Below are 57,671 nucleotides of genomic sequence, written 5' to 3' on the forward strand. Positions count from 1 at the left end.
GGAGTACGGGGTGCGGTGGGTGGTGGATCGGGGGGATGGGCTGCGGGGGGTTGCGGGGTTGCGGTTGGTGGCGCGGGGGCCGGGTGGGGAGATGTTGTACGCGGTGGTGGGGTGAGCGGGGTTGGTGTGGGCGCGGGGTGGGTGTCGCGGCCCGGCGTTGCGGTGTGGGGCGTGTTGGTGGGGGTGGGAGGCGCAGCCCGGCGCTGCGGGGTGCCGCTGCGCCCACCCGTGCCGCCCTGGGGGTACCTCCCAGGCCGTTCAGGCACTGGGGGAGGCACGACTGCCCGCAGCTGCGGCGGCTGGGGCGGGCGTCAGTGCAGGATGCCGGCTGCCAGGCGGGCCGCGCGCCTCGCGCGTGGGGTGGCCAGGCGGCGTAGTGCCGGGCGGATGACGGTTGCCGTGGCGCCCACCGGCTGCCAGCGGATCTGTAGTCGTCCCGGGTTGTGGCCCTCCGGTTCCACCGTGACCCGGTGGGGCAGGGCGCCCGAGTGGTAGGGGACCCGGGCGGTGAGGGGTGTGAAGGCGAGCGGGGCCAGGAGGAGCCCCGTGTGGGTCCGGCCCTGGTGGCGGAGCCGGAGTACGGGATGGCGGACGCCCTCGAAGCCCTGGAGGGGGAGGCGCGCCGCCGCCAGGTCCAGGCGCACGCTGCCCTCGAAGACGCCGGGGCGGACGGGCGAGAGGCGGAAGGGGACCGTGAGGCGACGGCGGCCGGGGGACAGGTGGAGGACGGCGCGTTGGGGGCCGACCGGGAGGCGGAGGGCCGGGTCGTAGGTGCGGACGGTGAGGTCGACCGAGGCGCCGGGGCCGCGTGCGATCTCCGTGATCTCGTGGCGGAGGTGGGCGGCGAAGAACGGGCGGGTGTCCAGCTCCAGCTCCGTCAGGTCCAGCTCGCGGCGGGCCCGCTGCGAGCGCGGGACCTCCGTGCCCCAGTAGGTACGGCCGTCCGCCGCGTCCGGCGTGATGTGGCGCGGGGCCACGCCGTGGCCGAGGCCCCGGGCCGCCACCCGTACGTCGGACAGACGGCCGTCGCGGACCAGCTGGAGCACCACCCGTTCGTCGCAGGGCAGGCGCGCACAGGCGCCCGGGGCGAGCGTGTCGAGGTAGGGGACCATGATGTCCGCGAAGGACGCGAGCCACGTGTCGTCCCGGTACGGGAGGTCACCGGCGTACATCCGGAAGTCGTGCTTGAGGAACTTGAAGTCCTTGTCCTCCCGCAGCGACTCGTGCCCGCTCTCCGCCAGGAACCCGTCGATGAGGCGCTGCACGTGGACGCGGTCGCGGACGTTGGTCAGCTTGTGCCGCTGGTTGGAGATGGAGGCAGTCTCGGAGGCGGCGTACGGGGCGATGTACCAGCGGTAGACCGGCTCGGGGACGACGGTGAACGTCTTGGCCAGGCAGTACGCCTGCGCCGAGAAGAGCTGGTCCTCGTAGTGGATGCCCTCCGGGAAGCGCAGGTCGTGGCGGTCGAGGAAGGCGCGGGCGTACATCTTGCTGGTCGACAGGTGCTCGAAGAACAGGCGCGGGTCGGCCTCGATGCCGTCGAGCGTGCGGCGCTCGGCGACCAGGTGCGGCATCCACGTCGTCCGGCGTCCGCCGTCCACGCGTATGCGGTGCACCGCGCCCATCGCGAAGTCGAGGTCGCGCTCGCGGTGGGCGGCAAGGAGCACCTCGACGGCGCGCTCGGGCAGTTCGTCGTCGCTGTCCAGGAACATCAGGTACGGGGCCCGCGCGATCTCCAGGGCGCGGTTGCGCGGGGCGCTGCACCCGCCGCTGTTCTCGGGCAGCCGCAGGTACACCACGCGGGGGTCGCGGGCCGCCAGCTCGCGGGCCACCTCCTCGGTCGCGTCCGTCGAGTGGTCGTCGCTGATGACGACCTCGATGTTCGCGTGGGTCTGGCGCAGCACGGACGCCACCGCGCGGGGGAGGCGTCCGGCGTCGTTGTAGACGATGACCGTGACGGTCACGTCGGGGGTCGTGTTCGTCGCCGGGTCGGTGCTCATGACGCGGTCGCCTCCTCGGGGCTGGGGGCCGGGGTGCGTTCCTCGACGGGCAGGACGGGAGGCAGGGTCCGCTCGTCCTCGCCGAGGAAGACCCGGCGGACGACGCGTTCGGCGGCGCGGCCGTCGTCGTACTCGCAGAACCGGCGGCGGAAGGCGGCCCGCGCCTTCGCCGCCCGCTCGTCGCGCCAGGCTCCGGTGGTGAGGATCTCCGTCAGCTCCGCCTGGTCGCGGGCGACCGGGCCCGGGGCCTCGGCCGTCAGGTCGAAGTAGACGCCCCGGGTGGTGCGGTACGTCTCCCAGTCGTCGGCGTGGATGACGATCGGGCGGTCCAGGTTGGCGTAGTCGAACATGATCGACGAGTAGTCGGTGACCAGCGCGTCGGCGGCCAGGCACAGCTCCTCGACCGGGTCGTAGGCGGAGACGTCGATGATCCGGCCGGTGCGCCGCAGGCCCGTCAGGGGCGAGGCGCCGGTCTCGTAGAAGTAGTGGGCGCGCACCAGCAGGACCGTGTCCTCGCCGAGCCGGTCGGCGAGCGCGGCCAGGTCCAGGCGGGGCGTCCAGCCGGCCTCGTAGTCGCGGTGGGTCGGCGCGTACAGGATCGCCCGGTGGCCGGGTGCGATGCCGAGGCGTTCGCGGACCGCGCGGACGTCGGCGGCACCGGCCGTGTAGAAGACGTCGTTGCGCGGATAGCCGTGGTCGAGCGAGACGTGCCGGGATGGGTACGCCCGCTGCCACATGCGCGTGGAGTGGCTGTTGGCGCTGACGCCGAAGTCCCACCGGTCCACCCGCTCCAGCAGCGCCTGGAAGTCGAGGCCGCGGGCGGCGGCGGGGTACGGCATCTGGTCCAGGCCCATGCGCTTGAGCGGGGTGCCGTGGTGGGTCTGGAGGTGGACGGTGCCGGGGCGTTTGACCACCGCGTCCGGGAAGTTGACGTTGTTGACGAGGTACTTGGCGCGGGCCAGCACCTCCCAGTAGCGGCGGGTGCCGGGGACGACGTGGTCGGTGCCGGGCGGCAGCAGGGCCGCGTTCGCCGCGGTGACCACCCACACCGGACGCACGCTCGGGGCGAGTTCGGCGAGCTTGGCGGCTATCGCGGCCGGGTTGCAGGCCACGCCGCGCGCCCAGTACGCCGAGAAGACGGCGAGGTGCTGGTCGACCGGCTCGGCGAGCGCCCGGCGGTACTGGAGGGTGCGCAGCCGCGTCCCGGCGCGGTGCCTGGCGGCGCGGGCCACCGACCGCACCCGGCGGCGCGTGCGGTTGGCGGCCTGGAGCGCGCGGTACTCGGCGTGCGCGTCCCGCTCCAGCAGCGACCGGCGTACGCCTTCGAGGCCGGTGCGGCGCCGGTGGCCCTCGGGGCGGTGGTGCCGGGCGGCCAGGGACGCGCGGTGGAAGAACTCCCGCGCGACGTCGTCCGGCATCCCGGCGCGGGCGTGGGCGCGCAGGCAGTCGCGGACCATCAGGTCGTACAGGACGGCGTGGACGGCCGGGCGGGCGGCGGACAGGTCGAGGAGCCGCTCGAAGCGCTCGACCAGGGCGTGGTGCGCCTCGGGCGGGACCGGCGGCAGGCTCTCGGGGCGCAGCCGCCGGTCCTCGTACGCCGGGTGGGGCAGGCAGGCGACGCGGTCGGCGAGCAGCAGGGCGGTGTACGCGGCGAACGGCTCGTCGTCGGTGGTGAGGAGCCGCTCGTGGGCCCGCCAGAACGCGGCGCGCACGGCGCGGTTGCCGAGCAGCGGGGCCGTCGCGAGCAGCGCCGCGTGCTCGTCGAGGGAGAGGGCGAGGCCGGAGCCGGCCGCGCGGGCGAGGCGGGGGCCGTCGGGGGAAGGCAGGCCGGAGGCCCGCCAGGTGCTGCGGACATGGTCGGTGAGCAGGACGTCCACCGTGCCGGGGAGGTCCGCGGTGTGCTCGGCGACCGTGCGCGGGGCGCCGGCGGGTACGCCGTCCTTGGCGTGGACGAAGTGCAGCCACCGGCCCGAGGCGCGCGCCGCCCCCGCCGCGCGGGCCGCGGCGTCGCCCGCCCCGTCCGGCAGCGGCAGGACGGTGAACGCCGGGGCGTGCCGTTCGGCCGCCTCTCGCGCCCAGTCGCCGACGGCGGCGACGATCACCTCGACGCCGGTGAGGGGGTGCGCGTCGAGGGTGTCGAGGAGGGCGGGCAGGTGGTCCTGGACGTTGGGGCCGTGGACGATGACGCTGAGGTCGGGGATCTCGGACATCTCCGGTATCTCGGACATCGCGGGGACTCCTTCGCCGTCGCTGCTTCGCCGTCGTCGTTCCCGGCACTCTCCTGTTCGTTCGTCCGGCCATAGTGGCACTAATCGGGCAAAAGGGTTAACCGTACGTACGCTTCCCGGGGGAGGGGTGCGCTCGGGAAGAGGCAGAGGTCAGGCGGCCGTCTTCGCCTTCGGGGCGGGCTTGGCCGCCCGGTCGGGACCGCCGGTGAACTTCTCGTACTCCCGCAGGACCTCCTCCGTCGGCCCGTCCATGCGCAGCTCGCCCCGCTCCAGCCACAGCACCCGGTCGCAGGTGTCGCGGATGGACTTGTTGCTGTGGCTCACCAGGAACACCGTGCCGGCGTGCTTGCGCAGCTCCCGGATGCGTGCCTCGGAGCGCTTCTGGAAGGAGCGGTCGCCGGTGGCCAGCGCCTCGTCGACGAGGAGGACGTCGTGGTCCTTGGCGGCGGCGATGGAGAAGCGCAGCCGGGCCGCCATGCCGGAGGAGTACGTGCGCATGGGCAGGGTGATGAAGTCGCCCTTGTCGTTGATCCCGGAGAAGTCGACGATCTCCTGGTACCGCTCCTTGACCTGCGCGCGGGACATGCCCATCGCCAGGCCGCCGAGGTGCACGTTGCGCTCGCCGGTGAGGTCGTTCATCAGGGCCGCGTTGACGCCGAGGAGGGAGGGCTGGCCGTCGGTGTAGATACGGCCGTTCTCGACGGGGAGCAGACCGGCGACCGCTTTCAGCAGCGTCGACTTGCCGGAGCCGTTGGTGCCGATCAGGCCGATGGCCTCGCCCCGGTACGCCACGAAGGACACGTTCTTGACGGCGTGCACCCGGCGTACGCCCGCCGCCTTCTCGGTCTTCTTCCGGCGCACGATGCGGTTGAGGGCGGCGGTCGCCGAGCCCCGGCCCGCGCCGGTGCCGTTGACCCGGTAGACGATGTCGACGCCGTCGGCGACGACGGTGGGGACGCGCTCGGCGGGGGTGTTGTCAGCCACGACCGTACGTCTCCTCGGCCTTCCAGAAGTAGATGAAACCGCCGATGCCGGCGACCAGCGCCCAGCCCAGCGCGAGCGCCCACACATGGGGCGGCAGGTGGCTCGCGTCGAAGCTGTCGATCAGGGCGAAGCGCATCAGGTCGATGTAGACCACGGCGGGGTTGAGCTGGAGCACGGTGCCCACCCAGGACGGCAGTCCGCTGTCCGGGCCGGTCATGTGGTCGATGCTGAACATGACCCCGGAGGCGTACATCCAGGTGCGCAGCACGAACGGCATCAGCTGGGCCGCGTCCGGGATCTTGGACCCCACCCGGGCCATGAACAGCGACACGCCCGCGTTGAACAGGAACTGCAGCACCAGCGCCGGCACCGCCAGCACCCAGGACGGGGCGGGCGGCACGCCGAAGGCGAGCAGGATGACGACGAGGGCGGCCATCGAGAACAGCAGCTGCTGGAGCTGCTGGAGGCAGAACGAGACCGGCAGCGCGGCCCGCGGGAAGTGCAGGGCGCGCACCAGGCCGAGGTTGCCGGAGACGGCCCGGGTGCCCGCCATGATCGAGCTCTGCGTGAACGTCCACACGAACACGCCGGTGACCAGGAACGGGACGAAGTCCTCCACGCCGCGGCTGGTGTTCATCAGCACGCCGAAGATGAAGTAGTACACCGCCGCGTTGAGCAGGGGCGTCATCACCTGCCAGACCTGGCCCAGCTTGGCCTGGCTGTACTGGGCGGTGAGTTTGGCGGTGGAGAAGGCGCCGATGAAGTGCCGGCGCGCCCACAGCTGGCGGACGTATTCGGGCAGGGAGGGGCGGGCGCCGCTGACCGTCAGACCGTGGCGGGCGGCGAGGGCCGCGAGGTCGTGTTCGTCGCCGGGGGAGGCCGGGGCGGCGGGGGCCGGTGTCGGAGGCGGTGTGTGGAGGACCTGGCTCACATCCGCTGCTTTCGCTCGGGGGAGGGGGTGGGGGTGGGGGTGGCGGCGCCCGGCGTTCACCTGCGTGTCGGAGCGGGTTCATCTACGTCGGGACGGGACCGTATCGTCGTGACGCGAGCGTAGGGCGTGTCAACGTCGGAACGCAACCGTTTCGTCGTGACGCCCTATGCTTGGCCCGCATGACGACCAACGCCGACGAGCCGCAGCCGCAACCGCAGCCGCGCCCGCGCCGCCGGGCACCCGCCGGGGCGGCGGTGCTCCGCGAGGACGTGACGGAGGCCATCCGGACGGCGGTCTTCGAGGAACTGGCGGCGGTCGGCTACGCGCGGATGTCCATCGAGGGGATCGCGCGCCGCGCGGGTGTCGGCAAGACGGCCGTCTACCGGCGCTGGCGCTCCAAACTGCACCTGGTCCTCGACATCGTCTCCGCGCTCGCCGTGCAGGGCCTGCCCGTGCCGGACACCGGTTCCCTGGAGGGCGACCTGCGACTCCTGTACGAGGTGACGTCCCGGGCCCTGCGCCACCCGGTGGCCTCGCAGGTCATCCCCGACCTCCAGGCGGAGGCGGCCCGCAATCCCGACATCGCGGAAGCCATGCGGAAGACCCTGCGGGAAGGGCAGGACGGCGTCGCCAGCAAGATCCTCGAGGCGGCGACGGAACGGGGCGAGCTGAGCCCGGCCGTCGACCCCGACCTCGCCCTCGACCTGATCTCGGGCCCGCTGTACTGGCGCTCGGTGGTCATCCGCAGCCCGAAGCTGCCGAAGGGGTACCTGGGGGCGCTGGCGCGGGCGACGGCGGAGGGGCTGAAGGCGCTCTGAGGGCGGCGGCCGGGTCTGTCAGCGGTCCCTCCGCACAGGTTCGATCGGCTCCAGGAGGTCGGGAAGGCCCGGGAGGTAGGGGTAGCCCGGATAGCTGCTCTCGCTCACCACGTACGTGCAGTTGGTGTACGTGTAGCCGGGATCGATGCTCATGCCGTCGGCCTTGTTCGTCACGTCCTCCGCGACGTCGTCGGCGTACTTGATGAGGGTGTGGTACTCGCCGGCGGGCAGGCTGAGGTGGTCGGTCGGGTAGTCGACGGCGCTGTTCGAGCAGGCGGTGCTCTCGGCCTCCGACTCGCTGGAGTAGTCGGTGCAGTCGGCACAGGCCGGGAGGTGGATGCTGCCGGTGACCGGGCCGGTGTAGAGGAACTCGACCGCGGTCGAGGCGTCGTTGCTGATCTCCATGGGCATCCGGGCGCCGCCCGGGGCGCGGGACGGCGGCAGCTTCCGGCCCGCCTCGGGCCGTTCCTCGGCGATCTCCGCGGCGATGGCGATCTGCCGGGCACGCTTCGCGTTCCTGTTGTCCCCGTAGGTGTCGGCGAAGTCGTTGAGCGTCTCGGCCGCGTCGCCGAACTTGTCGTCCTCGAACTGGTCCACCCCGCAGGCGTAGGCGGCCGACTCCACCGCCTTGCCGGCCTTCGCGCGCAGCCCGTCGCCGGGGTCGCCCGCCGGCAGGTCGGCGAGGACCTGTCCGATGACCCGCAGCTCCGCGCCGGCCGGGCAGGGGTCGTCGCCCTTCAGGGCCTTGGAGCGGTGCGCGATCTCGGCGCCGACGGCCGGTTCGACCTCGGCGGCCTGTGCCGAATCGGGGAACGTACGCAGGAGATCGGCCAGCGCGCCGCCGTTCGCCTGTGCTTCGGGTGCGGCGGCGGAGCCGAGGTTCGCGATGCCGCACTCGTACAGCGAGGTGGCCAGCGGCTCCCCGGTCCGGTCGGCGAGGGCGCCGAGCCGCTTGTCGCCCTTCGTCCCGGGCAGCTGCCACAGGAAGCGCAGCGGCTCCAGCGCCGCGCAGTACTTCTTCTCGCGGTACGGCGCGGAGACGGTGTCGTAGAACCGTTCGAGGCGGTCGGGGACGCGCTGGGCCGCGCGGCTGCCGGGGTGGTCGTCGCCGAGCGCGCGGTAGGTCTTCAGCGCCCGCTCGTAGTCTTCCTTGGCCTCGGCGAAGCCGTCCCGCCGCGAGGCGGCGGCGACCAGCCGGTCGGTCCTGGCGAGCCGGTCGAGCAGCATCTGCTGGTACGCCTCTTCCCGCGCGGCCTCGTACCCCACCGCCCCGCCGGCCGGTACGGCGAGCAGCACGAACCCGAGCCCCGCGGCGACCGCGGGCCGCCACGGCCACGTCAGCCGGGCCCGGCGCGCCAGCCACGCCCCGTGGGCCGCGGCCAGCACGAGAAGGAGGACGTACGTCCACACCGCCCCGCCCGGGACCCCGTCGGGGTCCGCGGGCAGCGCGGCCAGCAGCAGCCAGCCGGTCGCGACCCAGCACAGGGCGGCCTGCGGCCAGCGTCGCAGGAGTACGTATCCGAGCCCGAGTCCGCCGAGGTTGAGGAGCCCGGCCGCCGCGATGCGCCAGGGGTCGGCGGGCACGGAGCGATCAGGCTCCCCGGGCTCTTCGGGCAGCGTGCCGGTCAACCACTCGGAGGGCGGCGGCTCGTCGGCCGTCGGTCCGTCGGGCGGCGGGGGCGGAGGCGGTGACGGGGGTCCGGGCGGCGTGGACCCGGGCCCGCCCGACGGCTCTCCCACGGCACCGGCACCCGACGGCTCTTCGGAGGCACTCATCACGGCTCACTCCCCCAACTCACCCCTGAGCGGGGCCCCTCGCCCGCTCCCGGACTCCGATGGTCGCGCGGGTGGCCGGGGAGGGGTCCCGGACGCGTGGGAACCGGACGGAAGGTTCCGGTGGTGCGGTCGTTTTCGTACGTGAGCCGGTGTCACGGCGGCCGGTCGGCCGGGTTTCGGGCGCGGCGGAAAGGGGCGGGAAGGGTGCCCTCGTCAGCCGTAAGCGGAATTCTAACGCGCCGTGCGCAGTCGGCCTCGGTCGACGGTCAGGCGGCTTGATTCGACAGACGTGTAGAAGATCGTTAGTGTCTGTCCTCGAATCGTTCTGCGGGGAACCCTGGGGGTTGAACATGCGAAAGACTGCCGCCCTTTTGTTGGCCGGTGCATCCACTGCGACCATGCTCGCGCTCGGATCCTCTACCGTGCACGCTTCGGAAGACGTCCCGTCCGACTATTCCGGGGAATCGCTTGCCGATGACGTCGTCATCGAAGACGTACCCGGTGAGGCGGTGACTCCAGAAGAGGAGGAAGAGGTGAAGGCGCCGGAGATATCGGAGCTGCCCGACCTGATGCCCAGGTCAGCGTCCGGATCCACCGCGATCAGCTCCTTCAACTACTCCGTTGGCGGGCTGACCGTCAAAGTGCCCGCCGGGTGTTTCCTGACTCACTCGGTCAAGGGCTCGGGCAAGAAGATAAACAGCCAGATCGCCGGTGTCGACTGCGCGGGGCTAGCCGCGATCGGGACGCGTTTCTGCAACAGTCGCCTTGAATTCCATTACGCTGACACGTCGGGAAAGACGTACAAGATCAAGCGGGGGCCACTGCGGAAGACCTGTTATACCGGAAGCTTCCCGACCTATAAGATCGGCTCGCAGACGTTGCCGAAGTACGGAAAGGCGTGCGCCCAACTGTATGTCAATGGGAAGCGCCGGGCGGTGCAATGCCACTTCATTACCAAGTAGGCCGGGACGGTTGGAATGGCGTACAGCGCACGTAACTGGTGGACCGAAGTCACCGTCTTCTTCGTCACCACCGTGGTCTGTTCCGCGGTCCTGATCCTGCTGTGGGTCGCGGCCTTCAGCGGCACCGGGGCCTCGGCCGGGGTCTGGGGATTCGTCCTGCCGGGTGGGCTCGTCGGCCTGTGGGCCGCGCGGAGATATCGGCGCCGGCACGACACCGACTGAGCGTTTCGCGGGCGGGGGCGTACCCGGGGCTCCGCGCGACCTGACCCGAACGACAGTCGCTAGTCCCGCGCCGCCCCCGGATGCAGCCGCACCCAGCCCGCCCACGCCGACGTGATCATGTCCTCGACGTCGTACTTGGCCTTCCAGCCCAGTTCGGCGGCGGCGCGGTCGGCCGAGGCGACCACGCGGGCCGGGTCGCCGGGGCGGCGCGGGGTGACCGTCGGGGGGTGGTCGTGGCCGGTGAGGGCGTTGATGCGGTCGATCATCTCGCGGACGGAGACGCCTTCGCCCCGGCCGATGTTGAGGGTGAGGGAGCGGCCTGGGGAGGACCGGAGGGCGCGGGCGGCGGCGACGTGGGCCTCGGCCAGGTCGATCACGTGGATGTAGTCGCGGACGCAGGTGCCGTCCGGCGTCGCGTAGTCGTCGCCGAAGATGCGGGGGGCCGCGGACTCGGTCAGCTTCTCGAAGACCATCGGGACGAGGTTGTAGACGCCGGTGTCGGCGAGTTCCGGGCTCGCGGCGCCGGCCACGTTGAAGTAGCGCAGGGACGCCGTGGACAGGCCCGTCGCCCGGCCGGTCGCGCGGACCAGCCACTCGCCGGCCAGCTTGGTCTCGCCGTACGGCGACATGGGCAGGCACGGCGTCTCCTCCGTCACCAGGTCCACGTCGGGCATGCCGTACACGGCCGCGGAGGAGGAGAAGACGAAGGACGGGACGCCGGCCGCGGTGACCGCGTCCAGCAGGACGCGCAGGCCCTCCACGTTCTCCCGGTAGTAGTGGAGGGGCAGCTCGACGGACTCGCCGACCTGCTTCTTCGCGGCCAGGTGCACCACGCCGGTGACGGAGTGGTCGGTGAGGGCGCGGGCGACCCGTTCGCCGTCCAGGACCGAGCCCACCACCAGCGGGACGCCGTCGGGCACGCGCTCGGCGATGCCGGAGGACAGGTCGTCGTACACGACCGCCTTCTCGCCCGCCTCGGTCATCGCCCGTACGACGTGCGCTCCGATGTATCCGGCGCCGCCGGTGATCAGCCAGGTCATGTGCGGCCGTCCCCTCGTCAGTGGTCCTCGGTGGTCATGATCCGTCATTCCGCGTCACGCATGTCATTCCGGCGCCCGCGGGCCCCGCACAAGTCAGGACGCGGTGGGGGCCGCTTCGGTGCCGTACGTGTCCAGGGCCGCCGTGAGCCGGTCGAGGCGGGTGCGCAGGTCCTGGACCTCCGCGAGGTCCAGCCCGGTCGCCGCCGCGATCCGGCGCGGGACCTCGGAGGCCCGCTCGCGCAGCGCCACGCCCTCACCGGTGAGCCGGACCTCCACGGACCGCTCGTCGCGCGCGCTGCGTTCCCGGCGGACCAGGCCGGCCGCCTCCAGCCGCTTGAGGAGCGGGGACAGCGTGCCGGAGTCGAGGCGCAGGTGCTCGCCGAGCTTCTTCACCGGCAGCTCCCCGTGCTCCCACAGCACCAGCATCACCAGGTACTGCGGGTAGGTGAGCCCGAGGTCCTTGAGGACCACGCGGTAGACGCTGTTGAAGGCGCGCGAGGCCGCGTTCAGGGAGAAGCAGATCTGCTGGTCCAGGCGGAGCCAGTCCGTTGCGGGCGTGGTCATGTCCTCCAGGGTAGCCGACGGGTCTTGCGCGCTATTTAGTTGCGCGTCATTTAGTTGTGCGCAATGAAATTGCGTGCTCTACTTGTCGTCGTCAGGCGTCGTCGCGACGCTTCCCCCGCACCGAGAGGGACGGTTCTCCCATGGACGCCATCTACACCGCCGCCGCCACCGCCACCCACGGCCGCGACGGCCGCACCGTCAGCTCCGACGGCAAGCTCGACCTCGCGCTCGGCGTCCCCGTCGAGATGGGCGGCAACGGGCAGGGCACCAACCCCGAGCAGCTGTTCGCCGCCGGGTACGCCGCCTGCTTCGGCAGCGCCCTCGGCCTGGTCGGCCGGCAGGCCAAGGTCGACGTCAGCGACGCCGCGGTCACCGCCGAGGTCGGCATCGGCAAGCAGGGCGAAGGCTTCGCGCTCGCCGTCACGCTGCGGGTCGAGCTGCCCGAGGGTCTGGACGAGGAGACCGGCCGCAAGCTGGTCGAGCAGGCCCACCAGGTCTGCCCCTACTCCAACGCCACCCGGGGCAACATCGCGGTGGACCTCGTCATCGAGTAGGTCCCGCTCGGCCGACCCGCGCCAGCACCTCGCCGGTCCGCTCACTCCACGCCACGACGACCGCCTCCTCGGGCACCGGCTGCCAGCGCGTGAGCAGCAGCCAGCGGACGTCGTACCGGCGGACGATCGCGGCGCGCTCCGCGCGGGTGGAGCCGGGGGCGAGGTACGCCTCCACGTCGGCCACCCGCCGACCGCGCTCCCGCTCGTCCAGCGACGGGTCCGGCCAGGCGGGTGCCGCGAGGTTCGGTCCGTACCCGGCGATGGCGTGCCCGGCGTAGTAGCCGTCGGTGATCACGACCTCGCCGGGGCCGATGTGCCGCGCCGCCCACTCGTACGTCGGCCAGTTCGGCGGTTGCTCGAAACCGACCGGGTCCAGCGCCCGCGGCACCACCGCCCCCGCCTGGACCGTGAGGAAGCCCAGCAGCGCCCCCGCGGCCGCCGCCGAGCCCAGCGCCCTGCGCCACCACCCCCACGGCCGGGGCGCCGCCAGCTCCACCGCCAGCGCGAACTGCAACGGCACCAGCGTCAGCCCGAGAATCCGGCCGTAGGTGTAGTGGCCGCTGAACCAGCCGTACGCCACCACCGCGCAGTCCAGCACGAAGAGCAGCAGCAGCGGATCGCGCGCCGACGCCCGGCCGCGCCGCCACAGCGAAGGCAGCCCGAGCAGCGCCAGCCAGAACTCCCCGGGCAGGTGCAGGTAGAGCACGCGGTGCATCCCGTCCACGCTCGCGTCCCCGGCCAGCGCGAACACGTCGAAGTACGGCCACAGCGCCGCCGACGCCACCGCCGCCCCGGCCGTCAGCGCCCACCGGCCGACGACCGGGCCGCGCCACCCGCGCTGCCACCCGGCCACCAGCGCCACCGCGCCCAGCGCCGCCGCCACCGCCGTGATCGGGTGGACGAGGAGGATGAGGCCGTAGAGGAGGCCGAGACCGGCGTAGCCGGGCAGGCCGCGCAGGCCGCTCGGGCCGACGTACCGCACCCGGCGCTCGTCCCGGGCCCGCGCGCCCGTCAGCGCCCACGCCCAGAAGGTGAGCCCGATCGCGAACGCCGACGGGTAGCCGAGGTTGCCCGTCATCGACATCAGTCCGAGGTAGCCGCTCCACCAGGCCCGCTCGGTGCCCCACAGCAGCGTCATCGCGCCCAGCGCCAGCACCGGCGCCCACGGCCGCGGGCTCAGCACCCGCACGAAGCGGCCGAGGCCGGTCAGCAGCACCAGCAGGTTCAGCGGCCCGGCGAGCCGCACCACCTCCCAGCCGCCCAGCCCGGTCAGCCGCGCGAACAGGCCCTGCGCCACCGCGTACGGCGAGTAGTAGGCGCTGCCCTCGCCCGGCAGGTCGGCCATCGGGTGGCGGGGGTGGAGGAGGTCCGCCTTCAGGCGCTCGACGACGGCCGCGTGCTGGCCGGCGTCGCAGCACAACGGCACCGCCCAGTACGCCAGCGTCATCGCCAGGAAGAACAGGAAACCGGCGGCCTGGTACGGGGTGGGACGCCAGGACCGGCCGCCGCGCAGCGCCGTGGCACCGCCTACGGGCCGCCGGACGAGGACACCGGCGCTCACGGGACGTGCGAAGGGTGGGACATTCGGGGCATTTGCCGTATGTTCCCGGTGGCCCCGCCGAGGTCAACGACACGACCTCACGTCACCGCATCGAGTGACCGTCAACCGGCGGCGCGCGTCCGCTCAGCCGACCGCGCGCGTCCGATCAATCGGCCACGCGCGCCCGTTCGGCCTGCCCCTGCGTCGGCAGCGCCACCCGGCCGGCCCGCACCACCGGCTCCAGCAGCAGCGGGATACCCACCACCGGCAGCAGCCAGGCCAGCACGATCAGCCGCTCGCCCCAGATGTTGATGTCCGGATGCCCGGCCTGCGTCAGGATTCCGGTGAACGCCGCCGCGACCAGGAACACCCCGACCGCGCCGCCGCGCCGCAGCGCGCCCCACGCCCCGGCGCCCAGCGCCGCCACGAACAGCGGCTCCCACGCCTGCCGACGCAGCCACTCCACCCAGAAGTTGCCCTGCAACTGCCAGAACTCCGGCCACGGGTCCGCACGGTCCGGCCGGGCGAAGTGCCCGGTCAGCAGGTCCTGGAGGCTGTCGGAGATCGACGGGTAGTGCAGCAGCCGCGACAGCACCATGGTGCCGACCGCGCCCGCCAGGCCGACGGCCGCGAGCACGAGCACCTCCCGGCCCGGCGGCCCTCCCCGCCGGCGTCGCCGCAGCGCGAGCAGCGCGCCCGCCGCCGCCAGGCACACCCCGAGGAACAGCGCCTGCGAGTGCTTCACGGTGAACAGCGCGACCAGCGACCCGCCGACCAGCGCGTACCCGGCCCGCGCCCGCCCCGCCCGCAGCACCAGCGCGCACCCCCACACCGCCGCCAGCGTCAGCGCCATCAGCAGCCCCTCGGTCATCGGGCGCATGGCCGTCGTCCCGCACGGCAGCACGTAGTACAGCGCCTGCCCGGTCAGCGCGAGCGGCACCGGCACGGACAGGGTGCGCAGGATCAGGAAGACCAGGACGCCGCCCGCGCAGGCGATGACCACGCCCGCCGCCCACAGCCCCCACATCGCCCCGAGGAGCACGACGAAGGGCACCAGGAACAGCGGGTAGCCGGGCCGCGCCTCGAAGATCCGCATGAAGCGTTCCGTCATGTACGGCACGGTGTGCCCGCCGGTCTGCCCGGCCGCCAGCCTCGGCTCCACCTGCGCCCACTCCCGCTCCCGGCAGTCGGCCATGACCCGGTCGGTGGGGTCGGGGCGGTGGAAGTGGACCACGTGCACGCTCTGGTCGCGGCGGGCCGTCGACGCCTTGCTCGCGCACACGTAGTCGATGGTGTCCGCGGCCACCCCGCGCTTGCTCCCACCGGCCAGGCTCAGGGCGTACGACAGGTAGTTCTTGGTGTCGGGGGTGTCGCGGCCGGTGACGTTCGCGAGCTGGAGCACGGCGAAGACCGCGGCCAGGACCAGGACCCAGGTGCGCGGCCTCATGACGAGGTGAGCAGGTCGCGGCCGGGAGCGGCGGGGACCGCCCGGGCGCCGGGCACGCCGGCGGGCTCCGGCATCGGCTCGCCCAGCAGCAGAGTCCGCACCACCCGTTCGGCGGCCCGGCCGTCCTCGTACTCGCAGAACCGGGCCCGGAACGCGGACCTGAGCCGCGCCGCCTCCTCGTCCCGCCACGCCCCGGAGGCCAGCAGCCACGCCAGCTCCCGGTAGGAGCGCGACACGTGGCCCGGCGCCTCGGCGGTGATGTCGAAGTAGGCGCCGCGGCTCGCCGTGTACGCGGCCCAGTCGTCCGCGTGGACCAGGACCGGCCGGTCCAGGAGGACGTAGTCGAACATCAGGGCCGAGTAGTCGGTGATCAGCAGGTCGGAGGCGAGCATCAGGTCCTCGACGTGCGGCTCGTCGGTCGCGTCGATCAGTACGCCCCGCCGGTGCAACTCCGCCAGGCCCATGCCGCGCGCCGGGCCGGCGGCCAGGGACGGGTGCAGCCGCACCACCAGGGTGTGGCCCTCGCCGAGGTCGGCGGCGAGCCGGGCCGGATCGATCCGCTCCACGTACCCGCCCCGCCGGTACTCGCGGCGGGTCGGCGCGTACAGCACCACGGTGTGCCCGTCGGGGACGCCGAGCCGCTCGCGCGTCCGGCGGCCCGCCTCCGGCCCGGCGTTCACCAGCACGTCGTTACGCGGGCTGCCGGTGCGCGCGGACGCGAAGTGGCAGGGGTACGCCCGCTCCCACATCCGTTCCGCGTACCGGCCCGCGACCAGGCTGTGGTCCCAGCGGTCGGCCCGCCGCAGCATCTGCGGCACGTCCAGGCCGTGCCGGGCGCCGGGCCTGGCCAGCAGGTCGGCGCCCATGTACTTGAGCGGGGTGCCCTGGTGGGTGTGGATGTGGACGCTGTCCGGCCGCTTGGGCACGGCGTAGGGCCAGTTGACGTTGTTGACGAGGAACGCGGCTCGTTCCACCGCCCGGTGGTAGCTCGCGCTGCCGAGGAGCACGTGCTCGGTGTCCGGCGGCAGCGCCGTCGCTTCCTCCTCGCCGCGCACCACCCACACCCCGCGCAGGTGCGGGGCGATCTCGCGGGCCTTGCGGTGGATCGCCGCCGGGTCGCCCAGCACGCCCCGGTGGGAGAAGGCCGAGTACACGACGAGGTCCGCGTCGAGCGGGCGGCGGGTGTTCACCGCCGTCCGCACCCGCCCCAGGCGCCCGGCGGCCGCCCCGCGCGCCTGCCGCGCCCGGCGCCCCAGCTCCCGGCCCGCCCGGCCGGACTCGCGGCGCAGCCGGTAGGCGGCGTACCCGTGCTCCAGCACCCGCAGTTCGGCCGGGATCTCGGCGCCCTCGGGGCGGTAGGTCCGGAACATCTCGGCGGTACGGCGGAAGAACTCCGCCTTGTCCGACGCCGGCAGCCGGTCCGGCTTGGACAGCACGTCCAGGCAGTGCTCGCCCATCTTGGCGTGCAGGAACGGCCGCCAGCGGGCCAGCTCCGGGCGGTCGTCGAGGAACGCGAAGACCCGCTCGTACTGCGCGTGCACGTCGAAGTGCTTGCGGCTGGTGGTGGACAGGATGTTGCCCTGGCGGCGCTGCCGGTAGTTCAGGCAGACGCGGTCCAGGGTGGCGATCCGGCCGGCCGCGAACATGACCGGGAAGGTCCAGGGCGTGTCCTCGTAGTAGCCCGGCGGGAAGGTGAAGCCCTCCTGTTCGACGAAGTCGCGCCGGTAGACCTTGTTCCACACCACCATCAGCAGGTCGAGGATCTCGGGGCGCTCGGCGGCGGTGAAGGCCTCGCCGGTCTCGGCGAGCACGTGGGCGAGGACGTTGCGCCGGGTGCCGCCCCACCAGTAGGTGCGGGCGTAGTCGAAGACCAGGACGTCCGGGTCGTCCGCCTCCGCGAGCCGGTCGGCCATCGCGCGCAGGGCGCCCGGGGTGAGGGTGTCGTCGCTGTCGAGGAAGAAGAGGTAGTCGCCGGTGGCGTGCGGCAGAGCGGCGTTGCGGGCGCGGCCGAGGCCCACGTTCTCCTCCAGGTGCAGCACGCGCACCCGGTCGTCGGCGGCGGCGTACTCGTCGAGGATGGCGCCGCAGCCGTCCGGGGAGCAGTCGTCGACGGCGACGACCTCGATGTCCCGGTAGGACTGGTCCAGCACGGAGTCCAGGCACTCGCGCAGGAAGCCCTGCACCTTGAAGCAGGGGACGATGACGCTGAAGCGGGGCACGGCGGGATCAGCTCCTCACGAGGGTGGCGGCGGCGGGGGCCGGGACGCGCTCGGCGAGCGGGACCACGGGCGGCAGCGACTCGGGCGGCTCGCCCAGCAGCACCCTGCGTACGACGCGCTCGGCGGCCCGGCCGTCGTCGAACTCGCAGAACCGCTCCCGGAAGGCGGCCCGCAGCGCCGCCGACCCGCGGTCCGCGTACGAACCGTCGCGGAAGACGCGGGCCAGCTCCTCCGGCGTCCGCGTCACCGGGCCGGGCGGGGCCGCCATCAGGTCGAAGTAGACGCCGCGGGTCTCCCGGTAGACCTCCCAGTCGTCGGCGTACACGACGATCGGCCGGTCCAGGTTGGCGTAGTCGAACATGATCGACGAGTAGTCGGTGACCAGCGCGTCGGCGGCCAGGCACACGTCCTCGGCCGAGCGGTGCGCGGTCACGTCGATGATCCGGCCGGTGCGGGCGCGCTTTCCGCCCCGGTCGTAGAAGTAGTGGGCGCGCAGCAGGACGACCACGTCCTCGCCCGCCGCCTCGCAGAAGGCCTCCAGGTCCAGGGCGCCCGCCCCGAACCCGGCCGCCCAGTCGCGGTGCGTGGGCGCGTACAGGACGGCCGTCCTGCCCTCCGGGACGCCGAGTTCGCGCCGGACGCGGGCGACGTCCTCGGCGGTCGCCGTGCAGTAGACGTCGTTGCGCGGGTAGCCGTACTCCAGCTGCTCGTAGGAGCCCGGGTAGGCGCGCTCCCACATCCGGGTGGAGTGGCGGTTGGCGGAGAGGTTGTAGTCCCAGCGGTCCACGCGGCCCAGCAGCTTGGCGAAGCTGCCGCTCGCGGCCGCCACCACCGGGTACGTGGACTGGTCGACGCCCATGGTCTTCAGCGGGGTGCCGTGCTGGGTCTGCACGTGCACGCTGCCGGGGCGCTTGACGACGCCCTCGGCGAAGTTGGCGTTGTTGACCAGGTACTTGGCGCGGGCCAGCACCTCCCAGTAGCGGCGGCTGCCGATGACGGCGTGGTCGACGCCCTTCGGCAGGGTGTGCGCCTGGTCCGGCTCGACCAGGAACACCGAGCGCAGGTGCGGGGCGAGCTCGCGGGCCTTGGCGTGGATCGCGGCCGGGTTGCAGGCGTAGCCGCGGCCCCAGTACGCGCAGTACACGACGAGGCCCGGGTCCAGCGGGCGGCGCAGGTGGCGGCGGTAGAGGAGGCGGGTGCGCAGGCCGTGCGGGCGGGGCAGGCGCCCGAGGACGCCGCCGGCCGCCCGGTTGGCGGCGCGCAGGGCGCGGAAGCCCGCGTAGGACCCGGACGCCAGCAGCCGGTGCTGCACGCCGAGCCGGCCGCCCGGTGTCCGGAAACCGGCGGGGCGGTGGCGGCGGTAGAGGCGGCTCGCCCGGCGGAAGAAGACCCGGCGCTCCCGGCGGGTCAGGCGCCGCGGATGGGTGGCGGTCTTCAGGATCGCGGCGAAGAGCTGCTCGAACAGCGGCCCGCGCCGCGCGTCCGGCAGCCCCCGCTCGGCGGCGTGCGCGAGCGCCAGCTCGGCCTGGTCCAGAAGCTGTGCGTGGTGCTCGCCGGGCAGGTTCAGCCGGTTGCCCTGCCGCCGGATCCGGTGCCGTACGACGACGGAGCGCAGCACCGTCACCCGCTCGGCGCGCGCCGCGGCCAGGGCGCCGAAGCCGACGTCGGTGAAGTGGCCGTCGGGGAAGTCCAGGCGCCGTTCGGTCAGGAAGGTGCGGCGGTAGACCGCGCTCCACGCGGGCAGGTGCACGCCGGTCAGGTGCGGGGCGTCCTCCGGGGCGAAGGCGCCCTCGGGGGCCTTGGCCAGCAGCGGGGCCGCCGGGTTGGCCGGCTCGCCCTCCCACCAGGGCATCCGCTCGTGCTCGAAGTACAGGACGTCCACGCCGCCGGTGTCCGCCAGCCGCCCGTCCAGCGCCGCCAGCGCGCCCGGGACAAGGACGTCGTCGCCGTCGAGGAACAGCAGGTACGCGCCGGTCGCCGCCCGCATCCCCGCGTTGCGTGCCCCGGCCAGGCCGGCCGACGGCGGCGAGTGCACCGGCGCCACCCGGGAGTCCCGCTCGGCGCGCTCCCCGACGACGTCCGCCGCGGCCCGGTCCGCGGTGTCGGCCACCGGGATCAGCTCGAAGTCGCCGAAGGCCTGGGCGAGTACCGAATCCAGCGCCTGGGAGAGCCGCCCCGCGACCCCATGGGACGGGACGATGATGCTGAAGCGGGGCATGCTGCTCTTTCTCTCGTTGTCCTGGTCCGTCGGGAGCCGCCCCGCAGGGCCGGCCGGCCCGGACGTCCCGTGGGCCGCCAGACGGGCGGCCGGGACGGAGTGGGCCGCGACGAACCGCGGGGCATGTGGACTCCCAGTGGACAAACGGCGGTCAGAGGCTGTCGGTGACGGTGCGGGGCCCCGCCGGTTGCGGCACGGTGGTCAGCGGGGCGCGGGCGAGGCCGGCCGCGGCGGAGGGCGCGGGGCGGCGCTCGGCGAGCGGCACGACCGGCGGGAGGTCCGGGCCCGTCTGCCCGAGCACCACACGACGTACGACGCGCTCGGCGGCGCGGCCGTCGTCGTGCGGGCAGAACCGCTCCCGGAAAGCGGCCCTGAGCTGCGCGGACCGGGCGCCGCGCCAGTGCCCGCCGGCGAAGACGTCGATCAGTTCGTCCTCGTCCCGGGCGATCGCGCCCGGCGGGAAGTCGCGCAGGTCGAAGTAGGTGCCGCGGGCCGCCTCGTACGCCTCCGGCTCGTCGGAGTGGATCACGATCGGCCGGTCCAGACCCGCGTAGTCGAAAATCAGTGCCGAGTAGTCGGTGACGAGGGCGTCCGAGGCCAGGCACAGGGACTCCACGCTCGGGTGGCCGCTGACGTCGAGGACCCGGCCGGCGGACTCGGCGAGCGGGCCGCCGTGCCGGGGGTGGGCGTGGGCCAGCACCATGAAGCGCGGGCCGAGGCGGGTGACGACGCGCTCCAGGTCCAGGGCGGCGCGCTGGGTGCGCCGGTAGTCGCGGTGGGTGGGCGCGTACAGGATGGCGACGGTGTCCTCGGGGATGCCGAGGGTCTCGCGCAGCCAGGCCACGTCCGCGGGCGTCGCCCGCTGGAGGACGTCGGTGCGGGGCTGGCCGTACTCCAGCGTGGTGTAGCGGCCGGGGTGGACGCGTTCCCAGGTGAGGGTGGAGTGGCGGTTGGCGGAGACGACGTAGTCCCAGGAGCCGGACTCGCGCAGCAGCCGGGCGAAGTCGGTGCGGCCCGCGGCGGCCGGGCGTTCCCGCAGGTCCAGGCCCATGTGCTTGAGGGGCGTCCCGGCGTGCGTCTGGATCAGGACCTGGCCCTTGCGCCGGACCAGGCCCGTGTCGAAGGCGGCGTCGTGCACCAGGTAGCGGGAGCGGGCCAGTGCCGTCCAGTAGGCGGCCGTGCGGGGAGTAAGGCGGCGGGTGCCGGTCGGGATGGTGTGGTGGTACGCCGGGGCGGCGGCCCACGCGGTGCGCACGTGCGGGGCGAGGTCGCGGAACGCCTCCTCCAGCGCGCCCGGGTTGCCCCCGTGGCCCCGCTCGCCGTCGGCGGCGAAGACGGCGCGGTCGGCGCGCAGGGGCAGGCAGCGCTGGGCCCGGTAGTGGGCGCGCAGGGCGACCGTTCGTGCGGCGCGCAGCAGCCGGGCGGTGACCCGCACCGTCCGGCGGCGCAGGGACGACGCCAGCCGCAGGGTCCGCCAGGTGCGGCCGAGGCCCAGCCGGAGCAGGGCGTGGCGCAGCCGCACGGGCCGCGGGGCGGGGGCGCCGGGGACCCGGTAGCGGCGGCAGTGGACGCGGGCCCGGCGCAGGAACTCGGCGCGCAGCCGGCGCGGGACGCGGTCGGGGCGGGTGAACACCGTCGTCAGGTGGTCGGCCATGCGGCGGTAGAGCACGGGCCGCCAGCGGGCCAGCTCCGGGTCCGACTCCAGGAACGCGAAGACCCGGTCGTACTGGGCGAAGACGTCCAGGTGCCGCTCGCTCGGGGTGCCCAGGATGCTGCCGTGCCGGCGCTGCCGGTAGTGGACGCAGACCCGGTCCAGGGTGGCGATGGACTCCGCCGTCATCAGGACCGGGTAGGTCCACGGGGTGTCCTCGTAGTAGCCCGGCGGGAAGGTGAAGCCCCCGCGCTCGGCGAACTCGCGCCGCACCGTCTTGTTCCAGGCCACCATCAGCAGCTTCAGCAGCTCCGGCCGGTCGGTGAGCCGGAACGGCGCCGGGCCCCGCTCGGTGAGGTGGGCGGCGGCCTGGTTGCGGACCGCCTCGCCCGTCCAGTAGGTGCGCGCGTAGTCGTAGACCAGGACGTCCGGCTCCCCGGTCTCCTTGAGCCGGTCGGCGATCGACCGCAGGGCGTGCGGGGTGAGGGTGTCGTCGCCGTCGAGGAAGACCAGGTAGTCGCCGCCCGCCCGCTCCATGCCCGCGTTGCGGGCGGGGCCGAGCCCTCCGTTGCGCGGCAGGTGCAGGGCGCGCACCCTGGCGTCGCGGGCCGCGAACTCGTCGGCGATCTCGCCGCAGGCGTCCGGCGAGCAGTCGTCGACCACGATCAGCTCGAAGTCCGGGTACGACTGGGACAGCACCGATTCCAGGCATGCGGGCAGATACGCCTGCACCTGGTGCGCGGGGACGATGACACTGAACCTGGGCACGGGGACATCCATGGGTCGGCGGGATCGGCGCGGGCGTTCGGCCCGGGAACGGCCAGTGGAGTGACTTGGTTACGGTCCCTGCGGCATTCGGGGGAACACGCGCAGGCCACAGAGAGGGCGGGCCGGTGACCGGCCCGCCCCCTCAAGAGTGTTTTTCCGGCGCCTACTTGACCGCGCCCGCCATCACACCCGACACGAACTGCCGCTGGAACGCGAAGAACACGGCCAGCGGGATCACCATGGAGATGAAGGCACCCGGCGCCAGGATGTCGATGTTGTTGCCGAACTGCCGTACCTGCGTCTGCAGGGCGACCGTGATCGGCTGGCTCCCGGCGTCCGAGAAGATCAGCGCGACCAGCATGTCGTTCCACACCCACAGGAACTGGAAGATGCCGAGGCTCGCGATCGCGGGCCCGCCGAGCGGCATCACGACCCTTACGAACAGCCGCAGTTCGCCCGCGCCGTCCAGCCGGGCCGCCTCCAGCAGCTCCCTGGGGATCTCCGCGAAGAAGTTCCGCAGCAGGAAGATCGCGAAGGGCAGACCGAAGCCGACGTGGAAGAGGACCACGCCCACGACCGACCCGAACAGGCCGACCTTGCCGAAGAGTTCGGCGATCGGGATCAGCGCCACCTGGACGGGGACGACGAGCAGCCCGACCACGGCCAGGAACCACCAGTCGCGGCCCGGGAAGTCCATCCACGCGAAGGCGTACCCCGCGAGCGAGCCGATGACCACGACCAGGACGGTCGCCGGGACCGTGATCATCGCGGTGTTGAGGAGGGAGGAGGTGATGTCGCCGTTCTTCAGCAGCTCCTCGTAGCTCTGGAAGGTGAGCCGGGACGGCTCGGTGAAGACCTCCCACCAGCCGCTCGACGCCATGTCCCGGGGCGTGCGCAGCGACGACAGCAGCAGGCCGATCGTCGGGACCAGCCAGAACAGGCCCACCACGATCAGGAACACCTGGACCAGCCCGCCGCTGACGCGCTCGGCGAGTCGCGCGCCCAGTGACCGCCTCGCCTTGACGGCGGTGCCGCCGCCGTCGGGCGCCGGTGCCGCCTCGGTGAGGGAACCCGCCTGAGCGGTCATCGCCGCACCTCCCGCCGCAGCCGCCGTACGTTGAACCACATGACCGGGATGACCAGGAGCAGCAGGAACACCGCGATGGCGCTGGCGACGCCCGGCTGGTCCGAGGCGAAGCCCTTGCGGTACAGCTCCAGGGCGAGGACGTTCGCGTCGTCCTGGGAGGAGCCCGGGGCGATGATGAAGACCAGGTCGAAGACCTTCAGCACGTTGATCATCAGGGTGACGACGACGACCGCGAGGACCGGCGCCAGCAGCGGCACCGTGACCCGTCTGAAGACCTGCCACTCGTTGGCGCCGTCGACCCGGGCCGCTTCGAGCAGTTCCCGGGGCACTCCGGCCAGCCCCGCCGCGATCAGCACCATCGCGAAGCCCGCCCACATCCACACGTACGACCCGATGATGGCGGGGGTGACGAGAGAGGGGCCGAGCCAGCTCAGGCCGTTGTAGGGCTCCTTGAAGTTGTCGGCGGGGAGGCGGAGCTGCGCCCCGTCGGCCGCCGCGGGGAGGGCGAACGTGCCGTCGCCGGCCGCCGTGGTGGATGCGACGACCTCGCCGTCCTTCACCGCCTCGATCTTCATCCCGGCGTAGCCCAGTTCGGCGGCGTCGACGCCGTTGAGCTGCCCGACGCCCTTGCCGCGGGTGAAGTCCTGCCAGGTGGTGCCGGTGATCTTGCCGTCCTCGGGCTTCGCGGGTACGGCCTTCTCGGCGCCGTCCGGCATCAGGTCGGGGGCGACGCCGACGAGGGGGAGGGCGACGGTCTGACCCGCGCTGACCGGCTCCTTGGTGATGAACGCGCCGCCGCCGGCCGGTTCCAGCGGCGACTCGCGGCCCGGGTGCGCCTTCGGGAACGCCGACGACTCGGCGAACGTGTCGTGCACCCCGACCCACACCGCGTTCGCGACGCCCTTGTCCGGGTCCTGGTCGTACACGAGCCGGAAGATGATCCCGGCCGCCAGCATCGAGATCGCCATCGGCATGAACACGACCAGCTTGAACGCCGTGCCCCAGCGCACCCGTTCGGTCAGCACCGCGAAGATCAGGCCGAGGGCGGTGGCGACCGTCGGCGCGAACACCACCCAGATGACGTTGTTCTTCAGCGCGGTGCGGATGCCGTCGTCGGTGAAGAGCGCCCGGTAGTTGTCGAATCCGGCGAAGGAGTCGCCGGACTGGTCGTAGAAGCTGCGGATCAGCGAGTACCCGATCGGGTAGACCACGAGCGCGCCGAGCAGCACCAGGGCGGGGAGCAGGAACAGCACCGCCACGGTCCTGCGGGTGCCGGTCACGCTCTTGCGCGACTTGGGCGGCCCGGGACTCTTGGGGGCGGCAGGGCCCCGGGAGGCTCCTGCCGCCGTGGCCGACGCCATCGCGTCAGCCTCCGTAGGCGGCGGCCGCGTCCGCCTCCAACTGGCGCTGCGCGCCCTCGACGTCGGACGGGTTCTTCAGGAAGTCCTGGAGCGCCTTCCACTCGCCCTTGCCGGGCGTGCCGCCGAAGGCCTGCGGGGCCTGGTCCGACATGTCGAAGCGGAAGTCGTCACCGGCCGAGACCAGCGCCTCGGCGATCTTCCGCTGCACGTCGTTCGGGTACGCCGACGTGTCCAGGTTCTTGTTCGGCGAGAGGTAACCGCCGAGCTTCGCGTGGATCGCCGCCGCGTCCGGGGAGGCCAGCCAGGTGGCCAGCGCCTGCGCCGCCTTGGAGTCCTGGAGGATCACCGCCGCGTCACCGCCGGAGACCACCGGCGCGGTGTCGCCGACCGCCGGGAACGGGAAGACCTTCGCGCCGTCGCCGACCTCCGCGTCCGTCTCCGCGATGTTGACCTGCACGAAGTCGCCCTCGTAGACCATGGCGGCCTTGGGCTGGGCGCCGCCGGTGAAGGTCTGCGTCACCGAGGCGGGGAAGTCGGTCTGCAGCGCGCCGGCCGCGCCGCCCGCCACGTAGTCCTTCTTGCCCCAGATCTCGGCGAGGGTGGTCAGGGCCTCCTTCACGGACGGGTCCGTCCACTTGATCTCGTGCTTGGCGAGCTGGTCGTACTTCTCCGGGCCGGCCTGGGAGAGGTAGACGTTCTCGAACCAGTCGGTGAGGGTCCAGCCGTCCGCGCCGCCGACGGAGAACGGCGTGACACCCGAGTCGTAGATCATCTGGGCGGTGCTGAGCAGCTCGTCCCAGGTCTTGGGTTCGGCCGCGCCCGCGTTCTCGAAGACCTGCGCGTTGTACCAGATCAGGGACTTGTTGGCGGCCTTGTAGTAGACGCCGTACTGCTTGCCGTCGACCTTGCCGATGTCCTGCCAGCCCTGCGAGTAGTTCTCCGTCAGCTCCTTGGTGGCCTCGGCGCCCAGCGGCTTGGCCCAGCCCTTCTCGACGGCCTGCTTGATGGCGCCGGGCTGGGGCAGCATCGCCACGTCCGGCGGGGCGCCGCCGGCGACCTTCGAACCGAGGAAGTTGATGATCGGGTCCTGGGCCGGCACGAAGGTCACGTCCGCGCCGGTGCGCTTCTCGAACTCTTCGAGGACCTTCGTGAAGTTCTCCTGCTCGGCGCCGGTCCAGACGGCGGCGACCTCCAGGCTCTCGCCGTCCAGCTTTGGGAGGGTGACGGTGACGGCCGTTTCCTTGCCGCCGTCTCCCTGACCGCCCTTGTCGCCGCCGCCGCCGCTGTCGTCGTCTCCGCCGCACGCGGTGAGCGAGAGGGCGAGGGCTCCGGCGGCGAGGAACGCGGCGGCCCTGGTGGACCTCTTCGCGGCGCTGTTCCCGGCCTTGTTGACGGTTCTGCGTGTCCGGATGGTGCTGCTCGTGCGCATCACTGCCCCGTTCTTCGTTCCTCGTCGAACGTTCGGCGCTGTCCCGTGCGCTCTGGTGTACGCCAGGGGGGTGAGGGCGGCAAGAGCGCCTCCGGCGTCAGGCTGGGGATCGTGACCGCGTCGTGACTCGTCGTCGGGGCACCGGGTGCCCGGGCCGCGTCACGGAGTTCCCGGAATCGGTCCGAAGGGCGAGGGGTCCCTGATTCCGCCCTGGTCCTCTCGCCACCGCAGCGGGCCGCCCACGATGAAGCCCCGCATGCGGTCCTCGCCGATCACGTGCAGGTGCACTCCCTCGTCGACGGGGACGCCGTACTCGGTCCGCACGCGCCGGGCCTCCGCTGGCGTGCCCTCCCGGATGACCAGGCCGCGGTAGTGCGGTTCGAGCAGCAGCCCGACGACGCCGTCGACGTGCAGGTCGACGCGCGGACTCGTCGCGTCGGCCTTGGCGCGGAGGAGGAGTCGGTCGCCGTGCGCCGCCGTGTAGTGCCACAGCGTGAAGATCCGGTCGGAGCGGAAGGTCTCTGCCATGTCTCCCCAGGGTTGTCGTGAGGGTACTCAAGCTGCGGCCGGCCCGGGCCGGCGATGTGCCGGTCCGGGCCGCGTGGTCGCGCAGTCGGTTCCGCTATTCCGTCGGGGGCATGTGCAGGAACCCGGAAGGCTCGTCGTCCGACGCGTACGACTCGTGGTGCTGCAACGGGCCTCCCACGATGAATCCGGTCGTGTGGACCCCCCGGATCATGTGAAGGGCCTGGCCACGCTCGAACGGTGCGGGCCCGACCAGTGACATGACGCTGTCCCTCTCGTCATCCGTACCCGCACGGACCGTGAGCCCCGGGTAGGAGGGACGCAGGAACATGGCCGTCACTCCGCCCACGTGAAGGTCGATCCGGGTGTCGGCCTCCGATCGACGAGAACTGCGCAGCAGGACCCGGGAGTGGTGGGCGATCGTGTACTGCCACACCAGGAACGTGCGGTCGGAGGAGAAGGCATCCCTCGTGATCATCTTTCAGCTTTCGGTCTGTTCCAGGCCCCTTCGACGTCACTCGAGAGTGCCGCAGGTATTAACAGGGGTGGGCGGGAGTACGCCGGGGCGCCGACTACAACAGTGACGGCACCTCCGCCGCCGACACCTCCCGTGCCGCCCGCTCCAACGCGCTGGCCAGCAGCGCCAGATCCGTCGGCCCGTTGCCCAGCTCGCGCACCGGACGCCGGGTGGGCGGGTCGCCCATGCGGTGCCACTCCAGCGGGACCACCGTGGGGCGCAGGGTCGCCGTCCGCGGGATGCGTCCCGTGACCCGGCCGCCCTGGAACGCCGTGGTCTGTCCGTCGGGGCGGGCCAACCGGCCGCGGCCCGGCGCCGGTTCGTCCGGGCCCGGCGCCGGTGCGTCGAGGGTGGCCCGCAGTGTGGCGCGCAGGGAAGGCTCCGTCTGGGCCGTGCGGCCCCCGGGGGCGGTGGCGGCGACCAGGTGCACGCCGAGCCGCTCGCCTTCCCGCGCGACGGCCTCCAGGGCCCGCATCACCGACCCGGCGGCGGGCCGCCCGGGGGAGCCGAGCGGGGGAGTGACCAGTGCGTCCAGGTCGTCCACGACCACGACGAGGCGGGGGAGCGGCGGCACGGCGGCGGTGCGGCGCCGGGCGGCGCCCGGCCGCAGGCGCAGGGTGGAGCTGGGCGGGGAGTCGACGTCCCCGGTCTCCGCCGTCGCGGCGGGTGCGGTGCTGACCGAGATGCCGCCCGCGTGGGCGCGCTGGGCGATCAGCCGGCCCGACACCTCGCGCCCGGTGTGCCACTCGGCGAAGTGCGAACGGCCCAGCAGCTCGGCGCGCCGTTTCAGCTCCGCGCTCAGGGACTGCGCGAACTCCCGCATGCGCACCGGGTCGTTGGCGGTGAGGTGCGTCGTGACGTGCGGTACGTCCGTGCAGACACGCAGGCCCTCGCCGTGTCCGCCGCCCGCGCTCACGCTGTCCCGGCCGTCCATCAGGACGATCCCGAGCCGGTCGGGGCGTTCGGCGGAGGCGAGGGAGGCGACGAGCGCCCGCAGCAGCTCGGTGCGGCCGCTGCCGGGCGGCCCCTCGACGAGCAGGTGCGGTCCCTCGGCGGCGAGGTCGACGGTGACCGGACCGCGCGGCCCGGCGCCCAGGACGGCGTGCGCGCGTCCGCCCAGGGCCTGGGTGTCGTCGGCAGCGTCCGCCCACCGTGCCATCAGGGACGCCGGGGTGGCCCGGGCGAGGCCCAGTTCGTCGAGGAGGCGGGCGGCCTGGGGCAGCGGTGCGGACACGCGCGCGTGCCGCTCGCCGCCGGGCTGGTCGGAGCGCAGCGGCGCCAGGGCCCGCGCGAACCGCTCGGCCCAGGCGAGGGAGACCGCGTCCACCGTGCCGAGGGTGCCGTGGCCGACCGGGCCGCCCCGGCCGTTCGGGGACGCCTCGGTGCGGGCCACGCGCAGCAGCCGCAGGGCCGTCGCCACGTCGCCGCTGAGCAGTGCCACGGCGCCGCACTCCCGGAACACGGGGGACACCGCGCAGGCCGCCTCGTACGTCTCCGTCACCGGGGACGTCGGGGAGGCGGCGGCGGTCTCGGCGAGGCACACGACGTGGACGCCGGCCCGCGGTCCCTCCACGGCCAGCCTCGCCACCGCGTCGCGCACGTCGGCGCCGCCGGGGTCGCCGTCCACGACGACCACCGTGTACGGGCCCGCGAAGCGGGCGGCCGCCGGGGCGGAGCCGTCGTCCGGCCGTGCCCAGGAGGGGCGTCGGTCGGTGTCGGTGTCCGTGTGCGCGTCCGTGTGCGGCGGGGTGCCGGGGTGCCGCGCGTCGTGCTCGGGAGCCGTGGGCTGGGCGGGGATCGCGGTCGCCGGGGTCGCAGAGGTCGCCGGGGCGGGTGGGCGTGCGCCGCCGTTCCGGGCGTCCGTCAGGTGGTCCTCCAGGCGGCGCAGCAGCTCGTGGGAGCGGGCCATGGCCTGTTCCCGGTCGTAGGCGAGCAGCAGGCGGCAGTCCTGGCCGTGTCCCGGGCGCAGCTGCGGCAGCCAGCCCAGCCACGACCACTCGGCCGACCGCTCCGCGAGCGGACGGGAACGGTCGGCGCTGATCAGAACGATCTCCAGCACGTCGGCGGAGTGCAGCGCGGCGAGCTGGGCCAGCACCGCGCGGGCCAGCCCGGCGAGCCGCCCGCGCGGGCCGGCCAGCCCGAGGGCCCCGACCTCGCGCAGGCCGGCGGTCACCGGCACCGCGGGCAGCGGTGCGTCACCGCCGGGCGCCACCCGGTCGGCCGTACCCAGCCGCACGGTGAGCGCCTCCGGGTGGCCCGGGCCGCGCTCCCACAGCCGGGGGCCCGGCCCGAGCGCGGTCAGCAGCAGCGAGGCGGGGTCCGGCCAGGTCTCCGGCGCGCTCGAGGGTCCGGTGGCCGGGGCCGTCGGCGCGGCGGTGGACGCCTCGGCGTCGTGGGCGTGCGGGCCGGGCCCGGCGGTGTCCTGCGCACCGCCGCGTCCTCCGGCCAGCCGCCGCGCCCAGGCCCCGAGCCCGCCGCGCCTGCGCACGCCCTGGGGGGCGTCGGTGCCGCGCAGGGGCGTGCCCTTGCGTCGCGTACCGCCGTCCGGGACGAGGGTGGCCGCGTCGGGAGCGTCCGGGCCGGGCGCGTTCGGGCCGCGTGCGGCGGCGGACGCGTCCGTGCCGTGCGGCTGCGCACCGAACGTGCCGGTGCCGTACGCGCCCGTGCCGTGCGCCGGCTCACCGGACGCGCCCGAGCCGTGCGGGTTCGGTCCGAACCCGCCGCCGTGGGTCTCACCCGTCGACGGGGCCGGCCGGGGTCCGCCCGACACCGGGCCGGTGCCGTGGCTCTCGATGCGCGGTGCACCGCCCTGGCCGGGCACCTGGGCAAAGTCGTCGGGGGCGGAACCGGGCCCTTGCCCCGCCGTGCCGTGGGCGTGGTGGGTCGGTGCGGCGGGACGCGACCGGTGCGCGGGGCCGGACGTGCGTCCGGTGCCGCCCGCACCGGGGAGGACACCAGGTTCGGCGAGTGCGGCGCCGTCGTGGCTGGTCGCGCAGTTCCCCGCGCCCCTGGGGGTGCTGCCGTCAGGGGCGTCGCCAGGTGCCGCGCCTGCCTGGTGCCCGAGGCTGTGGCGGGTCGTCGCGGCCACGCCGTCGTGGCCGGTCGCGCAGTTCCCCGCGCCCCTGGGGATGCTGCCCTCAGGGGCGTCAGCAGGCACTGGCCCGGCCCCGCGCGCGGACCCGTCCGCCCCGGCGTGTCCCCCCGCCCCGTCCGCCACGCGCGCGTGGGCCATCCGGTCCCCGGCGTCGTACGAGGACGAGGACGTACCCGGCAGCCGTACGTGCCCCTCGCCGTCCGCCGTCGTGGCCAGCCGCACCTCCGCCGCGGGGCGGGCCGGCACCAGGCGCAGCGCCGACTCGCCGATCCGCAGCAGCGCCCCCGGCGTGAGGCGGACCGGGCGGTCGCCCACGCGGGCGCCGTCCAGGGTGGTGCCGTTGGTGGAGCCGAGGTCGGCGACCGAGACGCGGCCGTCGGCGGCGACGGTCACGGCGCAGTGCATCCGGGAGACGTCCGGGTCGTCGAGCGCCACGTCGGCGTCGGCGGAGCGGCCGAGGCGGATCTGCCCGCCGTGCAGCAGGTGGACGCCGCCCGCGTCGGGACCGGCGACCACGTGGAGCTGGGCCGGGGCCCCGGCCGGGTCGGTGTGCGGGTCGGGCTCGCCGGGGGCGCCCAGACAGAGCACGGCACCGTCGATCAGCGGGGGCTCGCCCAGGGTGCTGCGCTGGGCGTCGAGCCGCTGCGCACCCGCGTAGAGCACCACCTGGCCGGTGCCCGGGCCCTCGCCGCCGGGGAGCGCCGCGGCCAGTGCGGAGGCGACCGCGGCCAGGGCGGTGCCGGCCGGCGCGGTGACCAGCACGTCGCAGCTCGCGGCGCGGTCCCCCTCCGGAGCAGGCGGGCCCAGCGGGTCTACGACGGTCAGCCGGATCTGCATCGCCGTCAGCGGTCCCTTCGCGCGGGCGCCCGCGCGCCGGGGACAGAAGCCGTTCACCACGGTCCCCCACCGCGGACTTCCCCCACCGCCACACGAACACGTCGGCCAGTACTGCACGCATCCTCGCACCTGCCACTGACAACGTGCCCGCCGCCCGCCGTCAAATGATCTTGATTGGTCGGCTCTGCCCGCAAAAGTGCCTGACAGGTGCCGTCCCGGTGATCGAACGGCGTCCGCTTGAGATCGGTCACGTCCGGGCTCGGCAACCATGGGACCGGGTCGCGCGTCTTTCCTTCGCACACGCACCTGAGCAGGTGCCGGATGCGGAACGTAAGACGTACCTGCGGACCAATGGGAACCCACAGAACGACGACAGCCCGGCGCCGGGACCACGGCACTACAGTGGGTCGGAACAGCCAGCAAGCAACAGGGAGCGCATGACGTGCGGCCGGTAGGCAGCAAGTACCTCCTCGAGGAGCCCCTCGGCCGCGGCGCCACGGGCACCGTCTGGCGTGCCCGCCAGCGCGAGACCGCGGGCGCCGAGGCCGCCGTGGCCGGACAGCCCGGCGAGACCGTCGCGATCAAGGTCCTCAAGGAGGAGCTCGCGAGCGACCCCGACATCGTGATGCGTTTCCTGCGGGAGCGCTCCGTCCTGCTGCGGCTGACCCACCCCAACATCGTCCGGGTCCGCGACCTGGTCGTCGAGGGGGAGCTGCTGGCGCTCGTCATGGACCTCGTCGAGGGCCCCGACCTGCACCGCTACCTGCGCGAGAACGGCCCCTTCACCCCGGTCGCGGCAGCCCTGCTCACCGCCCAGATCGCCGACGCCCTCGCGGCCAGCCACGCCGACGGCGTCGTGCACCGCGACCTGAAGCCGGCCAACGTGCTGCTCAAGCAGGACGGCGGCGAGATGCACCCGATGCTCACCGACTTCGGCATCGCGCGCCTCGCCGACTCGCCCGGCCTCACCCGCACCCACGAGTTCGTCGGCACCCCCGCCTACGTCGCGCCGGAGTCCGCCGAGGGCCGCCCGCAGACCTCCGCCGTCGACGTCTACGGCGCCGGCATCCTGATGTATGAGCTGGTCACCGGCCGGCCCCCGTTCGGCGGCGGCTCCGCCCTGGAGGTGCTGCACCAGCACCTGAGCGCCGAGCCGCGCCGCCCCTCCACCGTTCCCGACCCGCTGTGGACGGTCATCGAGCGCTGCCTGCGCAAGAACCCCGACGACCGCCCCAGCGCCGAGAACCTCGCCCGCGGCCTGCGCGTCGTCGCCGAGGGCATCGGCGTGCACGCGACCAGCGCGCAGATCGGCGCCGCCGAGAACGTCGGCGCGCTCCTCGCCCCCGACCCGGCGCCCGCGCAGGTCCCGGGCGCCCCCGGCGCCGCCGACCCCACGCAGGTGCTCCCGCACAACGCGCCCGGCGCCCAGAACCCGAACGGCGCCTACGACCCGAACGGCGCCACCAGCGTCCTGCCGCAGACCGGCAACCAGGCGGACGCCGCCGACCCCACCGCCGTACTGCCGAACCGCGGCGCGGCCGACCCGACCGCCGTCATGCCGCCCGTGCCGCCGGGACAGCAGGGCGGACCCGGGCAGGGCCAGGGTGGCGGGCCTGAGGACCCGCACCCCTGGCAGAACCAGCTCCGCGCCGCCCGCGACCGCAACGAGCAGACCCAGGTCCAGTACCTCGACCCGAACCAGGACCCGCTGCGCCGCCGCCCCCAGCGGCAGGTCTCCCGCCCGCAGCAGCCGCCCCGCCAGGCCCCGCAGGGACCGCCGCCCGGCTACGGCTATCCGCAGCAGCAGCAGCAGCAGCAACAACAGCCGCAGCGGTACGCCACTCCGCAGCCGCAGCAGCCCCAGCAGGCGCCCCGGCCCCAGCCGCAGCGCTACGCCCCGCCGCCCACGCCCGAGCCGCAGCCGCCCCGGCGCGAGCCCCGGCCGCCCCGGCAGCGCAGTGCCAACCCCATGCGCATCCCGGGCCTCGGCTGCCTCAAGGGATGCCTGTTCACGCTCGTCATCCTCTTCGTGGCCGGCTGGCTGATCTGGGAGCTGAGCCCGCTCCAGGAGTGGATCGGCACGGGCAAGGGCTACTGGGAGCAGCTGACCGACTGGTTCACCACCGTGACCGACTGGTTCGGCGAGCTCGGCGGCGGCAGCGGCTCGGGCGGCGGCGGAACGTCGACCGGCGGCTGATCCGGCGACGCTCCCTCCCGGCCGCACCCGCCTCCCCGGCGGCGAGTCTGGGGATTTGTCGACATCCCACGGGTGATTTCGGCCTCCCCGGTGAAGGCCGGCTCCACGGACGCGTACTTTTAAGCGCAACACGCGTCGGTAGGAGCAGTCTTGGCACGGAAGATCGGCAGCCGGTACACCGCCCACCAGATCCTCGGGCGGGGCAGCGCCGGCACGGTGTGGCTGGGCGAGGGGCCCGAGGGACCCGTCGCGATCAAGCTGCTGCGCGAGGACCTGGCGTCCGACCAGGAGTTGGTCTCCCGCTTCGTGCAGGAGCGCACCGCCCTGCTCGGCCTGGAGCACCCGCACGTCGTCTCCGTGCGCGACCTGGTGGTCGACGGCAACGATCTCGCGCTGGTCATGGACCTGGTCCGCGGCACCGACCTGCGCACCCGCCTGGACCGGGAGCGGCGCCTGGCGCCCGAGGCCGCGGTGGCCGTCGTCGCCGACGTCGCCGACGGCCTGGCCGCCGCGCACGCCGCCGGGGTCGTGCACCGTGACGTCAAGCCCGAGAACGTGCTGCTCGACATGCAGGGCCCGCTCGGCCCCGGCGGCTCGCACCCGGCCCTGCTGACCGACTTCGGCGTGGCCAAGCTCATCGACACCCCGCGCCGCACCCGCGCCACGAAGATCATCGGCACGCCCGACTACCTGGCCCCGGAGATCGTCGAGGGCCTGCCCCCGCGCGCGTCGGTCGACATCTACGCCCTCGCCACGGTGCTCTACGAGCTGCTCGCGGGCTTCACCCCGTTCGGCGGCGGCCACCCCGGCGCCGTACTGCGCCGCCACGTCACCGAGTCGGTCGTCCCCCTGCCCGGCATCCCGGACGAGCTGTGGCAGCTGCTCGTGCAGTGCCTCGCCAAGGCACCGGCCTCCCGGCTGCGCGCCTCCGAGCTGGGCGACCGGCTGCGCGAGCTGCTGCCCATGCTGGCCGGCATGGGGCCGCTCGACGTCGACGAGCCCGACGCCGAGCAGGACGACCCGGACGCGTCCGAGGAGGCCACGGCGTCCCCGGGGTCCGCCGCGCCCGCCGGGGAGCCGGTACGGCGCCGGGGAGCGGTGCCGCTGGTGCCGGGCGCGAAACCGGCCGACTCCAACCGCGACACGCACACCTCCATGCGCGTACCGGCCCCCGACGAACTGGCCGGCGGCGCCCGCGGCACCGCCCGAGCCCCGCGCGCGTCCGGTGCCCCGCGCCCCGGCTCGGCCCGCAATCGGGCCACCGCGCGGCGCCGCCGGCTGGCCCTGGGCGCCGGCGCGGTCGCCCTGGTGGCGGCGGTCGGCGTCGGCACCTGGCTGAGCACGGGCGGCGACGAAACCGACACCGGCCCCCAGGACACGCGGAACTCGGCACCGGCCTCCCCCTGAGGCCGGGCGCGCCGCCCTCACCGTGACGACCCGGCGAAGAGCGGTGGACGGAACCGTTACGCTGGATGCGTGGCAGTCGTCGATGTATCCGAAGAGCTGAAGTCCCTCTCCTCGACCATGGAGTCGATCGAGGCCGTCCTGGACCTCGACAGGATGAGGGCAGACATCGCCGTGCTCGAGGAGCAGGCGGCCGCGCCGTCCCTGTGGGACAACCCGGACGAGGCGCAGAAGATCACCAGCAGGCTCTCGCACCTCCAGGCGGAGGTACGCAAGGCCGAGGCCCTGCGCGGCCGGATCGACGATCTCGCCGTGCTCTTCGAGATGGCCGAGGAGGAGGACGACCCGGACACCCGCGCGGAGGCCGAGTCCGAGCTCACGGCCGTCAGGAAGGCGCTGGACGAGATGGAGGTCCGCACCCTCCTCTCGGGCGAGTACGACTCCCGTGAGGCGCTGGTCAACATCCGCGCGGAGGCCGGTGGCGTGGACGCCGCCGACTTCGCCGAGAAGCTCCAGCGCATGTACCTGCGCTGGGCCGAGCAGCACGGCTACAAGACCGAGATCTACGAGACGTCGTACGCGGAGGAGGCCGGCATCAAGTCGACCACCTTCGCCGTGCAGTCGCCGTACGCCTACGGCACCCTCTCCGTCGAGCAGGGCACGCACCGCCTGGTGCGCATCTCCCCGTTCGACAACCAGGGGCGCCGCCAGACCTCCTTCGCGGGCGTCGAGATCCTCCCCGTGGTCGAGCAGACCGACCACATCGAGATCGACGAGTCCGAGCTGCGGGTGGACGTGTACCGGTCCTCCGGCCCCGGCGGCCAGGGCGTGAACACCACCGACTCGGCGGTGCGCCTCACCCACATCCCCACCGGCATCGTCGTCTCCTGTCAGAACGAGCGCTCCCAGATCCAGAACAAGGCCACCGCCATGAACGTCCTCCAGGCCAAGCTCCTGGAGCGGCGCCGCCAGGAGGAGCAGGCCAAGATGGACGCCCTCAAGGGCGACGGCGGCAACTCCTGGGGCAACCAGATGCGTTCGTACGTCCTGCACCCGTACCAGATGGTCAAGGACCTGCGCACCGAGCACGAAGTGGGCAACCCGGAGGCCGTGTTCAACGGCGAGATCGACGGCTTCCTGGAGGCCGGTATTCGCTGGCGCAAGCAGCAGGAGAAGTAGGGCGGAGCGCGTACGGCGCTTTGTCGACAAGGCAACTGCCCCCGTCGAGGGGGCGGTTGCCTTTTTTCTGACGGTGTTGTCCGGCTTTTACGTCACACTCACACCCTTTGTGTCCGGCATACGTCTCTTACCTGGACATCGCGTACGCAACGGCCTTGACGTCGCTTTGAACATTCGTAAGGGTGAGGCGCGGCATGCGTATTTCTGGGGCGCATGTGAACCGGGGGACTTCAGCAGGCAGCTACCTCCCGTCGATCACGGCCCCCGAGTGCGGCCTCACTGACTAATCGGCTACTGGGGGTAGCAACTACATGACGAAGAAGACGCGGATTCGTGTCGCGCGGATAGCGGCCGGCGCGGTGATCGCCGCGGGCGCGTCGCTGACCGCCGCGGGCGCGGCTTCGGCGCTCGAGATCGGCATCGGCGCGGGCGTCGGCGTGAGCGCCGAGGGTGAGAACGAGACCACCGGCGGCACGGAGGGCGGCTCCGAGGGCACGAGCGAGGGCAATGCCAGCGTCGGCCTGATCGGTGGCGGCGACGGCGGCAACACCGACGGCGGCAACACCGATGGCGGCGGCGACGGTGGCAACACTGATGGTGGCCTGATCGGTGGCGGCGACGGTGGCAACACTGACGGTGGCGGCGACGGTGGCAACACCGATGGTGGCGGCGACGGCGGCAACACCGATGGCGGCGGCGACGGTGGCAACACCGATGGCGGCCTGATCGGTGGCGGCGACGGCGGTAACACTGACGGTGGCGGCGACGGCGGCAACACCGATGGTGGCGGCGACGGCGGCAACACCGATGGCGGCCTGATCGGTGGCGGCGACGGCGGTAACACTGACGGTGGCGGCGACGGCGGCAACACCGACGGCGGCAACGGCAACAACGGCGGCAACGGCAACACCGGCGGTACCGGCGGCAACGGCGGCTCGGACACCACCGGTGGCAACACCGGCGGCTCCACCGGCGGTAACGGCGGCTCCACCGGCGGTAACGGCGGGACCACCGGTGACACCACCGGCGGCACCACCCCCGACGGCGGCGGCAACGACAACGTCACCCAGGACGAGGGTTCCTCGGCCCTGACCGACACCGGCGAGGAGGCCCCGGCCTCCTCCGACACCGCCGCTCAGGGCAGCGGTGAGGAGCTCGCCGAGACCGGCGCCGCGGAGACCACGTTCCTGCTGGTCGGCGCCGCGACGATGATCGCCGGCGGCATCGGCTTCCGCATGTTGCCGCGTCTGATGAACGGCCGCGGCGCGGCTGCCTGACGGTAGTCACCCGCGTACGCATCGCGCACGCACGCACACGAAGGGCCCGGAGCGCTCAGCGCTCCGGGCCCTTCCCTGTCTACTGGCCGCCCTCTGTGGGCGTCAGACGGTCTGGTGGGCCAGCAGGGCCACCGCCGCGATCAGCACCGCCAGCAGCGCGATCAGCGTCGTCGGATTCAGGCCCGCGAAGAGATTGCCCTGCTGCAGCCGCTCGCGGTTCGCCCGGCACACCGGGCACCGGCCCTCACTCACGGGCGCCGCGCAGTTCGCGCACACCAACCGGTCGTACGTCATGCGCTCGCCCTCCTTGCCACCGGCTTCGTCGGAACAACGCCCACACGGCCGTGAACGTTCCCCTTCCACTGTGCCAGGTTCCGAGGGGCCCCGCGCGCCCTCCGTTCAGAGGCGGGCGGGGACAAAACGCGCAACTGATGCGCAACCCCGACCGGTGACTGCGGTCCGCACCCCGCTTCGCGTATGGTCACGCACATCTACCCCCGGCTACCCGTGGTGCATCCGTGATCCGATTCGACAACGTCTCCAAGGTCTACCCCAAACAGAGCCACCCAGCCCTCAGGGACGTCTCCCTGGAGGTCGAGAAGGGCGAGTTCGTCTTCCTCGTGGGGTCCTCCGGCTCCGGAAAGTCCACCTTCCTGCGGCTGGTCCTCCGCGAGGAGCGGTGCAGCCACGGCCAGGTGCACGTCCTGGGCAAGGACCTCGCCCGCCTGTCCAACTGGAAGGTGCCGCAGATGCGGCGCCAGCTGGGGACGGTGTTCCAGGACTTCCGCCTGCTGCCGAACAAGACGGTCGGCGAGAACGTCGCCTTCGCGCAGGAGGTCATCGGCAAGTCCCGCGGCGAGATCCGCAAGTCCGTGCCGCAGGTGCTCGACCTCGTCGGTCTGGGCGGCAAGGAGGACCGCAGGCCCGGCGAGCTGTCCGGCGGTGAGCAGCAGCGCGTCGCCATCGCGCGCGCCTTCGTCAACCGGCCCAAGCTGCTGATCGCGGACGAGCCCACCGGCAACCTCGACCCGCAGACCTCCGTCGGCATCATGAAGCTGCTCGACCGCATCAACCGGACGGGCACCACCGTGATCATGGCCACCCACGACCAGAACATCGTGGACCAGATGCGCAAGCGCGTCATCGAGCTGGAGAAGGGCCGCCTCGTCCGCGACCAGGCACGCGGCGTCTACGGCTACCAGCACTGACGACGAGGAACGGAAAGGCTTAACGAGACGCCATGCGCGCCCAGTTCGTGCTCTCGGAGATCGGTGTCGGTCTTCGCCGCAATCTGACGATGACCTTCGCCGTCATCGTCTCCGTCGCCCTGTCCCTGGCCCTGTTCGGCGGTTCGCTGCTGATGAGCGACCAGGTCAACACCATGAAGGGCTACTGGTACGACAAGGTCAACGTCTCGGTCTTCCTCTGCAACAAGAGCGACGCCGAGTCCGACCCCAACTGCGCCAAGGGCGCGGTGACCGAGGACCAGAAGAAGCAGATCAAGTCCGACCTCGACGAGATGGCCGTGGTCGACACGGTGACGTACGAGTCGCAGGACGAGGCGTACAAGCACTACAAGGAGCAGTTCGGCGACTCCCCGCTGGCCAGTTCGCTCACGCCGGACCAGATGCAGGAGTCGTACCGCATCAAGCTGAAGGACCCGGAGAAGTACCAGGTCATCGCGACCGCCTTCGACGGCCGGGACGGCGTGCAGTCCGTGCAGGACCAGAAGGGCCTCCTGGACAACCTCTTCGAGCTTCTCAACGGCATGAACTGGGCCGCCCGCGCGGTGATGGCCCTGATGCTCGTCGTCGCGCTGATGCTGATCGTCAACACGGTGCGCGTCTCGGCGTTCAGCCGGCGCCGCGAGACCGGCATCATGCGGCTGGTCGGCGCCTCCGGCTTCTACATCCAGGCGCCGTTCATCATGGAGGCGGCCGTCGCCGGGCTCATCGGCGGTGGTGTCGCCTGCGCCTTCCTGGTGACCGCCAGGTACTTCATCATCGACCACGGACTCGCCCTGTCCGAGAAGCTGAACCTGATCAACTTCATCGGCTGGGACGCCGTACTGACGAAGCTGCCGCTGATCCTCGCCACCAGCCTGCTGATGCCGGCACTGGCCGCGTTCTTCGCGCTGCGCAAGTACCTGAAGGTGTGACACATACCAAGAGGGCCGCACGGGCAAGCGACCGTGCGGCCCTCTCGCGTTGTCCTAGACTCACCGGCATGTCAGGTCGTGACCTGTTCTGTCAGCCCCGCCGCCCACGCCGCGGGGCCGCCCTGGCCTTGGTGTTCACGGGCGTACTCGTCGCGGGCGCCGCGACCGGCTCGCTCCCCGGGTCCGACCGGAGGACCACCTCCGACGCGACCCGCCCGGCCGCCCCCGCCGAACGGCACGAGGAGGTCGCCCGCGCGGCGGCCGAGGCGATGGCCGACGGCAAGTCCCCCGTGGAGGCCGCCGAACGCGCCGTCAGCCGCAGCGGCGACCGCTGGGGCGCCGTCTACTCCAGCGGCGAGTACGAGGAGTTGGAGGACGCCCTCGACGGCCGGTACACCGGCGTCGGGCTCTCCGCGCGCCGCGAGCGCGACGGCCGCATCGAGGTCACCAAGGTGCGCGACGGCTCGCCGGCCGCCGAGGCCGGCATCCGCGAGGGCGACCGGCTGCGCAGCGTGGACGGCGAGCGGGTCGACGGGCGTCCCGTCACCGAGGTCGTCTCCATACTGCGCGGCGACGCCGAGGACGACCCCGCCGGCACCGCCGTGCGCCTCGGCCTGGAGCGCGGCACGCGCGCGTGGACCGAGACGGTGCGGCGGGCCCGGCTGTCGACCGACCCCGTGACGGTGCGCAGGCTCGCCGACGGCCTCACCGTCCTGAGGGTCACCTCCTTCACCAAGGGCGTCGGCGAGCAGGTGTGCTCCGAGGTGGAGCGGCTGCCGTCCGGATCCGGTGTCGTCCTCGACCTGCGCGGCAACTCCGGCGGGCTGGTCAGCGAGGCCGTCACCGCCGCCTCCGCCTTCCTCGACGGCGGCCTGGTCGCCACGTACGACGTCGACGGCGACCAGCGGGCGCTGCACGCCGAGCCCGGCGGCGACACCACCAGACCCCTGGTCGCGCTCGTCGACGGCGGCACGATGAGCGCGGCCGAACTCCTCACCGGAGCCCTCCAGGACCGCGGACGGGCGGTCGTCCTGGGCTCGCGCACCTTCGGCAAGGGCTCGGTGCAGATGCCGAGCCGGCTGCCCGGCGGCTCGGTGGCCGAGCTGACCGTCGGGCACTACCGCACCCCCCTGGGCCGCGGCGTCGACGGCACGGGCATCACGCCCGACCTGGAGGTCGACCCGGCGGACCCGGCCGCCCTGGAGCGGGCGCGGACGGTGCTGAGCGGCCTGGGGCCGACCGCGTAATCGGCTTTCCCCGGCCCCCCTCCGTAGTGCCAAAATGGACCGCACTATGGCTAAGGAAAAAGGGCGCAAGCTGATCGCGCAGAACAAGAAGGCGCGGCACGACTACCAGATCCTCGACACCTACGAGGCAGGCCTGGTGCTGTCCGGGACCGAGGTGAAGTCACTGCGTCAGGGGCGGGCGTCACTGGCCGACGGCTTCGTGCAACTGGACGGACACGAAGCGTGGCTGCACAACGTGCACGTGCCCGAGTACAGCCAGGGCACCTGGACCAACCACAGCGCCCGCCGCAAGCGGAAGCTGCTGCTGCACCGTGTGGAGATCGACAAGCTGGAGGCCAAGTCCCAGGAGACCGGCCACACGATCGTGCCGCTCGCGCTGTACTTCAAGGACGGCCGGGCCAAGGTCGAGATCGCCCTGGCACGCGGCAAGAAGGAGTACGACAAGCGGCAGACCCTGCGGGAGAAGCAGGACCGGCGCGAGGCGGAGCGGACGATCTCGGCGATCCGGCGCAAGCAGCGGGCCTGAGCGCCGGGAATAGGCTGGCACCCGTACGCGTTGGTCACGTACGATGGCACTGCACCCCACAGCGGGTGCGCGCCCCCTCCTTGGAGGGATTGAAAAATCAACATGGGGATGATCGGTTTCGACAGCGGCTGTCGAAGCAGGGGAAGCGTGTCGAGGAAGCGGCCATGATCTCGTAAACCACAGGCCGAAAAAATAATCGCCAACACCAAGCGCGATTCCTCCCAGCAGGCCTTCGCCCTCGCTGCCTGATCTCAGGTAGCAGAGCGAGCCTCCTACTAAAGGGAGTGTCAGCCCGGGGCTGTTCCCGACCCGGATCCTGGCATCAGCTAGGGGACTAAACCTTGATCCCGGTCACGGGGTGAAGAGGGAAACCAAACAGTGACTGAGCCCGTCGGAGACTTGTCCGCGTGATCTCCGGGGCTGAGAAAATCGAAGCGGACTGCACACGGAGAAGCCCTGATTCCGCACCGTTGGACGCGGGTTCGATTCCCGCCATCTCCACGAGGTCGAGGGCGACATGTGCCCGCGCGAAAGCGCGAGCCGTGTCGCCCTCGTCGTCTTTTGAGCGGCGAGGCCGCGCGAGGCGGGGGCTCCGCCACCCGCACCCCCTCCAGGAAACCCCTGGGTCACCGGCGACGAGCCGGTGACCCAGGGGTTTCTACTTTTCCGCCGTCCGCCGGGGCGTCGGCAGCAGGGTGAGGAGCAGGGCCACCGCCGCCGCCGTGACCGGGATGCCGTACGCGGCGGTGGGGGAGGCGTGCTCGACCAGCCAGCCGCCCGTCGCGCTGCCGCAGGCGATGCCGCCGAGCAGGCCGGTCACCGCGAGGGTCATGCCCTCGTTCAGCCGGCCCTGCGGGGTGCGGTGCTGGACCAACGTCATGGTGGTGACCATGGTCGGGGCCGTCGCCATCCCGGCGACCAGCAGCGTGAGCGCCAGCAGCGGCAGGGAGCCGGTGAGGGACGCCGCGAGCAGCGGCAGCGTCAGCAGGGCCGTCATCGCGGCCACGCACCACGGCAGGCGGTGCTCGGCGGGCCCGGCCGGCTTCAGCGCGCCGTACAGCAGGCCCGCCGCGCAGGAACCGGCCGCCTGGAGGGCCAGGACCACGCCGGCCGCCGCGCGGTGTCCCTGTGCGTCCGCGAACGCGATCGTGACCACCTCCATCGCCCCGAACACCCCGCCCATCGCCAGGCAGACGGCCAGCAGCGGCGGGATGCCCGGCACACGGAAGGGCGCCTTCGCCGTCGGGCGCGGCCGGGCCGGCGGCTCGGTCGAGCGCTGGGCGGCGAACAGCAGCATGCCGCTCACCAGCAGCACCACGCCCACCAGCGTGCCCGCCTCCGGAAACAGCGCCGTGCACAGGAACGCCGCCAGCACCGGCCCGAGCATGAAGCACAGCTCGTCGGCGGCCTGCTCGAAGGAGTTCGCCGTGTGCAGGGCGTCGGAGTCGCCCTGCAGCAGGTGGGCCCAGCGGGCGCGGGCCATGCCGCCGGTGTTGGGTGTCGTCGCGGTGGCGGCGTACGCGGCGAACAGGGTCCACGCGGGGGCGCCGTGGCGGACGCACAGCACCAGGGCGAGCGAGCCCAGGGCCGCGAGCAGCGTGGCGGGCGCCGCCACCCTCGCCTGGCCGTGCCGGTCCACGAGCCGCGCGACCCACGGGGCGACGAGCGCCGTCGCCGCCAGCCCCGTCGCGGTGACGGCGCCGGCGAGGGCGTACGAACCACGCGTACCGGCGATCATCACGACCGCGCTCACGCTGAACATGCCCATGGGCATCCGGGCCATGAGGTTCCCGACCGTGAACGCCCGGGCGCCGGGTGTGGACAGGAGCCGCCGGTACGGGCCGGGCGGCCGGTCCCGGGTGCGGGGGCGGAAGTCGGCGGCGACCAGGGCGTCACCGGTGACGATGAGGAGGGGGGACTGCGGGGACGGGCGTGCGGAAGTCGATCGTGGCATGGACTCACCGTCGCCCCGTGGCGATCACGGGGTCCAACACCTTCTCCGTGCCCATTGACGCACTCCCGTTGTAAATTCGCCGGATGCCCGCACCCGCGCACCTCGACCCCCGCCTCCTGCGCGCGTTCGTCACCGTCGCGGAGGACCTCCACTTCACCCGTGCCGCCGCGCGCCTGTACGTCGCCCAGCAGGCGCTCAGCAGGGACGTACGGCGCCTGGAACGGGAGTTGGGCGCGGAGCTGTTCGTCCGCACCACCCGGCAGGTGACCCTGACGGCCGACGGCGAGCGGCTGCTGCCGTACGCCCGCCGCGTCCTCCAGGCGCAGGACGACCTCCTGGCCGCCTTCGGGCAGGCCCGCCCGCTGCTGGTGGACCTCAACTCCCCGGGTCTGGTCACCGGCCGCCTGGTCCTGGAGCGCGCCCGTGAACTGGCGCCCGGTCAGGAGCTGATGGCACGTTACGAGAGCGGACTGACGTACGCCGCCGGCGAACTGCTCGCCGGCCGCCTCGACGCCTCCTTCGGCCGGTTCGCGGGCCTCGACCCGGCGCTGCGGACCGGACTCGCCCACCAGCCCGTCCGCTGCGAGCCCATGGCGGTCGTCCTGCCGGAGAACCATCCGCTGGCCCCGCTGCCGGAGGTGCCGCTGGCCGCACTCGCCGGCGAGACCGTGTACGCCGGGGCCGGGAACCCGCGGACGCCGGAGTGGACCGATCTCGCCCACCGCCTGTTCGAGGGGCGGGGCATCGACGTGGCCGCACCCGTTCCGCTGGCCGTCGGGGAGGAGGAGTTCCAGCGGATCATGGACAAGGCGGGCCATCCGGTCCTCGCCGTAGTGAGCTTTCCGGCCATGGCCGCGACCGTGGTGCGCCCGCTCGTCGGTCCGGTGCCGCTGTCGCCGGTCTCGCTGGTCTGGCGAAAGGGGCTGGTGCATCCCGCGTTGGACGCGCTGCGCCGGGCGGCGTCCCGGGCCGCGGCCGAGAACGGGTGGCTCCGCAGGCCTGCCGGAGCGTGGATTCCGGACGTCGACGCCGCCGTGATGTGCGTGCGTGACTGACACCCCCGGCAGTCACGGGTGCTCCGTGTGCTGCCACCCGCAGGAGCCCCCGCCGATCGCCTCTCACCCCGCACTCGTGCCGAGAGAGACCGACGTTCCCTTCCGGTCACCCGCAGCCCCACAGGCCCGAAACGCGTCCTCCCTACCTTCGGTGCGATCGAGCCGTGGAGCACCGTGGAGGCGTCATGACAGTCCCTGGCGGCCGCTGGATCCAGCACTGGGATCCGGAGGACGAGACCTTCTGGAAGGGAACGGGGGAGCGGGTCGCCCGGCGGAACCTGTTCTTCTCCGTCCTCTGTGAGCACATCGGGTTCTCGGTCTGGACGCTGTGGTCGGTGCTGGTGCTCTTCATGGGCCCGGAGTACGGACTGACGCCGGCCGACAAGTTCCTGCTGACGTCCGTGGTGACGCTGGTGGGGGCGGTGGTGCGGGTGCCGTACACCTTCGCGGTCGCGGTCTTCGGCGGGCGGAACTGGACGGTCGTCTCCGCCGGGCTGCTGCTCGTGCCGACCGTCGCCGCCTTCGTGGTCATGGAGCCGGGGACGTCCTTCTCGACCTTCCTCCTGGTCGGGATGCTGGCCGGTATCGGCGGGGGCAACTTCGCCTCCTCCATGACCAACATCAACGCCTTCTTCCCGCTCAGGAAGAAGGGCTGGGCGCTCGGCCTCAACGCCGGCGGCGGCAACATCGGCGTGCCGGTCATCCAGCTGGCCGCCCTCGCGATCATCGGGGCGGGCGGCGGGCCGCGGGTACTGCTCGGGGTCTACATCCCGCTGATCCTGGTGGCCGCCGTCCTCGCCGCCTGCCGCATGGACAACCTCGCCTCGGTGAAGAACGACACCGGGGCCGCCAAGGACGCCGCCAGGGAGGCGCACACCTGGATCATGGCGCTGCTGTACATCGGCACGTTCGGGTCGTTCATCGGCTACAGCTTCGCCTTCGGGCAGGTGCTGACGACCCAGTTCGGTCGGACCCCGCTGCAGGCCGCCTACCTCACCTTCATCGGCCCGCTGCTCGGCTCCCTGATCCGCCCGCTGGGAGGCAGGCTCGCCGACCGGTACGGCGGCGCGCGGATCACGCTGTGGAACTTCGTCGCCATGGCCGCCGCCACCGCCGTACTCGTCGCGGCCGGCCTGGCGCGGTCGCTCGCGCTGTTCGTCCCCGTGTTCGTGGTGCTGTTCGTGCTCAGCGGGCTCGGCAACGGGGCGACGTTCAAGATGATCCCGGGGATCTTCCAGAACCAGGCGCTCGCCAAGGGGCTGACGGGTGAGGGAGCCGTGGCGTACGGGCGGCGACTGTCCGGCGCCTCCATGGGGCTGATCGGCGCGGTCGGCGCGCTCGGCGGAGTCGCCATCAACCTCGCCTTCCGGCAGTCCTTCCTCTCCGTCGGCTCGGGCACCGGCGCCTTCGTCGCCTTCCTCGCCTACTACGCCGTCTGCTTCGCCGTCACGTGGGCGGTATACCTCCGCCGCCCCGCCACACGGACGCCGGACGGTCCCGATGGCCCGCGGGAGGCGCGGGACCGGCTCGGTTACGCCCGGGTGTGACGTAACACTGGTGACATGAAGCCGAACCGAGCCCGTCACGCGACGTTGACAGGCTCGGTCGGCACGTGAGTACGCACGCTCGTGGGTGTGAGCGTGGTGGTGAACGATCGGAGCGCGGCGAGCCATGGACGACGAACAGCAGCGGCCTGACCACGGCCCCCTGGCGGGATTCACCGTGGGCGTGACCGCCGCCCGCCGGGCCGACGAACTGGGCGCGCTGCTCCAGCGGCGCGGTGCCGCCGTCCTGCACGCCCCGGCGATCAGGATCGTGCCGCTGGCCGACGACAGCGAGCTGCTGGCCGCGACGGAGCAGATCGTCGACCGGGCCCCGGACGTCGTCGTGGCCACCACCGCCATCGGTTTCCGGGGCTGGGTGGAGGCCGCCGACGGGTGGGGGCTCGGGGACGCGCTGCTGGAGCGGCTGCGCGCCGTGGAACTGCTCGCGCGCGGTCCCAAGGTCAAGGGCGCGGTCCGGGCCGCGGGTCTGACGGAGGAGTGGTCACCGGCCTCCGAGTCCATGGCCGAGGTGCTGGACCGGCTGCTGGAGCAGGGCGTCGACGGCCGCCGGATCGCCGTACAGCTGCACGGCGAGCCGCTGCCCGGGTTCGTGGAGGCGCTGCGGGCGGGCGGCGCCGAGGTGGTGGGCGTGCCCGTCTACCGGTGGCTGCCGCCGGAGGACCTCGGCCCCGTGGACCGGCTGCTGGACGCCGCCCTGACGCGGGGCGTGGACGCCGTGACCTTCACCAGCGCGCCCGCCGCCGCGTCGCTCCTGACCCGCGCCGAGGAGCGGGGGCTGCTGCCCGGGCTGCTCGCCGCGCTCGGCCACGACGTGCTGGCGGCCTGCGTCGGCCCGGTCACCGCGGTGCCGCTCCAGGCGCACGGCGTCGACACGGTCCAGCCCGAACGCTTCCGCCTCGGCCCCCTCGTCCAACTCCTCTGCCAGGAACTGCCGGCCCGCGCCCGCGTGCTGCCGGTCGCCGGGCACCGGCTGGAGATCCGGGGCCACGCGGTGCTGGTCGACGACGAGTTGAGGGCCGTGCCGCCCGCCGGGATGTCCCTGCTGCGGGCCCTGTCCCGGAAGCCCGGCTGGGTGGTCCCCCGCGCGGAACTCCTGCGCGCCCTGCCGGGCACCGGCCGCGACGAACACGCCGTCGAGACGGCGATGGCCCGGCTGCGCACGTCCCTCGGCAGCTCCAAGCTGATCCAGACGGTGGTGAAACGCGGCTACCGCCTCGCCCTGGACCCGGCGGCCGACGCCAAGTACACGGACGGGTGAGGTGCCTGAGCCGGTCCCGACGGGCGGGCGGCCCGCCAGGAGCGGCAGGAGGGGTTCCGGGCGCGGGAACGGGCAGGCACTGTAGAGGGAGCGGTTTCCCTGCTCCCCTCTCCGGCCCGCCCCACCGGGCAACCAAGGCGGTGACAGGAACATGGCACTGGGTACGGCCACCGGCCCGTACGAGCTGCGGTTCGACACCGGGCGGATCTGCCTGGACCTCGTCTCCACCACCCACCCCGCCGAACGCCTCGTCTCCGTCGCGGCGCTCGGCGCCTGGATCACCGGGTCCGGACTCGTCCCGCCCGGCACGCCGCTGACCCACGCCGACGCGTCCTGGCTCGTCGGGTTCCGCGAACTGCGCTGCCAGACCGCCCGGTTGGTCCGCGCCCGGCCGGGCCCCGGCGTACTCCCGTACGATCACGCGCTGGCCCGCGTCAACGCCCTCGCCGCCGCCGCGCCCCCCGCCCCGCGCGCGGTGCACGGTGAGGACGGGGTGCTGGTACGGGTGTTGACCGGGCCGCCCCAGTGCGCGGCGCTGCTCGGCGCCCTCGCCCGGGACGCCGTTGAGCTGCTCACCGACCCCGTCGCACGGGCGAGCCTCAGGCAGTGCGAGGGCGACAACTGCCCCATCGTGTACGTGGACACCTCCCGCGGTCGCCGCCGGCGTTGGTGCTCCAGCGAGGTCTGCGGCAACCGCGAACGCGTCGCCCGGCACCGCAGGCGCGCCGCGCTCGCCCGGTAAGTCCGGCTGCGTCCCGTTCAGTACGCCCCTCCCGAGAAAACTGTCGGCTCGCTTTGAACACCCCGCACCCCGCGTCCGTACCGGATGGGCGAGCGACCGACTGGGGGAACCCCCGGACATCGGAGGTGGGCGTGCGCAAGGATTCCGTCGTGGCCGGTGAACGTGGTGCGAGGGCCCGACATCGCATGTCCCAGTCGTCCTCGGAACCCGACGAGGAGCTGATGCGCGCCTTGTACCGGGAGCACGCGGGCCCCTTGCTGGCCTATGTGCTGCGGCTGGTCGCGGGGGACCGGCAGCGCGCCGAGGACGTCGTCCAGGAGACGCTCATCCGTGCCTGGAAGAACGCCGGTCAGCTCAACCGTGCGACCGGATCGGTACGCCCCTGGCTGGTGACGGTCGCCCGGCGCATCGTCATCGACGGCCACCGCAGCCGGCAGGCCCGGCCGCAGGAGGTCGATCCGTCGCCGCTGGAGGTCATCCCCGCGGAGGACGAGATCGACAAGGCGCTGTGGCTGATGACGCTGTCGGACGCGCTCGACGACCTGACCCCGGCTCACCGGGAGGTCCTCGTCGAGACGTACTTCAAGGGGCGTACCGTCAACGAGGCGGCGCAGACACTGGGCATACCCAGCGGCACCGTTCGCTCCCGGGTGTTCTACGCCCTGCGTTCGATGAAGCTGGCACTCGAGGAGCGGGGGGTGACGGCGTGATGAGCGGGTACGGGGGAGTTCAGGGTTTCGGCGGGGGATTCGGCCCGGGTGACACGGGTAATCCTGTCCCCATGGAGGGATCACCGGCGCCGAACGAGCACGAGACCGTCGGCGCCTACGCCCTCGGCATCCTCGACGACGCGGAGGCGACCGCCTTCGAGGCCCACCTCGCCGGCTGCGAGTGGTGCGCCCAGCAGCTCGACGAGCTGGCGGGCATGGAGCCCATGATGGCCGCCCTCGCCGACCTCCCGGGCACCGGTACGCCCGCGATCGCCGAGTCGCTGACGGCGAAGCCGAGCCCGCGGCTCGCGGAGAAGCTCGTCGACGAGGTCGCCGAGCGCCGGGCGGGCAAGCGGCGCCGCAACTTCTACCTGGTGGGCACCGCCGCCGCGCTGATCATCGGCGGCCCGTTCGCGGCCGTGGCGACCACGGGCGGCGGCGGTGACGACGGCGGCGGGAAGAAGACCGAGGCGACGCGGCAGGCCGGCAGCCCCGCCGAGTCGGCCTTCGCCGAGATGCCCGACCGGGTCTCCGCCACCGACCCCGCCACCCGGGTCAGCGCGACCGTCGCCCTGGAGAAGAAGGCCTGGGGCACCGAGGCGGTCCTGGAGCTGAAGAACGTCAAGGGGCCCCAGAAGTGCTCCCTGATCGCCGTCGGCAAGAACGGCGAGCGCGAGACGCTCAGCTCCTGGACGGTCCCGGACTGGGGCTACGGCATCCCGGACGCCACCACCGAGAAGGCGAAGAAGCCGCTCTACGTGCACGGCGGCGCCGCCTTCGCACCCAACCAGATCGACCACTTCGAGGTCATGACCTTCGACGGCGAGCGGCTGGTGGAGGTGGACGCGTAGGCCTGGCCGGCGGCTCGGGCGGCGTCACACGCCGGGCCGGCCGCGGGCCGGACCGGTGACGGCCGCCGCGGAGCCCGCGGGAGCGCCGGGACGAGCGGCGCCGGGTCCGCGTCCGGCGGTGCGCGCACGGTGACCCGCCGCCCGGCCGCCCACGCGCCGAGCCGGTGGGCGCGGCGCCCGGACCGGGCCCGTGGCGTGATCCGCCGGACGGCCCCGGGCCGCGCCGTGGCTTCCGGCGTCCCCTTCGCGTACCTTTGACGGCTGCCCAGCACGTCAGAAGGGGGCCCGGTGGCCGCACAGGCGCAACAGGACTCAGCGGTCGACTCGGTGCACGACTCCGCACGGGAGGAGTCCGTACGGGAGGACTCCGTACGGGACCGAGAGATCAGCGTGGAACAGGCACACCTGGACCGGGTGTACCGCCGCCTCGAGGAGAAGATCCACGAGGCCGAGTTCCTCATGAACGACGCCGCGCAGCGCGGCCAGGTCGGCACGCCCGGCGCGCTGGCCGAGCGCGACGCGCAGGTCTTCCGGGCCGGCGTCCACCTCAGCCGCCTGAACAACGAGTTCGAGGACTTCCTCTTCGGCCGCATCGACCTGCTCCTCGGCAAGGACGGCAAGAAGGGCCCCGACGGCGCCTACACCGCCGTCGAGCCCGCCGAGGGCGCTCTGCGGCCCGACAACACCGCCGACATCGCCGAGACCCTGCACATCGGCCGCATCGGCGTCCTCGACGAGGACTACGCCCCGCTGGTCATCGACTGGCGGGCCCCCGCCGCCGCCCCCTTCTACCGGTCCACGCCGGTCGACCCGGGCCGGGTCGTGCGGCGCCGGGTGATCCGCTCCAAGGGGCGGCGCGTCCTCGGCGTCGAGGACGACCTCATGCGGCCCGAGGTCCGGGCGAGCCTGGACGGCGAGGAGCTGGCCGTCGTCGGCGACGGCGCCCTGATGGCAGCCCTCGGCCAGGCCCGCACCCACTCCATGCGGGACATCGTCGCCTCCATCCAGGCCGAGCAGGACCTGGTCATCCGCGCCCCCGCCGCCTCCGTCACCTACGTCGAGGGCGGCCCCGGCACCGGCAAGACCGCCGTCGCCCTGCACCGCGCCGCCTACCTGCTCTACCAGGACCGGCGCCGCTACGCGGGCGGCATCCTCATCGTCTCGCCGACCCCGCTGCTGGTGGCGTACACGGAGGGCGTGCTGCCCTCCCTCGGCGAGGAGGGCCAGGTCGCCATCCGCGCCATCGGCTCCCTGGTCGACGGCGCCGAGGCCACCCTGTACGACTCGCCGGCCACCGCCCGCGCCAAGGGCTCCTCGCGCATGCTGAAGGTGCTGCGCCGGGCCGCGCGCGGCGCCCTGGAGCCGGAGGGGTCGCCGACGCTGCTGAGGGTCGTCGCCTTCGGCCGCCGCCTCGAACTGGAGGCCGAGGAGCTGGCCGGCATCCGCCGCACCGTGCTGGGCGGCACCGCGCCCGTCAACCTGCTGCGCCCCCGCGCCCGCCGACTGCTCCTGGACGCCCTGTGGGCCAAGTCCGGCGCCGGCACCCGGCACACCGACCCGGAGCTCGCCGCCGAGCTGCGGTCCTCCTTCGACGAGGACGTCAGCTCCGAGGACTCCTTCCTCGCCTTCCTCGACGCCTGGTGGCCCGAGCTGACCCCGGCCGCCGTGCTGACGGCGATGGCGGACGAGCGGCGCCTGGGCCGCTGGGCCCGGCGCGTGCTCAATCCGGGCGAGGTCCGCAAGGTGGCCCGCTCGCTGCGGCGCGAGGGGCGCTCCGTGCACGACATCGCCCTGCTCGACGAGCTCCAGGCGGTCCTCGGCGCCCCGGCCCGCCCCCGCAAGCGGCGCGAGCTGGACCCGCTGGACCAGCTCACCGGCCTGGAGGAGCTGATGCCGCAGCGCGAGGAGACCCAGCGGGAGCGCGCCGAGCGCCTCGCGCAGGAGCGCACCGAGTACGCGCACGTCATCGTGGACGAGGCCCAGGACCTCACGCCCATGCAGTGGCGCATGGTCGGCCGCCGGGGCCGGCACGCCACCTGGACGGTCGTCGGCGACCCGGCCCAGTCCTCCTGGTCCGACCCAGACGAGGCCGCGGCGGCCCGCGACGAGGCCCTGGGCACCCGCCCGCGGCGCCGCTTCGAGCTGACGGTGAACTACCGCAACCCGGCCGAGATCGCCGAGCTGGCCGCGAAGGTGCTGGCCCTCGCCATGCCGGGCTCGGTCTCCCCGGCGGCCGTCCGCTCGACGGGCGTGGAACCGCGCTTCGCGGTCGTACGGGACGTGCTGGAGGAGACGGTCCGGGCCGAGGCGGCCCGGCTGCTGGACCTCGTCGACGGCACCGTCGGCGTCGTGGTCGCCATGAACCGCCGCGAGGAGGCCCGGCGCTGGCTTGCCGGGCTCGGCGACCGCGTGGTGGCGCTGGGCAGCCTGGAGGCCAAGGGCCTGGAGTACGACGCCACGGTCGTCGTCTCCCCGGCCGAGATCGCCGACGAGTCGCCCGCCGGGCTCCGCGTGCTGTACGTCGCGCTCACCCGGGCCACCCAGCAGCTGACAGTCGTCTCCAGCGAGCGCGACGAGCCGGACACCGCGGGTGTGCCGGACCTGCTGCGGGACTGAGGCGCTCTCCCGAGGAACGGACGGAACGGACGAGAGGCCCGCACCGTGGGACGGCGCGGGCCTCTCGTCTTCGTTTAAGTGGCACCGACCCGCCATGCTCGCCTCGCGGCAAGTGGTCGCTCGTAGCGACGATGGTTGGGCCCGGGGGCTTGGATCGAGCCGGTGCCACGTCCAAGGTAACAAACGATCCCCGCAAGGCAATTCCCGTCCCTGGGGTTCTTTCCCGGGTTCCGGCGACCTCTTCCCCCGACGGTCAACTTCTCGTATGGTGGAAGTCGTTTTCCGAAAGTGGTGCGAACATAAAGTTCGCAATCCGGGGCGGCTACCACGTACTCGGTGGTAGGTGCGACGATCGGACGGCACAACCCAGTTACACGGTGAAAGCAGAGGAAGTCGGCCATGGCAACGGCGCCCAGCGTCTCCTACTCGATGACGGTCAGGCTGGAGGTGCCCGCCGGCGGAACAGCGGTCTCGCAGCTCACCACGGCGGTCGAGTCCTCCGGAGGCTCCGTCACCGGCCTCGACGTCACGGCGTCCGGCCACGACAAGCTCCGGATCGACGTCACCATCGCCGCCGGCTCCACCTCGCACGCCGACGAGATCGTGGAGCGCCTGCGCGGCATCGAGGGCGTGAGCCTGGGCAAGGTCTCCGACCGTACCTTCCTCATGCACCTCGGCGGCAAGATCGAGATGGCGTCCAAGCACCCCATCCGCAACCGTGACGACCTCTCCATGGTCTACACGCCGGGCGTGGCCCGCGTCTGCATGGCGATCGCCGAGAACCCCGAGGACGCCCGCCGCCTCACCATCAAGCGCAACTCCGTTGCGGTCGTGACGGACGGTTCCGCGGTCCTCGGCCTCGGCAACATCGGCCCGAAGGCCGCGCTGCCGGTGATGGAGGGCAAGGCGGCGCTGTTCAAGCGGTTCGCCGGCATCGACGCCTGGCCGATCTGCCTGGACACCCAGGACACCGACGCGATCGTCGAGATCGTCAAGGCCATCGCCCCGGGCTTCGCCGGCATCAACCTGGAGGACATCTCCGCGCCGCGCTGCTTCGAGATCGAGGCCCGCCTGCGCGAGGCCCTCGACATCCCCGTCTTCCACGACGACCAGCACGGCACCGCCATCGTCGTCCTCGCCGCCCTGACCAACGCGCTGCGCGTGGTGGACAAGCCGATCGAGAACGTGCGGGTCGTCATGTCCGGTGCCGGCGCCGCCGGTACGGCCATCCTCAAGCTGCTGCTGGCCGCGGGCGTCAAGAACGCCGTGGTCGCCGACATCCACGGTGTCGTGCACGCGGGCCGCGCCGACCTGGTCGACGCAGCCCCGGAGTCGGCGCTGCGCTGGATCGCCGACAACACCAACCCCGAGGGTCTCACCGGCACCCTCAAGGAGGCCGTGCACGGCGCGGACGTCTTCATCGGCGTCTCCGCCCCCAACGTCCTGGACGGGGACGACGTGGCCGCCATGGCGGACGGCGCGATCGTGTTCGCGCTCGCGAACCCGGACCCGGAGGTCGATCCGGCCGTCGCCCGCCAGAGCGCGGCGGTCGTGGCCACCGGCCGCTCCGACTTCCCGAACCAGATCAACAACGTGCTGGTCTTCCCGGGTGTCTTCCGCGGCCTGCTGGACGCCCAGTCCCGCACGGTCAACACCGAGATGATGCTGGCCGCCGCGCACGCCCTGGCGGACGTGGTGACCGAGGACGAGCTGAACCCGAACTACATCATTCCGAGCGTCTTCAACGACAAGGTCGCCGGTGCCGTCGCGGGCGCCGTCCGCGAGGCGGCCAAGGCGGCCGGAGTGGTGGCGTAGGGCTCCTCCGGGGGAGCCGGGCGGTCCGGGTCGCGGTGGTGAGGATCACCTCGGCGGGCCGCCCCCTCGGCGCGTCGCGGGATGGCGGGCCTCGGATCGCCCTCTAGTGTGGCGCAAGGCTCAGGCCCTCTCCATCGTGTGACTCCCAAGGGTGTTCTCACGACTCCTGGGGGTGCCGGATTGGCTTTACCGCCGCAGGTGGAGGCAGGATGCCTCCCTGGGCGCGAGGGTCTGACGACCGACCCGGGTCCGGGGAGTGTCCGAGGCCCCTGGCAGCATCGGCATCGCTGTGCCCATCATGCGGCTCCGCCGCGTGGCACGCCTCAACGGCAAGAAGAACACGGGAGTAACAACATGAACCGCAGTGAGCTGGTGGCCGCGCTGGCCGACCGCGCCGAGGTGACCCGCAAGGACGCCGACGCCGTGCTGGCCGCGTTCGCCGACGTCGTCGGCGACATCGTCTCCAAGGGCGACGAGAAGGTCACCATCCCCGGCTTCCTGACCTTCGAGCGCACCCACCGTGCCGCTCGCACCGCCCGCAACCCGCAGACCGGCGAGCCGATCCAGATTCCGGCCGGCTACAGCGTCAAGGTCTCGGCGGGCTCGAAGCTCAAGGAAGCCGCCAAGGGCAAGTAAGCGCTCCGCTTGGAGTGCCGGGGACTGCGCGGGCCGTTCGTTCGGGCTGCGGCCGTGCGCGGCCGCGGGTTCGTCGTGGCTGGTCGCGCAGTTCCCCGCGCCCCTTTCAGGGGCGTTTCACGCAACGCCGATGGGGCGGTCACCCGAACTCGGGTGACCGCCCCATCGGCGTTGTGCTGCCGTCTAGCCGAGTGCCTTGCCCGGCAGTTCCACCTTCGCGCCGAGCTCGACGAGCTTCTCCATGAAGTTCTCGTAGCCGCGGTTGATCAGGTCGATGCCGTGGACCCGGGAGGTGCCCTGGGCCGCGAGGGCGGCGATCAGGTACGAGAAGCCGCCGCGCAGGTCGGGGATGACCAGGTCGGCGCCCTCCAGCTTGGTCGGGCCGGAGACGACGGCCGAGTGCAGGAAGTTGCGCTGGCCGAAGCGGCAGTCGGAGCCGCCCAGGCACTCGCGGTAGAGCTGGATGTGGGCGCCCATCTGGTTGAGCGCGGAGGTGAAGCCGAGGCGGGACTCGTAGACCGTCTCGTGGACGATGGACAGACCCGTCGCCTGCGTCAGGGCGACCACCAGGGGCTGCTGCCAGTCGGTTTGGAAGCCGGGGTGCACGTCCGTCTCCAGGGCGATGGACTTGAGCTGCCCGCCCGGGTGCCAGAAGCGGATGCCCTCGTCCTCGATCTCGAAGGCGCCGCCCACCTTCCGGAAGGTGTTCAGGAACGTCATCATCGACCGCTGCTGGGCGCCGCGGACGTAGACGTTGCCCTCGGTCGCCAGCGCCGCCGAGGCCCAGGAGGCGGCCTCCAGGCGGTCCGAGAGGGCGCGGTGGTTGTAGCCGCCGAGCTCGTCCACACCGGTGACGCGGATGGTGCGGTCGGTGTCCATCGCGATGATCGCGCCCATTTTCTGCAGGACGCAGATCAGGTCCTCGATCTCCGGCTCCACGGCCGCGTTGGACAGCTCGGTGACGCCCTCGGCGAGCACCGCCGTCAGCAGTACCTGCTCGGTCGCGCCGACGGACGGGTACGGCAGCCGGATCTTGGTGCCGCGCAGCCGCTGCGGGGCCTCCAGGTACTGGCCGTCCGCACGCTTCTCGATCTTCGCGCCGAACTGCCGCAGCACCTCGAAGTGGAAGTCGATGGGCCGGCCGCCGATGTCGCAGCCGCCCAGGCCCGGGATGAAGGCGTGCCCGAGGCGGTGCAGCAGCGGGCCGCAGAACAGGATCGGGATGCGCGACGAACCCGCGTGGGCATCGATGTCGGCGACGTTCGCGCTCTCCACGTGCGAGGGGTCCATCACCAGCTCGCCGGGCTCCTCACCCGGGCGGACGGTCACCCCGTGCAGCTGGAGCAGCCCGCGTACGACCCGCACGTCGCGGATGTCCGGCACGTTGCGCAGCCGGCTCGGCGCACTGCCCAGCAGGGCGGCCACCATGGCCTTCGGCACGAGGTTCTTCGCACCGCGGACCCGGATCTCGCCCTCCAGCGGGGTTCCGCCGTGGACAAGCAGTACGTCATCAGCGCCGTTGACGGTCATGAATCTCGCGTTCCGTGGGGTTCGGGCAGGGGCCAGAAGGGAAAGGGTAATCGCCTTGTACCCCAGCCCAGTAAGTCCGCGCAGGGTCGGACGATGTCATAGATTTGTCACAACACGTGGCGTTCACCGGCGCGCACGGGGGGTCACGACCGCGGAGCGTGCGCGGGGTGCGTGTTCACCCTCGTGCCCCCGATTGCCTCCCCACGACGGGGGAACATGCGGGATCATGTCAGGCATGACCGAGGTGTCCTCGCTCACGGGGCGGCTGCTCGTGGCAACGCCCGCCCTGGCGGACCCGAACTTCGAGCGTGCGGTGGTGCTCCTCCTCGACCACGACGAGGAGGGCTCCCTCGGTGTCGTCCTCAACCGTCCCACGCCGGTCGACGTCGGCGACATCCTGGAGGGCTGGGCGGACCTGGCCGGCGAGCCCGGCGTCGTCTTCCAGGGCGGCCCGGTCTCCCTCGACTCGGCGCTCGGCGTCGCCGTGGTCCCCGGCGGGGCGTCCGGCGAGCGGGCGCCGCTGGGCTGGCGCCAGGTGCACGGCGCGATCGGTCTGGTCGACCTGGAGGCGCCGCCGGAGCTGCTGGCGCCGGCCGTGGGCGCCCTGCGGATCTTCGCCGGGTACGCGGGCTGGGGCCCCGGCCAGCTGGAGGACGAGCTGGGGGAGGGCGCCTGGTACGTGGTCGAGTCCGAGCCCGGCGACGTGTCCTGCCCCATCCCCGAGAAGCTCTGGCGCGAGGTGCTGCGCCGCCAGCGGGGCGACCTGGCCATGGTGGCGACGTACCCGGACGACCCGTCGCTCAACTGAAGCGTGTGAGCTTCAGTACCCTTGGCGGTTATGAGCACTCTCGAGCCCGAGCGCGGGACTGGTACGGGGACCCTCGTAGAGCCGACGCCGCAGACCTCCCACGGTGACGGTGACCACGAGCGCTTCGCCCATTACGTCCAGAAGGACAAGATCATGGCGAGCGCCCTCGACGGCACCCCCGTCGTGGCGCTGTGCGGCAAGGTCTGGGTGCCGGGCCGCGACCCGAAGAAGTACCCGGTCTGCCCCATGTGCAAGGAGATCTACGAGTCCATGAGCGGCGGCGGGGACGAGGGCAAGGACGGCGGCAAGAAGTAGCCGCCCCTGCCCGTACAGACCCTCTGAACTTCCCGAAGGCCCCCGGAGTGTGCCCGCGCGCACTCCGGGGGCCTTCGCGTTGTCACGAAGTGGTTGAGACCTCTTGTGGACATGTTCATGTACTCCATAACCTCCTGGGTGTTGTGCAGAGCGAAACCGTCATTGCATATGTTGCAACGCACGTCCGGAGGATCACTCCATGAAGCTCGCCCCACGCCTGGCCGTACTGCTGGCCGCCGCCGTCGTCACCGCGACCGCCTGCGCCCCCCAGACCTCCGACAACTCCTCCTCCGGCAAGGACGAGAAGAGCGGCACGCTGAGGGTCTGGCTCTTCCAGGAGGTCAACAACAAGCCGAAGGAGAAGGTCGTCGACGCGGTCCTCGCCGGCTTCGAGCAGGCCCACGAGGACACGAAGGTCACCGTCGAGTACATCCCGGTCGAGACCCGCGCCCAGCGCATCAAGGCCGCCTTCAACGACCCCGACAGCGCCCCCGACGTCATCGAGTACGGCAACACCGACACCGCCGGCTACGTGAAGGACGGCGGACTCCTCGACGTCACCGAGGAGTTCGAGGCCTGGGACGAGGCCGCCGACACCGACCCCACCGCCCGCCAGTCGGTCACCGTCGACGGCAAGGTCTACGGAGCCCCCTACTTCGTCGGCGTCCGCGCCCTGTACTACCGCACCGACGTCTTCGACGAACTCGGCCTCAAGGCACCCAAGTCGATGGACGAGCTGGCGACCACCGCGAAGAAGATCCGGGCCGAGAAGCCCGACCTGTACGGCATCGCCGTCGGCGGCGCCTACACCTACGGCGCGATGCCCTTCATCTGGGCCCACGGCGGCGAACTCGCCACCGGCAAGGGCGGCTCGTACGCCTCCGCCGTCGACAGCGCCGCCGCCCGTGAGGGCATAGAGGCGTACACGTCCCTGTTCGGCGACGACAACTGCCCCGCCGCCAAGTGCGCCGGCATGGGCGGCAACGACACCGTCACGGCGTTCGCCTCCGGCAAGGCGGCCATGGCGATCGCCGGCGACTTCAGCCGCCAGGCCGT

45 protein-coding genes and 1 other RNA gene (1 of these 46 running past the window's edge) are annotated in these 57,671 nt (G+C 72.9%); 25 read left to right on the forward strand and 21 right to left on the reverse strand.

Annotation, left to right across the window (positions count from 1 at the left end; genetic code table 11):
* Positions 1 to 311 precede the first annotated feature (311 nt).
* The 4 genes from KUM03_RS04860 to KUM03_RS04875 all read right to left on the reverse strand — a co-directional run bounded on the left by KUM03_RS04860 (position 312) and on the right by KUM03_RS04875 (position 6,143).
* The gene (locus KUM03_RS04860) at positions 312 to 2,000 is read right to left on the reverse strand and encodes a glycosyltransferase family 2 protein (RefSeq protein ID WP_217245751.1); all 1,689 of its coding nucleotides are present in this window, start codon (positions 1,998 to 2,000) and stop codon (positions 312 to 314) included.
* Positions 1,997 to 4,201 carry a CDP-glycerol glycerophosphotransferase family protein gene (locus KUM03_RS04865; protein WP_217245817.1) on the reverse strand — a complete coding sequence of 735 codons (2,205 nt, stop codon included), beginning with the start codon at positions 4,199 to 4,201 and terminating at the stop codon, positions 1,997 to 1,999. Before KUM03_RS04865 ends, KUM03_RS04860 begins: the two co-directional genes overlap by 4 nt.
* A 177-nt stretch (positions 4,202 to 4,378) precedes the next feature.
* Positions 4,379 to 5,212, reverse strand: a complete 834-nt coding sequence (locus KUM03_RS04870; protein ID WP_217245752.1) for an ABC transporter ATP-binding protein — start codon at positions 5,210 to 5,212, stop codon at positions 4,379 to 4,381.
* Positions 5,205 to 6,143 carry an ABC transporter permease gene (locus KUM03_RS04875; protein ID WP_217245753.1) on the reverse strand — a complete coding sequence of 313 codons (939 nt, stop codon included), beginning with the start codon at positions 6,141 to 6,143 and terminating at the stop codon, positions 5,205 to 5,207. The genes KUM03_RS04870 and KUM03_RS04875 overlap by 8 nt, the downstream gene beginning before the upstream one ends.
* Before the next feature lie 179 nt (positions 6,144 to 6,322).
* On the opposite strand from KUM03_RS04875, the gene KUM03_RS04880 reads away from it, so the two are divergent.
* Entirely contained in the window at positions 6,323 to 6,961 is a 639-nt protein-coding gene (locus KUM03_RS04880; RefSeq protein ID WP_217245754.1) for a TetR/AcrR family transcriptional regulator, read from the forward strand.
* Between the two features lie 18 nt (positions 6,962 to 6,979).
* Here KUM03_RS04880 and KUM03_RS04885 read toward each other — a convergent pair whose 3' ends face one another.
* Entirely contained in the window at positions 6,980 to 8,545 is a 1,566-nt protein-coding gene (locus KUM03_RS04885; protein ID WP_217245755.1) for a tetratricopeptide repeat protein, read from the reverse strand.
* A gap of 542 nt (positions 8,546 to 9,087) precedes the next feature.
* Here KUM03_RS04885 and KUM03_RS04890 point away from each other — a divergent pair.
* Positions 9,088 to 9,699, forward strand: coding sequence for a hypothetical protein (locus KUM03_RS04890; protein ID WP_217245756.1), 612 nt, complete (start codon positions 9,088 to 9,090; stop codon positions 9,697 to 9,699).
* Positions 9,700 to 9,714: 15 nt separating this feature from the next.
* On the forward strand, positions 9,715 to 9,921 hold the full coding sequence (locus tag KUM03_RS04895; RefSeq protein WP_217245757.1) for a hypothetical protein: 207 nt from the start codon (positions 9,715 to 9,717) through the stop codon (positions 9,919 to 9,921).
* Positions 9,922 to 9,980: 59 nt separating this feature from the next.
* Here KUM03_RS04895 and galE read toward each other — a convergent pair whose 3' ends face one another.
* Positions 9,981 to 10,961 (reverse strand): UDP-glucose 4-epimerase GalE, encoded by a 981-nt coding sequence (galE, locus tag KUM03_RS04900; RefSeq protein ID WP_217245758.1) that lies wholly within the window; start codon positions 10,959 to 10,961, stop codon positions 9,981 to 9,983.
* 93 nt (positions 10,962 to 11,054) lie between these two features.
* The gene (locus KUM03_RS04905; protein WP_217245759.1) at positions 11,055 to 11,525 is read right to left on the reverse strand and encodes a MarR family winged helix-turn-helix transcriptional regulator; all 471 of its coding nucleotides are present in this window, start codon (positions 11,523 to 11,525) and stop codon (positions 11,055 to 11,057) included.
* Between the two features lie 140 nt (positions 11,526 to 11,665).
* On the opposite strand from KUM03_RS04905, the gene KUM03_RS04910 reads away from it, so the two are divergent.
* Complete coding sequence (locus tag KUM03_RS04910; RefSeq protein WP_217245760.1) at positions 11,666 to 12,079, forward strand: organic hydroperoxide resistance protein; 414 nt, start codon at positions 11,666 to 11,668, stop codon at positions 12,077 to 12,079.
* On the opposite strand, the gene KUM03_RS04915 is transcribed toward KUM03_RS04910, so the two are convergent.
* The 11 genes from KUM03_RS04915 to KUM03_RS04965 form a co-directional block, all read right to left on the reverse strand.
* Entirely contained in the window at positions 12,069 to 13,640 is a 1,572-nt protein-coding gene (locus KUM03_RS04915; RefSeq protein WP_217245761.1) for a hypothetical protein, read from the reverse strand. The genes KUM03_RS04910 and KUM03_RS04915 overlap by 11 nt on opposite strands.
* A gap of 145 nt (positions 13,641 to 13,785) precedes the next feature.
* Positions 13,786 to 15,066, reverse strand: a complete 1,281-nt coding sequence (locus tag KUM03_RS04920; protein WP_217245762.1) for a hypothetical protein — start codon at positions 15,064 to 15,066, stop codon at positions 13,786 to 13,788.
* Positions 15,063 to 17,285, reverse strand: a complete 2,223-nt coding sequence (locus KUM03_RS04925) for a bifunctional glycosyltransferase/CDP-glycerol:glycerophosphate glycerophosphotransferase (protein ID WP_217245763.1) — start codon at positions 17,283 to 17,285, stop codon at positions 15,063 to 15,065. The genes KUM03_RS04920 and KUM03_RS04925 overlap by 4 nt, the downstream gene beginning before the upstream one ends.
* A gap of 7 nt (positions 17,286 to 17,292) precedes the next feature.
* Positions 17,293 to 19,503 (reverse strand): CDP-glycerol glycerophosphotransferase family protein, encoded by a 2,211-nt coding sequence (locus KUM03_RS04930; protein WP_217245764.1) that lies wholly within the window; start codon positions 19,501 to 19,503, stop codon positions 17,293 to 17,295.
* A gap of 151 nt (positions 19,504 to 19,654) precedes the next feature.
* The gene (locus KUM03_RS04935; RefSeq protein ID WP_217245765.1) at positions 19,655 to 21,922 is read right to left on the reverse strand and encodes a bifunctional glycosyltransferase family 2 protein/CDP-glycerol:glycerophosphate glycerophosphotransferase; all 2,268 of its coding nucleotides are present in this window, start codon (positions 21,920 to 21,922) and stop codon (positions 19,655 to 19,657) included.
* A 163-nt stretch (positions 21,923 to 22,085) separates the two neighbouring features.
* On the reverse strand, positions 22,086 to 23,009 hold the full coding sequence (locus KUM03_RS04940) for a carbohydrate ABC transporter permease (RefSeq protein ID WP_217245766.1): 924 nt from the start codon (positions 23,007 to 23,009) through the stop codon (positions 22,086 to 22,088).
* Positions 23,006 to 24,370: a carbohydrate ABC transporter permease gene (locus tag KUM03_RS04945; protein WP_217245767.1), complete on the reverse strand. Its 1,365-nt coding sequence runs from the start codon at positions 24,368 to 24,370 to the stop codon at positions 23,006 to 23,008. Before KUM03_RS04945 ends, KUM03_RS04940 begins: the two co-directional genes overlap by 4 nt.
* A gap of 4 nt (positions 24,371 to 24,374) precedes the next feature.
* Positions 24,375 to 25,799: an ABC transporter substrate-binding protein gene (locus tag KUM03_RS04950; RefSeq protein WP_217245768.1), complete on the reverse strand. Its 1,425-nt coding sequence runs from the start codon at positions 25,797 to 25,799 to the stop codon at positions 24,375 to 24,377.
* A 159-nt stretch (positions 25,800 to 25,958) separates the two neighbouring features.
* Positions 25,959 to 26,327 (reverse strand): hypothetical protein, encoded by a 369-nt coding sequence (locus tag KUM03_RS04955; protein WP_217245769.1) that lies wholly within the window; start codon positions 26,325 to 26,327, stop codon positions 25,959 to 25,961.
* A gap of 94 nt (positions 26,328 to 26,421) precedes the next feature.
* Positions 26,422 to 26,802 carry a hypothetical protein gene (locus KUM03_RS04960; protein ID WP_217245770.1) on the reverse strand — a complete coding sequence of 127 codons (381 nt, stop codon included), beginning with the start codon at positions 26,800 to 26,802 and terminating at the stop codon, positions 26,422 to 26,424.
* 94 nt (positions 26,803 to 26,896) lie between these two features.
* A complete protein-coding gene (locus tag KUM03_RS04965; protein ID WP_217245818.1) occupies positions 26,897 to 30,772 on the reverse strand; it encodes an FHA domain-containing protein in 3,876 nt (1,291 codons plus the stop codon).
* Between the two features lie 442 nt (positions 30,773 to 31,214).
* Here KUM03_RS04965 and KUM03_RS04970 point away from each other — a divergent pair, with 442 nt between their 5' ends.
* The 4 genes from KUM03_RS04970 to KUM03_RS04985 all read left to right on the forward strand — a co-directional run bounded on the left by KUM03_RS04970 (position 31,215) and on the right by KUM03_RS04985 (position 36,829).
* Positions 31,215 to 32,969: a serine/threonine-protein kinase gene (locus tag KUM03_RS04970; protein WP_217245771.1), complete on the forward strand. Its 1,755-nt coding sequence runs from the start codon at positions 31,215 to 31,217 to the stop codon at positions 32,967 to 32,969.
* A 150-nt stretch (positions 32,970 to 33,119) separates the two neighbouring features.
* Positions 33,120 to 34,376 carry a serine/threonine-protein kinase gene (locus tag KUM03_RS04975; RefSeq protein WP_217245772.1) on the forward strand — a complete coding sequence of 419 codons (1,257 nt, stop codon included), beginning with the start codon at positions 33,120 to 33,122 and terminating at the stop codon, positions 34,374 to 34,376.
* 69 nt (positions 34,377 to 34,445) lie between these two features.
* Positions 34,446 to 35,552, forward strand: coding sequence for a peptide chain release factor 2 (prfB, locus tag KUM03_RS04980; RefSeq protein WP_217245773.1), 1,107 nt, complete (start codon positions 34,446 to 34,448; stop codon positions 35,550 to 35,552).
* A gap of 311 nt (positions 35,553 to 35,863) precedes the next feature.
* Positions 35,864 to 36,829 (forward strand): hypothetical protein, encoded by a 966-nt coding sequence (locus KUM03_RS04985; RefSeq protein ID WP_217245774.1) that lies wholly within the window; start codon positions 35,864 to 35,866, stop codon positions 36,827 to 36,829.
* A gap of 102 nt (positions 36,830 to 36,931) precedes the next feature.
* Here the strand turns inward: KUM03_RS04985 and KUM03_RS04990 are convergent, their stop codons facing one another.
* Positions 36,932 to 37,123 carry a hypothetical protein gene (locus KUM03_RS04990; RefSeq protein WP_100049777.1) on the reverse strand — a complete coding sequence of 64 codons (192 nt, stop codon included), beginning with the start codon at positions 37,121 to 37,123 and terminating at the stop codon, positions 36,932 to 36,934.
* A 224-nt stretch (positions 37,124 to 37,347) separates the two neighbouring features.
* Between KUM03_RS04990 and ftsE the strand changes: the two genes are divergently transcribed.
* From ftsE to ssrA, 5 genes are all read left to right on the forward strand, one after another.
* Entirely contained in the window at positions 37,348 to 38,037 is a 690-nt protein-coding gene (gene ftsE, locus KUM03_RS04995) for a cell division ATP-binding protein FtsE (protein WP_073723721.1), read from the forward strand.
* Between the two features lie 32 nt (positions 38,038 to 38,069).
* On the forward strand, positions 38,070 to 38,987 hold the full coding sequence (ftsX, locus tag KUM03_RS05000) for a permease-like cell division protein FtsX (RefSeq protein ID WP_043372428.1): 918 nt from the start codon (positions 38,070 to 38,072) through the stop codon (positions 38,985 to 38,987).
* A gap of 68 nt (positions 38,988 to 39,055) precedes the next feature.
* The gene (locus KUM03_RS05005; protein ID WP_217245775.1) at positions 39,056 to 40,234 is read left to right on the forward strand and encodes a S41 family peptidase; all 1,179 of its coding nucleotides are present in this window, start codon (positions 39,056 to 39,058) and stop codon (positions 40,232 to 40,234) included.
* Between the two features lie 46 nt (positions 40,235 to 40,280).
* Positions 40,281 to 40,760: an SsrA-binding protein SmpB gene (gene smpB, locus KUM03_RS05010; RefSeq protein ID WP_073723717.1), complete on the forward strand. Its 480-nt coding sequence runs from the start codon at positions 40,281 to 40,283 to the stop codon at positions 40,758 to 40,760.
* A 104-nt stretch (positions 40,761 to 40,864) separates the two neighbouring features.
* Positions 40,865 to 41,264, forward strand: a transfer-messenger RNA (tmRNA) gene (gene ssrA / locus KUM03_RS05015).
* A gap of 154 nt (positions 41,265 to 41,418) precedes the next feature.
* On the opposite strand, the gene KUM03_RS05020 is transcribed toward ssrA, so the two are convergent.
* Positions 41,419 to 42,714, reverse strand: a complete 1,296-nt coding sequence (locus tag KUM03_RS05020) for an MFS transporter (protein WP_217245776.1) — start codon at positions 42,712 to 42,714, stop codon at positions 41,419 to 41,421.
* Positions 42,715 to 42,797: 83 nt separating this feature from the next.
* Between KUM03_RS05020 and KUM03_RS05025 the strand changes: the two genes are divergently transcribed.
* From KUM03_RS05025 to KUM03_RS05065, 9 genes are all read left to right on the forward strand, one after another.
* Positions 42,798 to 43,769, forward strand: a complete 972-nt coding sequence (locus tag KUM03_RS05025) for a LysR family transcriptional regulator (RefSeq protein ID WP_217245777.1) — start codon at positions 42,798 to 42,800, stop codon at positions 43,767 to 43,769.
* A gap of 185 nt (positions 43,770 to 43,954) precedes the next feature.
* Positions 43,955 to 45,316 (forward strand): NarK/NasA family nitrate transporter, encoded by a 1,362-nt coding sequence (locus KUM03_RS05030; protein ID WP_217245778.1) that lies wholly within the window; start codon positions 43,955 to 43,957, stop codon positions 45,314 to 45,316.
* 124 nt (positions 45,317 to 45,440) lie between these two features.
* Positions 45,441 to 46,592, forward strand: a complete 1,152-nt coding sequence (locus KUM03_RS05035) for a uroporphyrinogen-III synthase (protein ID WP_217245779.1) — start codon at positions 45,441 to 45,443, stop codon at positions 46,590 to 46,592.
* 151 nt (positions 46,593 to 46,743) lie between these two features.
* Positions 46,744 to 47,334, forward strand: coding sequence for an ABATE domain-containing protein (locus tag KUM03_RS05040; RefSeq protein ID WP_217245780.1), 591 nt, complete (start codon positions 46,744 to 46,746; stop codon positions 47,332 to 47,334).
* A gap of 185 nt (positions 47,335 to 47,519) precedes the next feature.
* Positions 47,520 to 48,044: a sigma-70 family RNA polymerase sigma factor gene (locus tag KUM03_RS05045; RefSeq protein ID WP_007450155.1), complete on the forward strand. Its 525-nt coding sequence runs from the start codon at positions 47,520 to 47,522 to the stop codon at positions 48,042 to 48,044.
* Between the two features lie 71 nt (positions 48,045 to 48,115).
* The gene (locus tag KUM03_RS05050; protein ID WP_217245781.1) at positions 48,116 to 48,895 is read left to right on the forward strand and encodes a zf-HC2 domain-containing protein; all 780 of its coding nucleotides are present in this window, start codon (positions 48,116 to 48,118) and stop codon (positions 48,893 to 48,895) included.
* 288 nt (positions 48,896 to 49,183) lie between these two features.
* The gene (locus KUM03_RS05055; protein WP_217245782.1) at positions 49,184 to 51,511 is read left to right on the forward strand and encodes a UvrD-helicase domain-containing protein; all 2,328 of its coding nucleotides are present in this window, start codon (positions 49,184 to 49,186) and stop codon (positions 51,509 to 51,511) included.
* Between the two features lie 399 nt (positions 51,512 to 51,910).
* Positions 51,911 to 53,326: an NAD-dependent malic enzyme gene (locus KUM03_RS05060; RefSeq protein ID WP_217245783.1), complete on the forward strand. Its 1,416-nt coding sequence runs from the start codon at positions 51,911 to 51,913 to the stop codon at positions 53,324 to 53,326.
* 354 nt (positions 53,327 to 53,680) lie between these two features.
* Complete coding sequence (locus KUM03_RS05065; RefSeq protein WP_003990598.1) at positions 53,681 to 53,962, forward strand: HU family DNA-binding protein; 282 nt, start codon at positions 53,681 to 53,683, stop codon at positions 53,960 to 53,962.
* Between the two features lie 183 nt (positions 53,963 to 54,145).
* Here the strand turns inward: KUM03_RS05065 and murA are convergent, their stop codons facing one another.
* A complete protein-coding gene (gene murA, locus KUM03_RS05070; protein WP_217245784.1) occupies positions 54,146 to 55,492 on the reverse strand; it encodes a UDP-N-acetylglucosamine 1-carboxyvinyltransferase in 1,347 nt (448 codons plus the stop codon).
* Between the two features lie 235 nt (positions 55,493 to 55,727).
* Here murA and KUM03_RS05075 point away from each other — a divergent pair, with 235 nt between their 5' ends.
* The 3 genes from KUM03_RS05075 to KUM03_RS05085 form a co-directional block, all read left to right on the forward strand.
* A complete protein-coding gene (locus KUM03_RS05075; protein WP_073723659.1) occupies positions 55,728 to 56,300 on the forward strand; it encodes a YqgE/AlgH family protein in 573 nt (190 codons plus the stop codon).
* Positions 56,301 to 56,330: 30 nt separating this feature from the next.
* Entirely contained in the window at positions 56,331 to 56,615 is a 285-nt protein-coding gene (locus KUM03_RS05080) for a DUF3039 domain-containing protein (protein ID WP_073723657.1), read from the forward strand.
* Between the two features lie 199 nt (positions 56,616 to 56,814).
* On the forward strand, positions 56,815 to 57,671 hold the 5' portion of the coding sequence (locus KUM03_RS05085) for an extracellular solute-binding protein (protein ID WP_217245785.1). Its footprint extends 442 nt past the window's final position; the window shows 857 of its 1,299 coding nt (coding positions 1–857); its start codon is at positions 56,815 to 56,817; its stop codon lies beyond the right edge, outside the window.

Source organism: Streptomyces sp. AC602_WCS936, assembly GCF_019049125.1.
In the GTDB taxonomy this organism is placed as follows: Bacteria; Actinomycetota; Actinomycetes; order Streptomycetales; family Streptomycetaceae; genus Streptomyces.

Bases quoted from the DNA above. Each gene is read 5' to 3' on its own strand.
- KUM03_RS04860 (WP_217245751.1), bottom strand. From the start codon at position 2,000: ATGAGCACCGACCCGGCGACGAACACGACCCCCGACGTGACCGTCACG.
- KUM03_RS04880 (WP_217245754.1), top strand. From the start codon at position 6,323: ATGACGACCAACGCCGACGAGCCGCAGCCGCAACCGCAGCCGCGCCCG.
- KUM03_RS04890 (WP_217245756.1), top strand. From the start codon at position 9,088: ATGCGAAAGACTGCCGCCCTTTTGTTGGCCGGTGCATCCACTGCGACC.
- KUM03_RS04895 (WP_217245757.1), top strand. From the start codon at position 9,715: ATGGCGTACAGCGCACGTAACTGGTGGACCGAAGTCACCGTCTTCTTC.
- galE (WP_217245758.1), bottom strand. From the start codon at position 10,961: ATGACCTGGCTGATCACCGGCGGCGCCGGATACATCGGAGCGCACGTC.
- KUM03_RS04905 (WP_217245759.1), bottom strand. From the start codon at position 11,525: ATGACCACGCCCGCAACGGACTGGCTCCGCCTGGACCAGCAGATCTGC.
- KUM03_RS04910 (WP_217245760.1), top strand. From the start codon at position 11,666: ATGGACGCCATCTACACCGCCGCCGCCACCGCCACCCACGGCCGCGAC.
- KUM03_RS04920 (WP_217245762.1), bottom strand. From the start codon at position 15,066: ATGAGGCCGCGCACCTGGGTCCTGGTCCTGGCCGCGGTCTTCGCCGTG.
- KUM03_RS04930 (WP_217245764.1), bottom strand. From the start codon at position 19,503: ATGCCCCGCTTCAGCATCATCGTCCCGTCCCATGGGGTCGCGGGGCGG.
- KUM03_RS04940 (WP_217245766.1), bottom strand. From the start codon at position 23,009: ATGACCGCTCAGGCGGGTTCCCTCACCGAGGCGGCACCGGCGCCCGAC.
- KUM03_RS04945 (WP_217245767.1), bottom strand. From the start codon at position 24,370: ATGGCGTCGGCCACGGCGGCAGGAGCCTCCCGGGGCCCTGCCGCCCCC.
- KUM03_RS04950 (WP_217245768.1), bottom strand. From the start codon at position 25,799: ATGCGCACGAGCAGCACCATCCGGACACGCAGAACCGTCAACAAGGCC.
- KUM03_RS04955 (WP_217245769.1), bottom strand. From the start codon at position 26,327: ATGGCAGAGACCTTCCGCTCCGACCGGATCTTCACGCTGTGGCACTAC.
- KUM03_RS04960 (WP_217245770.1), bottom strand. From the start codon at position 26,802: ATGATCACGAGGGATGCCTTCTCCTCCGACCGCACGTTCCTGGTGTGG.
- KUM03_RS04965 (WP_217245818.1), bottom strand. From the start codon at position 30,772: ATGCAGATCCGGCTGACCGTCGTAGACCCGCTGGGCCCGCCTGCTCCG.
- KUM03_RS04985 (WP_217245774.1), top strand. From the start codon at position 35,864: ATGACGAAGAAGACGCGGATTCGTGTCGCGCGGATAGCGGCCGGCGCG.
- KUM03_RS04990 (WP_100049777.1), bottom strand. From the start codon at position 37,123: ATGACGTACGACCGGTTGGTGTGCGCGAACTGCGCGGCGCCCGTGAGT.
- ftsX (WP_043372428.1), top strand. From the start codon at position 38,070: ATGCGCGCCCAGTTCGTGCTCTCGGAGATCGGTGTCGGTCTTCGCCGC.
- KUM03_RS05005 (WP_217245775.1), top strand. From the start codon at position 39,056: ATGTCAGGTCGTGACCTGTTCTGTCAGCCCCGCCGCCCACGCCGCGGG.
- smpB (WP_073723717.1), top strand. From the start codon at position 40,281: ATGGCTAAGGAAAAAGGGCGCAAGCTGATCGCGCAGAACAAGAAGGCG.
- KUM03_RS05020 (WP_217245776.1), bottom strand. From the start codon at position 42,714: ATGCCACGATCGACTTCCGCACGCCCGTCCCCGCAGTCCCCCCTCCTC.
- KUM03_RS05025 (WP_217245777.1), top strand. From the start codon at position 42,798: ATGCCCGCACCCGCGCACCTCGACCCCCGCCTCCTGCGCGCGTTCGTC.
- KUM03_RS05030 (WP_217245778.1), top strand. From the start codon at position 43,955: ATGACAGTCCCTGGCGGCCGCTGGATCCAGCACTGGGATCCGGAGGAC.
- KUM03_RS05035 (WP_217245779.1), top strand. From the start codon at position 45,441: ATGGACGACGAACAGCAGCGGCCTGACCACGGCCCCCTGGCGGGATTC.
- KUM03_RS05040 (WP_217245780.1), top strand. From the start codon at position 46,744: ATGGCACTGGGTACGGCCACCGGCCCGTACGAGCTGCGGTTCGACACC.
- KUM03_RS05045 (WP_007450155.1), top strand. From the start codon at position 47,520: ATGTCCCAGTCGTCCTCGGAACCCGACGAGGAGCTGATGCGCGCCTTG.
- KUM03_RS05050 (WP_217245781.1), top strand. From the start codon at position 48,116: ATGGAGGGATCACCGGCGCCGAACGAGCACGAGACCGTCGGCGCCTAC.
- KUM03_RS05060 (WP_217245783.1), top strand. From the start codon at position 51,911: ATGGCAACGGCGCCCAGCGTCTCCTACTCGATGACGGTCAGGCTGGAG.
- KUM03_RS05065 (WP_003990598.1), top strand. From the start codon at position 53,681: ATGAACCGCAGTGAGCTGGTGGCCGCGCTGGCCGACCGCGCCGAGGTG.
- murA (WP_217245784.1), bottom strand. From the start codon at position 55,492: ATGACCGTCAACGGCGCTGATGACGTACTGCTTGTCCACGGCGGAACC.
- KUM03_RS05075 (WP_073723659.1), top strand. From the start codon at position 55,728: ATGACCGAGGTGTCCTCGCTCACGGGGCGGCTGCTCGTGGCAACGCCC.
- KUM03_RS05080 (WP_073723657.1), top strand. From the start codon at position 56,331: ATGAGCACTCTCGAGCCCGAGCGCGGGACTGGTACGGGGACCCTCGTA.